This is a genomic window from Cupriavidus sp. 207A1 (assembly GCF_057798955.1).
Map to the genome: position 1 here is coordinate 170863 of NZ_JBYOJO010000012.1, position 54300 is coordinate 225162.

A 54300-nucleotide genomic window follows, 5' to 3' on the forward strand; every position below is an offset into this window, starting at 1 on the left:
GCTTGCGTTGATGCCCTCGCGTTGCGCGCGGGACCGCGCGGCGGCGAGCATCGGCGCGGAAATGTCGATGCCGGTGCAATGGCCTTTCTCACCCAGGCGCCGCGCCAGCGCCAGCGTGGTGCTGCCGGTGCCGCAGCCGACATCGAGGATGCGTTGCGCCGCGGCGTTGCCGGCGGCCTGGACCAGCTGCTCTTCCAGTGGCCGGAACATGTCATCCAGCAGGCCCTGGTGCTCCACCCACGCCTGGCCGGAGGCGCCGTTCCACAGTGCGGCCTGCTCGCCGCCGTTGCTGCTGGTTTGCCGTTGTTCACCCATGGTCGTATCCCCTCGCGTGGCTGGAAGCTACACTGTGCCAGTTCAAGTCGACTTGAGGTCAAGCGGTGACAAGCCTGGATATTGCGGAAGTGGCCCGGCAGGCCGGTGTGCCGGCATCGACGCTGCGCTACTACGAGGAAAAGGGCCTGATCGCATCGATCGGCCGGCGCGGGATGCGGCGCGTGTTCGATGCGGAGGTGCTGGAGCGGCTGGCGCTGATCGCGCTGGGGCGGGCGGCCGGCTTTTCGCTGGACGACATCGCGCGGATGTTCTCGCCGCAGGGCCAGCCGCGCATCGACCGGCAGATGCTGGCCGCCAGGGCGGACGAGCTGGATCGGACCATCCGCAAGCTGACGGCGATGCGCGACGGGCTGCGGCATGCGGCGGTCTGCCCGGCGCCCAGCCATATGGAGTGCCCGACCTTCCGCAGGATCGTGAAGGCCGCGGGCACCGGGGCGATCGGCGGGCGGCGCGAGCGGGCGCCCGTGCCGCCGGGCAAATCGCGATGACGACCGGGAATCTCAGCCCAGCCTGAACTGCCCCACCGCCCCCGCAAGGCTCCCGGCCTGCGTCTGCAGCGCCGCGGCCGCCGCGGTCGACTGTTCCACCAGCGCCGCGTTCTGCTGCACCATCTGGTCCAGCTGGCTCACCGCCATATTCACCTCTTGAATGCCACGCGTCTGTTCCATCGTCGCGTGAGTGATCTCGTTGATAATTCCGGTCACTTTCGAGACGTTGCTGACGATCTCGCCCATGGTGTCCCCGGCGCGGCGGACCTGCTCGGAGCCCGAGGCGACGCTGCCCACGGTGGTTTCGATCAGGGTCTTGATCTCGCGCGCGGCCTGGGCGCTGCGCTGGGCCAGCGCGCGCACCTCGCCGGCAACCACGGCGAAGCCCCGGCCCTGGTCGCCGGCGCGCGCGGCTTCGACGGCGGCGTTCAGCGCCAGGATGTTGGTCTGGAAGGCGATGCCCTCGATCACGCCGATGATGTCCGACACCTTGACCGACGCGGTCTCGATCTGCCCCATGGTGCTGATCACTTCGCCGATCACCACGCCGCCGTCGCCGGCCACGCGCGAGGCGGCGGCGACGGATTCGTTGGCGTGCTGCGCCGAACTGGCCGACTGGCCGACGGTGGCGGTGATCTCTTCCATCGACGCGGCGGTCTGCTGCAGGCTGGCGGCGGCGGATTCGGTGCGGCGCGACAGGTCCATGTTGCCGGCGGCGATTTCGTCGGACGCGGCCCGCACCGATTCGCTGGCGTCGCGGATCTGGCGCATGATGGTGCAGAGCTTGTCGGCGAAGGTGTTGAAGGCGCGCGCGATCTGCGCGACCTCGTCGTTGCCGTCGGCGGGCAGGCGCTGCGTCAGGTCGCCGTCGCCCGAGCCGATCGCATTCATGGCGTCGCGCACGGTGGACAGGCCGCGCAGCGACATCGTCGCCACACCCCACACCACCGCCGCGGCCACGCCGGCGATCAGCACCAGCGCGATCACCGACGCGATCAGCACGGAGCGCATGCCGGCGGTGGCCTCGGCCTGGTCCAGCGCGACGATGACCAGCCAGTCGGTGCCGGGGATGGCGCGCGCGCCGAGCAGCTTGGTGCTGCCGTGCACCTCGACTTGCAGCGGCGTCTTCGCACCGGCCAGCGTGGCGAGCTTGTCGGCGCTCAGCGCCGGCACGAGTTCCGTGACCGGCTTGAGCGTGAGCTTGTCGTCGGTGTGGGCGACGATGTCACCGTTCTGCGCCACCAGCATGCCGAAGCTGGCCGGCGACGGATGGATGGCCTTCACGTTGGCGATGACCGTATCCATCGCGACATCGCCGGAGACCACGGCCTGCACGGCGCCGTCGCGCACCACCGGCGCGGCGAACGCCACCACCAGCTTGCCCGTGCCGGCATCGACATAAGGCGGCGTGACCACGGGTTTGCCGGCCGCGGCGGCCTGCCGGTACCACGGGCGGCCGGTAGGGTCGTAGCCGGGCGGGATGCCTTGCGGGTTGGAGAACTTTGCGGTCTTGTCGGCGTAGCCGACGTAGACGTTGGTAAAGCCGCCGGCCTGCGCGATCTGCCTTAGCGCAGCATCGGGTTCGGGCTGCAGCACGGCGTCCTGCAGCGACGCGATCATCCGGCTGTGCGAGGCCACCCAGTCGGCGATGGCGCTGGCGTGGCCGCTCTGCACCGCGGCCAGGCTGCTGTCGATGGCGTCTTCGTTATGGCGATTGGCAACGAACTGGTTCAGTGCCGTGTTGATGGCGAGCGCGGCGACCACGATGGCGACGCACAGGGCCACGATCCGCGCGCGGATGGTAGTGAACATCAAGGGGAATCCTTCGTTAAGGAATCGTTGGGGGCGTTTGCAGGGAATCTGCAGGGTGGGATTTCCATCCCGCTGTATACGGAGCGCGCCGCGCCGACTTGAGCAATGTGATGCATGCGCTCGTGATTGCCGGAGTTGACGAAACAATGCAGCGCGAATCGTTGCGATCGCTCAAGGCCTGCTGATCAGTCATGCAGACAATGGAGCGAACTTTTTCACAACGTATTACAAAGATTTACACCGGTTATGCGAACCGCCACATATGCTGCGATCAACCCACAAACAATAAACGGAGAAATTGCCGTGTCATTCCTTGTCAAGAGTTCTGCCCCGTTGCGCCTGCTTACCGTGAGCAGCGTGCTTGCGCTGGCCGCCTGCGGCGGTGGCGGCGGCGGCGACGACGGCTCCGGTCGCGGCACGCTGCAGGTATCGATGACCGATGCGCCGGCCTGCGGTTTCAACAATGTCTTCGTCACCGTCAACAAGGTGCGCGTGCACAGCAGCGCCAGCGCCGAGGCCAGCGCCGGGGGCTGGGTCGATATCGACGTGGTGCCCGCGCGCAGGATCGACCTGCTGTCGCTGACCAACGGCGTGATGACGGTGCTGGGCCAGACCGCACTGCCGGCCGGCGATTACCAGCAGGTGCGCCTGGTGCTGGATGCCAACCGCGGCAGCGGTGCCTCGGCCCTGGCCAATTCGGTGGTGCCCGTCGGTGGCGCAGAGCAGCCGCTCGACACGCCCAGCGCGGTCCAGTCGGGCATCAAGATCAATCGTCCGTTCACGGTGGCGCGCGACACGCTGACCGACCTGGTGCTCGACTTCGACGCGTGCAAGTCGGTGGTGACGCGCGGCAATGGCACCTATGGCCTGAAGCCGGTGGTGACCGCGATCCCCATGACCGTCAGCGGCGAAGTCAACGGCGTGGTGGCCGCGGCCCCCGGTGCGCGGGTCTATGCCGAGCGCAATGGCGTGGTGGTGAAGTCGACCGTGGCGGATGCCAACGGCAGCTTCCGCCTGTCGCCGATCGAGCAAAGCAGCACGGCCGGTCCGGTCGACGTGGTGGTGGTGCCGGGTGCGGCCAACGCCAAGGCGGCGGGCATCGTGCGCGGCGTGCCGGTGGTGGTGGGTACGCCCACGGCGATCTCGACCGCCGCGGCGCCGATGACGCTGCCGGCATCGACCTATCGCCGCGTCTCGGGCGCGGTGGCGCCGGCCTCGGCCGAAGCCACGCTGCGCGCGCTGCAGCTGGTCAGCGGCGGTACCTTTGAAATCGCCGGGACCGCGGCGGCCAGCGATACCGGCGCCTACAGCCTGTTCGCGACCGAACCCGCGCTGCCGGTGGCCGCGCCGGTGATCGGCACCTACCAGGCCGCGCTGCCGATCCCGCTGTCGCCGGATGGCGCCGCGGCAGGCAAGTACAGCATCCAGGCCACCAGCGCCGCGGGTGCCGTGCAGACGCAGCCCGCGGACGTCAATATCGCGGACGTGCTGCTCAATTTCTCGTTCTGAACCCGGGGGATCGGGGAGCGGGGCCGGAAGGGGGCATTGCCCTCTTCCGGTTTTTTTATGGGCGATGGATTTGGCCGCATCGCCACCGCGGCGTTACCGCATCGCGCGGTTTCCCGCTAGACTGCCAGTCTCGCGTCTCGGGAGACCGCGCCATGCCAGCACGCACCGCGGCGAAGGCCGCATCCACGCCTGCCGCAACCTCTGCGGCCGCAACCAAAGCCGCGTCCAGATCCCCATCGACCGCGCCATCGCGCAAAGCCGCCGCGCCGGCCGGGCTGGTGCGCGTCGGCATCGGCGGCTGGAACTACGCGCCGTGGCGCGACAATTTCTATCCCGCCAAATTGCCGCAGGCGCGCGAACTGGCCTTTGCCAGCCGGCACCTCAGCGCGATCGAGATCAACAGCACCTATCACGGCACGCAGAAGCGCACCTCGTTTGCCAAGTGGCGCGACGAGACCCCGGATGACTTCGTCTTTGCGGTGAAGGCCTCGCGCTTTGCCACCAACCGCCGCGTGCTGGCGGAGTCCGGCGACTCGATCGCGCGCTTTATCGACAGCGGCATTGCCGAGCTGGGCCGCAAGCTGGGCCCGGTAGTGTGGCAGTTCGCGCCGACCAAGCAATTCGACGCGGAAGACTTCGAGGCCTTCCTGCAATTGCTGCCGGCCTCTGTCGAAGGCGTGACACTGCGCCACGTGCTGGAGGTGCGGCACGACAGTTTCAGGTCGCCGGACTATCTCAGGCTCGCGCGCAAGTACAAGGCCGCCACGGTCTTCACCGATGCGCCGAAATTCCCGTCGATGGCAGACCTGACCGCGGATTTTGTCTACGCGCGGCTGATGGAAAGCAGTGCGAAGCTCAAGGCCGGCTATGGACCGAAGGCGCTCGACCAATGGGCCGCACGCGCGCAGTCGTGGGCGCAAGGCGCGCAGCCGGATGACCTGCCGATGCTCGAGGACCGCAAGCCGGCGGCACGCCAGCGCGAGGTCTTTGTGTTCTTCATCAACGGTGCCAAGGAACGCGCGCCGGCCGCCGCGCAGGCGTTGCTGGAGCGGCTGGGCTGGACGCCGCCCACTGAAGCGGATGCCTGACCCAGGCTCGCTATAATCCCGCATGAACTCTACCCCCGCCCAGCCGCCAGCCGGCCCCGCTTTCTCCACCCTGCCCTTGTCGCCCGCCATGCTCGCCACCCTGGCGCAGCTCGGCTATGACGAAATGACGCCGATCCAGGCGGCCAGCCTGCCGATCACATTGGCCGGCCAGGACCTGGTGGCGCAGGCCAAGACCGGCAGCGGCAAGACCGCGGCGTTCGGACTGGCGCTGCTGCACCGGCTCGATCCGCGCCGCTTCGACGTGCAGGCCATGGTGCTGTGCCCCACGCGCGAGCTGGCCGACCAGGTCACGCAGGAAATCCGCCGCCTGGCGCGCGCCGAAGAGAACGTCAAGGTGCTGACGCTGTGCGGCGGCGCGCCGATGCGCCCGCAGGTCGACAGCCTGATCCATGGCGCGCATATCGTGGTCGGCACGCCGGGCCGCATCCTGGACCATATCGATCGCGGCAGCCTGGATCTGTCGGCCATCAACACGCTGGTGCTGGACGAGGCCGACCGCATGCTCGACATGGGCTTCTTCGACGATATCGCCTATGTGGCGAGCCGCTGCCCCAGGGACCGGCAGACGCTGCTGTTTTCGGCGACCTACCCGCCCGGCATCGACAAGCTCAGCCACCGCTTCCTGCGCAGCCCGCAGTCGCTCAAGCTGGAGGCCACGCATGACAACAGCACCATCCGCCAGCGCTTCTACGAGGTGGAAGAAAGCGAGCGCCTGAACGCGGTGGGGCGGCTGCTGGACCACTTCCGCCCGGCCAGCACGCTGGCCTTCTGCAATACCAAGGCGCGCTGCCGCGACCTGGTGGAACTGCTGCGCGCGCAGGGCTACCAGGCGCTGGCGCTGCATGGCGAACTGGAACAGCGCGAGCGCGACCAGGTGCTGGTGCAATTTGCCAACCGCAGCTGCTCGGTGCTGGTGGCCACCGACGTGGCGGCGCGCGGGCTCGATATCGCCCAGCTCGAGGCAGTGATCAATGTCGAGATCACCCCCGACCCGGAAGTCCACGTGCACCGCATCGGCCGCACCGGCCGTGCCGACCAGGAGGGCTGGGCCTTCAGCCTGGTCAGCATGGACGAGATGGGGCGCGTGGGCAACCTTGAGCAGCACCACGGCGGCGAGTTCGAATGGCACCCGCTGGCCGAGCTGACGCCGGCGAGCACCGAGCGTCTGCTGGCGCCGATGGTGACGCTGCAGATGCTGGGCGGCCGCAAGGAAAAGATCCGCCCCGGCGACATCCTTGGCGCGCTGACCGGCGAGGCGGGCTTTGCCAAGGAGCAGATCGGCAAGATCAACGTGCTGGAAATGTCCACCTATATCGCCGTGGAACGCAGCATCGGCCGCGAGGCGGTGAAGCGGCTCAACGCCGGCAAGGTCAAGGGCAAAAAGGTGAAGGTGCGGATGCTGACGGAGTAATGCACGCGCCCGGTAGTGGGAGCGCCACACCCTTGCTTACAAAGATTAGCGTAAGTCACCCTGTAAGCCCGCGCGATCCTTTGCTACTCTGGTTCCATTGGCAGCAAGCCAGGTAGCGCCAGCCGCATGTTTTCTCGACGGAAAAGGAGTTGGTGATGAAAACCGCACGCCAGGTTCTGGAGTCCAAGCCGAGTCAGGCCATCTACAGCATTCCGCCCACGGCGTCCGTCTACGCCGCGCTGCAGCTGATGGCCGAGAAAGGCATCGGTGCGCTGCTGGTTATCGAGCATGGCGAGATCAAGGGCATCATCAGCGAGCGTGATTACGCGCGCAAGGTGATCCTGATGCAGCGCACCTCGCGCGAGACGCTCGTGCGCGACATCATGACCACCGCGGTCATCTACGTCAGCGCCAACCAGACCACCGACGAATGCATGGCGCTGATGACACGGCACCGGCTGCGCCACCTGCCGGTGATGCAGGGCGACGAGCTGATCGGCATGCTGTCGATCGGCGACCTGGTCAAGGACATCATCTCCGAGCAGCAGTTCATCATCGAACAGCTGGAGCATTACATCACTGGCGGCGGTCGCTAGCGTTTGCATCCGCCTGAAGCAGGGCCGCCTTGCTGCGGCCTGCTTTGTCCCTTGCTTTCACGGCAAGGCAGCAGCGCCGTGCGCGGTCCTGCAGTCCATCCCGATCCTCCGCCAGCACGATATTCGCTGGCCGCATATAATTATGCGTTCGCTGAATTAGGCCACCCGCTCCGGCATCACGCCCCCCTCGCGCGGTTCCCGGCCGAGATTCCCTGCTTTTGACGTTGCTTTCGCCGCACATCGATGCGGCCTTGTGCTTGCCCATGTCTTCGCCCGCCTCCGCCGGTCCCGCCGCGTCCGCTGTCTCGTCCTCGCCCAACCTCGCATCCGCCCTGCCCGCGCATGACCATCGCGCGGTGATGCGCGTGATCGGCGGCATCGTGCTGTGCATCCTGCTGGCCGCACTCGACCAGACCGTGGTGATCCCGGCGGTGCCGGCGATTGCCAATGACCTGAACGGCTTCGGCCACCTGTCGTGGATCGTCACGGCGTACCTGATCGTGTCGACGGTGACGACGCCGCTGTACGGCAAGCTGTCCGACAGCTTCGGGCGGCGGCGCCTGCTGATGGTGGCGATTACGCTGTTCATCGGCGCTTCGGTGGCGTGCGCGCTGGCGCAGACGCTGGGGCAGCTGATCCTGTTCCGCGCGCTGCAGGGCGTGGGCGGCGGCGGGCTGATGTCGCTGGCGCAGGCCGCCATCGCCGACGTGGTGGCGCCGCGGCAGCGTGGGCGCTACCAGGGCTACCTGGCCACGGTATGGGCGGTGGCGTCGATCGCCGGGCCGCTGGTGGGCGGCTGGGTCTCGGACCACATGTCGTGGCGCTGGCTGTTCTGGGTCAACGTGCCGCTGGGTCTGCTGGCGATGTTCATGTGCTACCGCGGCCTGGCCATGCTGCCCGCGCGCGGCGGGCGTGCGCGCGTCGACTGGCTGGGCGCGCTGCTGCTGGCGGTGGCCATCGTCGCCTTCCTGCTGGCGATGAGCTGGGGCGGCGATGTCTACGACTGGCTCTCTCCTGAACTGGGCGCCCTGCTGCTGGCCGCCGTCGCGGCCGTGCTGCTGCTGACCTGGCAGGAGCGCCGCGCGGCCGACCCGATGCTGCCGCCGCGCCTGTTCGCCAATCGTGCCTATGTGCTGGGCGTGGCCGCGTCGGCGCTGGCGGCGCTCGACATCTTCCTGTGCATCTTCGCCCTGCCCCTGCACTTCCAGCTGGTGCGCGGCGCCGATGCGTCGACCTCCGGCCTGCTGGTGATGCCGTTCCTGCTGGCGACGGTGGCGGGCAACTTCATCGTGGCGTGGCTGGCGCCGCGCGTGGGCCGCCTGCGCGGCATCCTGAGCGCGGGCTATGTTGCCGGCGCGCTGGGCCTGATCGTGCTGGCGCTGGTGACCCCGGCGGTGCCGCTGGCGGTGGTGCTGGCGGCGATGACGCTGGCGGGCGTGGGCCTGGGCATCACCATGGTGGCAACGCTGATGAGCGTGCAGAACGCGCTGGAGCGCCGCGATACCGGCGCCGGCACCGGCGCGCTGCTGGTGCTGCGCTCGCTCGGCAGCGCGCTGGGCGGCGCCCTGGCCGGCACGCTGCTGACGCTGGAATTCCGCCAGGCGCTGGCGGCCTCGGGGGTCACGCAAGCGCTGGACCTGGGCGCGCTGCGCCATGGCAGCGAAGCCTTCGCGCAGCTGTCGCCGTCGGTGCGCGCGGTGCTGGCCGGCGGCGTCGAATCCGGCTTCCACCTGATCTTCGCGGTGGGTGCCGCGGCGGCGGTGCTGGCCTTGCTGATCGTGCGCCGCATGCCGGACGTGGAGCTGCGCAGCAGCGTCACCGAGCACGTCGCCACGCTGGCGATGGACTGACGCGCGGCCGCCTCCGGCTGCCCGCCATCGGCGTAGACTACGCGTACCCGAACCAGCGAGCCGACCACCGGAGCCCCGTTGCCATGAGCCGTCGCCCCCCGCCTTTGCGCCTGTCCGTTCCCCTGGCTGCCGCCCTTGCCGTGGCAGCCGCCAGCGCAGCCCTGTTGCCGGCGCCGCTGCGCGCTGCCGACAAGCCTGCCGCCCCTGCCGCCGCTAGCAGCTGCCCGGCATCGCTCAACTTCACCTTCCCACGCCTGCAGGACGATGCGCCGCAGAACCTGTGCCAGTACGCTGGCAAGGTGGTGCTGGTGGTCAATACCGCGAGCTATTGCGGTTTCACGCCACAGTACGAAGGGCTGGAGGCGCTGTACGCCAAGTACAACGCGCGCGGGCTGGTGGTGCTGGGCTTTCCGTCCAATGACTTCTCGCAGGAGCCGGGCTCGCAGAAAGAGATCGCGGACTTCTGCTACAACACCTACGGCGTCAAGTTCCCGATGCTCGGCAAGTCGCATGTGCGCGGCAGCGACGCCAACCCGATGTACGCGCTGCTGGCGAAGCAGACCGGCACCGCGCCGAAATGGAATTTCTACAAGTACCTGATCGGCCGCGACGGCAAGGTGGTGGCCAGCTACGGCAGCCGCACCACGCCGGACGACAAGGAACTGGTGGCGAAGATCGAATCGCTGCTCGCCGCGCCGCGCTGAGCAGCGATCCTCCGTGCCGCTGGGCTCAGTCGCGCACCAGCCCTTCGGCTCGCATTGCTTCCTGGACTGCGGGCCGCGCGGCAACGCGCGACAGGTATTGCTGCAGCGCCGGGTAGTCGTTCAGCGGCAGCTTCAGGATGCGGGCCCAGCCGACGATGGTGAAGCAGTACGCATCGGCCACCGTGAAGGTGTCGCCCGTCAGGTACTGGCGGGTTTGCAGGTGCTGGTCGAGTTCGGCAAAGCGGCGCTGCAGCTTGGCCTTGCACTCGTCCTGCGTGCTTTGCGCGGTTTCCTTGTGCCACAGCCACGGGCTGAAGACCTTGTGCAATTCCGTCGACACCAGCGTGATCCAGCCGGTGGCGTCAAGGCGCTCGCGGGTGCCGGCCGCGGGCAGCAGCGCGCGTTCGGGTACGAGGTCGGCAATGTACTGCAGCAGCGACGCCACCTCGGTATGGCGCGAGCCGTCGTCCAGCTGCAGCAGCGGCACGTAGCCGCGCGGGTTGATGGTGTAGTAGTCGTCGGTGCCGTGTTCCGGCACGGCCAGCTTGTGGGTGTGCAGGTCGACTTTGGCCAGCGTGACCGGCAGGCCGGCTTCGCGCAGGGCGATATGGACGGCCATCGAGCAGACGCCCGGTGTGTAATAGAGCTTCATCGCGATCCTGTAGTGGTTGCCTGGCCGCCACGCCATGCGGCGACCGTGGAGGCAGTCTAGGATCGGGGCCCTTATGCAGCAATGCGCGTCCGTGCGGACGCGCATTGCAGATCTGCACAGGGCCGGCTGAGGTCCCGGCTTACTCGACCTCGCGGAAGAGGCGGCCCCAGCCGCGCAGCTCGCGCGTATCCACGCCGCACAGGCGCAGCGACTTCCATACCACCGTGGAAATGGTGTCGTACAGCGGGATGCCGGTCTCGGCTTCCAGTTCTTCGGCCAGGTGCGCGGCGCGCAGGTTGGTGCAGAAGGTGGTGATGGCCTGCGGCTGGTGCTGCGCCAGCCCGCGCACCATCTCGCGGATGGTGTCTTCCTCGACCTCGGCGAAGCTGTAGTTCACGTGCAGGTCCAGGTGGCTCTCGGCCACGCAATGGAAGCCGCTGCGCTCATAGTTGGCGATGATGCGCTGCTGCACGTCGTCCAGATACGGCGTGGCCAGGCCGAAGTTGCGCGCGCCGGTCTTTTCCAGGATCTCGTTGAGCGCCAGCACCGAGGTGGTGGCCGGGATGCCGGTGGCTTCGGTGATCTGTCTGCACAGCGCTTCGTCCTTGTCGAAGCCGAGCCAGCCGGAAGAGGTGCCGTTCCAGGCGATGACGTCTACACGCGCGTCGGCCAGCAGGCTGGCGGCGGCCAGGATCTTGTCGAGGTTGAACTGGCCCAGGGCCTGGTCGCGCAGCGAGATCTCGGTGACGGTGAAGCGCGAGAAATGCGCGCTGACATGGGGCAGGCCGGCGACCATCGCGCTGGTGATGGGTTCGAGCGCGGTGTTGGAAGACGGCGTCAGCATGCCGAGTCGGATTTGCTTGGTCATTTTGCTCTTGTCTCAGGAGTGAGTGCGCGCGCCGGGACGTTGCCGGCGCCTGTCGCGGGATTTCGTCTGTTTGCGGAACTCGGTGATCCGACGGGTCTTCAGACCGGGATCTTAGTCTCGTAGTCGATCGCGGTGGAAGCCAGCAGCAGGCCCACGCCGGCCGCGGCAAAGAACATCAGCGCCAGGAAGTACGAGCCGGTGAACTGCACGATCATGCCGACGATGATCGGCACCGAGATGCCGCCGATATTGCCGCCCAGGTTCATCACGCCACCCAGGAAGCCGACCTTGTTGCGCGTGCCCAGCATCGACGGCACGCACCAGAACAGGCCGCACCAGCGCAGGAAGAACAGCGTGGACGACAGCAGCACGACCACCACCAGCGGGTCGGTGACATAGGCGACCGAGAAGATCGACGCCGTCGCCACCACCGCGGCGATGCCGAACAGCGTGCGCATCACCACGTTGGGCTGGCCGCCGGCTTCCTTCCATTTGTCGGCGATCCAGCCCCCGATCAGTTCGCCGACGAAGCCGCTGAAGAAGATGATGAAGCTGGCGCCGCCCATCTGCTTGATGTCGAAGCCGTGCACCTTGTTCAGGTAGTTGGGCATCCAGGTCAGCAGGCCGTAGAACACGGTGTTGAAGCACATCCAGCCAATTGCCATGCACCACACCGAGCGGTACTTGAAGAAGTCGAGCGAGCGGCCCGACAGGTTGGCCGGCTCGGCGCGGTGTTCATTGGCCAGGGCGTCCTCAATGTAGCGGGCTTCCAGTTCGTTGACGCCGCGGTGCTCGCGCGGGGAATTGCGCACGTAGTACCAGGCCAGCACGCCGGCCAGTACCGTACCCACGCCGGCGACGATAAAGGCCAGTCGCCACGAGTCCAGCGCGGCGATCAGCCAGGTGATGATGATCGCGCCCAGGGCCGCGCCCAGCGGGGCGCCGCCGTCCAGCAGGGTGGCGCCGCGGCCGCGCTCGTTCTGCGTCATCCAGATCGCGTTGAGCTTGCCGCCGGCCGGGTAGATCGGCGCCTCGGCCGCGCCCAGGCCCAGGCGTGTCAGCAGCAGCTGCGTGGCGTTGGTGGTGAAGGCCGCCACGGCCTGGGCAATGCCCCAGAACACGGTGGCGCACGCAATCACGATGCGCGGCTTGTACTTGTCGGCCAGCATGCCGCCCGGTACCTGCATCAGCGCGTAGGTCCAGAAGAAGGAGCTGAGGATCAGGCCCTGCATGGTGGGGCTGAGGTCGAACTCCTTGGCGATCAGCGGCATGGCCACCGACAGCGAGGCGCGATCGATGTAGTTGATCGCGATGAGAAACAGCATCATCAAAAAAATCTTCCAGCGCACCGAGGTCCTGGCCTCGGTCATCACTGTTGCCCGCGTTGTCGTCTGCATGACGGCGTCTCCTGTTTTCGTCCTTTGGTTGAGGCAGTTCTGATGGGGGTGTCGCGCAACAGGCCGGAGTATAGGATACGTAATCTGTAATTACAACGCTCGTAAGTCATTGATTTTACGATGTTGCGGATGCACAATTTCGGGGTGTGGTAGCCTTGCTGTGGTGCATTTCCCCATTTTGGTGACGTCTGTGACACAAACGCTTTCCCCTTCCGCGCGCCTGCGCACGCTCGGCATGTCGGCCGAGATCGCCGCGCGGCTGCGCACCATGATCGAAGAGGGCGAACTGCCGCCCGGTGCGCGCATCGACGAACGGGCCTTCTGCGAGACCTTCGATGTCTCGAAGACGCCGCTGCGCGAGGCGCTGAAGGTGCTGGTGTCCGAGGGACTGGTGCTGCACCGGCAGTACATCGGCTACCGGGTGGCGCCGCTGGACCTGGAAGAACTGCGCGCCACCTTCGAAACCCTGCACGGGCTGGAGGCGCTGGCGGGCGAGTTGGCGGCGCAGCGGCTGGGCGCGGCGGCGATGGCCAAGCTGGAGCGGCGCCACCAGGCCATGATCGATGCCCACGCCGCTGGCCGGCGCACCGACTATTTCCGCATCAACCAGGAGATCCACCAGCTCATCATCGACGGCGCCGCCAACCCGGTGCTGGCCGGCGTCTACGCCACGCTGATGAGCAAGGTGCACCGCGCCCGCGGTGCCGCCAACGCCGATACCCTGCGCTGGCAGGAGTCGCACGAGGAGCACGAGGCCATCATGGCCGCGCTGCGCGAGCCCGGCCGGCCGCGGCTGGCGCAGGTGCTGCGCAGCCATTCCGAGAACACCGCGCGGGAAGTGCTGACCGTGGTGGCGCAGACGCTGGCCGAAGGCAATGCGCGCAACGGCGCGCTCAAGCAATCCGCCTGAACCCCTTCCAAGAACACACACCACCCAACGACGACGATGAAACTGGTTCGAGTAGGCAACCCCGGCGCGGAGCGCCCCGGCATGATCGATGAGGCAGGCCGCGTGCGCGATCTTTCCGCCGTGATCCACGATGTCGATGCGGCGCAGTTGGCGCCGGCCGCGCTGCAGTCGCTGGCCCAGGTCGACCCGCACACCCTGCCGGTCATCGAAGGCGCGCGCTTTGGCGTGCCCTGGACCGGTATCGGCAAGATCGTGGCGATCGGCCTGAACTATGCCGACCACGCCGCCGAAGCCGGCATGCCGCTGCCGGCCGAGCCGATCGTATTCCTCAAGGCCAACAGTTCGCTCAATGGTCCCAACGATGCGGTGATGCTGCCGTTCGGCTCGCACAAGACCGACTGGGAAGTGGAGCTGGGCGTGATCATCGGCACTACTGCGCGCAATGTTTCGCGCGAACAGGCGCTGGAGCATGTGGCCGGCTACTGCGTGGTCAACGATGTCTCGGAGCGCGAATTCCAGATCGAGCGCGGCGGCACCTGGGACAAGGGCAAGGGCTGCGACACCTTCTGCCCGGCCGGCCCGTGGCTGGTGACCCGCGATGAAGTGCCGGACCCGCAGGCGCTGGGCCTGTGGCTGGAGGTCAACGGCGAGCGCGTGCAGCAGGGCACCACCGCGACCATGGTGTTCGACGTGGCCACGCTGGTCAGCTATGTCAGCCGCTTCATGACGCTGCTGCCAGGCGACCTGATCGCGACCGGTACCCCGCCCGGCGTGGGCATGGGCTGCAAGCCGCCGCGCTTCCTGAAAGCCGGCGACACCATGCGCCTGGGCGTGGATAAGCTGGGCGAGCAGGTGCAGCGGGTGGTGGCGTACGGCGAGCGCTGAAGGGGACTGCCGAAAGGGTTCCCCAGCGATACGCTTTCATACAAAGCGTTGGGTTTCCACACAAAGCGTACGATTAGGGCAACAGATCTGGCGCAGAAAGCGGCCCGATTACATGGTTTTACAGGAAATCCGGGGCCTGACGTTTCGCTCGCGTTTTCTGCGTGAAATACTGGTTATACAGGTTTCGCCAGAGAGCAAAACGTCATGTCCGAGCACGCCCCCGAAATCGAGTCTTACCTCGGCGCCACCCTCCAGTCCCCCGCGTCCCCGCTGAAGCGCCGATACTGCGCGCTGGCCGATACCCTCGACAGCCGCGCCGAACTCGAAGCCATCCGGCGCAATATCCACCAGCACCCCGAACTGGCCTTCGACGAGGTCCGCACCGCCGGCCTGGTCGCCACCTTGCTGGAAGGCTGGGGCTACGCGGTCACGCGCGGCGTGGGCGGGACCGGGGTGGTGGGGACGTTGCGCTGCGGCGAAAGTGGCCACAGCGTGGGCATCCGCGCCGACATGGACGCGTTGCCGATCCACGAGCGCACCGCGCTGCCGTACGCCAGCGTCAACGCGGGCCGCATGCACGCCTGTGGCCACGACGGCCATACCGCGATCCTGCTCGGCGCGGCGCGGCAGCTGGCGCGCACGCGCAATTTCAACGGCACCGTGCACCTGATCTTCCAGCCGGCCGAGGAAATCGGCGCCGGCGGCGGTGCCGAGCGCATGCTGGCCGACGGGCTGTTCGAGCGCTTTCCTTGCGATGCCATCTTCGGGCTGCATAACCATCCGGGCGTGGAGCAGGGCACATTCCTGTTCCGTTCCGGTCCGTTCATGGCGGCGTGCGACACCGTCACCATCACCATCCGCGGCAAGGGCGGCCACGCCGCGCGACCGCACCAGTCGGTCGATCCGATCCTGGTGGCAGGCAGCCTGGTGATGGCGCTGCAGTCGGTGGTGTCGCGCTATGTCGATCCGAACGAGACCGCCGTGGTGACGATCGGCACGCTGCACGCCGGCCACGCCCCCAACGTGATCCCCGACCATGCGCGCATGGAACTCAGCGTGCGCTCGTTCAGCCCCGACGTGCGCGCCGCGCTGGAGCACCGCATCCGCCAGCTTGCCACGGCGCACGCCGAAGGCTACGGCGCGGTGGCAGAGATCGATTACGTGCGCGGCTACCCCGTGCTGGTCAACAGCGAGCGCGAGACCGAGTTCGCGCGGCAGGTGGCCGAGGAACTGGTCGGCCCCGGCAAGGTGGTGGACCAGGCCGCGCGCATTGCCGGCAGCGAGGACTTTGCCTACTTCCTGCAACAGCGCCCCGGCTGCTTCGTGCGGCTGGGCAACGGCGCCAACCAGCCGCTGCTGCACAACGCCGGCTATGACTTCAACGACGACAACCTGACCGTCGGCGCGGCCTACTGGACCCGGCTGGTGGAGCGCTACCTGGGCAACTGAGCGCGGCTTCCGCGCTCCGGGGCCTCAACGGAAGAAAGCGCTCGGCGGCACGCCGAACTGCCGCCGGAACATGGTCGCGAACGCGCTCGGGCTGTCGTAGCCCAGGTCCAGCGCCACATCCACCACCTTGCTGCCGGCCGCCAGCTTTTCCAGTGCGGCCAGCAGGCGCGCCTGCTGGCGCCATTGGCCGAAGGTCATGCCGGTTTCGCGCGCAAAGCGGCGCTGGATGGTTTTGGGGTCCAGCCCCAGTTGCGCGCCCCAGTCTGCCAGTGTCAGCGCGGTGTCGGGCGCCTCGGCGATGGCCTCGCAGATCTGCCGCAGGCTGGCATCGACCGGGCGCGGCAGGTGCAGCGGCAGCGACGGCACCAGCATCACTTCATCGAGCAGCAGCCGCATCAGGCGCGCATCGCGCGTGTCGGGCGCGTAGGGCAGGGCGATCTCGACCGCGGCCAGGATCAGCTCGCGCAGCAGCGGCGAGATGCCCAGCACGGTGCAGCGCTGCGGCAGGTCGGGCGCGGCATCGGGGCGGATATAGGCGGTGCGCATCTGCACCCGGCCAACCATGCGGATCCAGTGCGTGGTGCCGCCCGGCATCCACATGCCACGCGTAGGCGGCACGATCCACTGGCCTTCGGCGGTGGCCACCACCATCACGCCATGCACCGCGTGGATCAGTTGCGCATGCGGGTGCTGGTGAGGCTGGGTCACGTGGCCGGGCAGGTAGTCGGCCGCCATCGCTGTGACCGGCAGCGGGCTGCGGTCGAAGCGGAAATAGGGCGGCGGATCGGCGTAGGTATCGCCCAGCGCCAGCGTCTCGGGCGTGGGATCGGGAAGTGGCTGCCGGGATCGGCGGCTGTCGGGGGCCGCGGCGGAAAGAGGGCGGGGGGCGCGCGCCATGTCCTTTTCTCCAAGGTTGCGGACCTATTCTCGCAGGACAGGCGCCGGCGTGCCAGCTAGCATCGGTGCTCAGATCCTTCGTGGCCGGCCTCCCCGCTGGCCGCTTTCCGTTCGTCGAGAGCCGCCAATGAGCACAACCATCGACTCCGCGCCGGCTGGCGCAGCCCCCGCGACCCCCTCGCTTGCTCCGTCCCCGCAGGCGGAACGCACCGGTTTCCGCGTGCTGTCCGCGATCAGCTTCGCCCACTTTCTCAACGACATGATCCAGTCGTTGATCCTGGCGATCTATCCGATGCTGAAGGGCGGCTTCAACCTCAGCTTCACCCAGATCGGGCTGCTGACCATGACCTACCAGGTCACCGCGTCGCTGCTGCAGCCGGTGGTGGGGCTGTACACCGACAAGCATCCCAAGCCGCATTCGCTGGCCGTGGCGATGGCCTTTACGCTGGCCGGCCTGCTACTGCTGTCGGTGGCGCCCAGCTATGGCGTGCTGCTGGTGGCCGCGGCGCTGGTCGGCACGGGTTCGTCGATCTTCCACCCGGAGTCGTCGCGCGTGGCGCGCATGGCGTCGGGCGGGCAGCACGGGCTGGCGCAGTCGATCTTCCAGGTCGGCGGCAACGGCGGCAGCGCCATGGGCCCACTGCTGGCGGCGCTGATCGTGCACCAGCAGGCCAGCCTGGCGTGGTTCTCGCTGGCGGCGCTGGTGGGCATCGTGGTGCTGTGGCGCATCGGCGGCTGGTACGCGCGCCAGCTGGCGCAGGGCGCGCGCAAGCGCAAGGCCTCCGGCGCCTCGGCCAGCCCGGTGGCGACGCGCGTGGTGGTGCGGGCCATGGTGGTGCTGATGGTGCTGGTGTTCTCCAAGTACTTCTACATGGCCAGCCTGACCTCGTACTACACCTTCTACCTGATGGAGCGCTTCGCGCTGGCACGCCAGGACGCGCAGCTGCACCTGTTCCTGTTCCTGTTCGCGGTCGCGGCCGGCACCATCCTGGGCGGCCCGATTGGCGACCGCATCGGCCGCAAGCGCGTGATCTGGGCCTCGATCCTGGGCGTGGCGCCGTTCACGCTGCTGCTGCCGCACGTGGGCCTGTTCTGGACCACGGTGCTGACCTTCATCATCGGCTTTATCCTGGCCTCGGCGTTCTCGGCGATCCTGGTGTTCGCGCAGGAGCTGATCCCCGGCAAGGTCGGCATGGTGTCGGGCCTGTTCTTCGGTTTTGCCTTCGGCATGGGCGGCATCGGCGCCGCGGTGCTGGGCGGCATGGCCGATACGCACGGCATCCGCGCGGTGTACGAGTACTGTGCCTACCTGCCGCTGCTGGGGCTGCTGACGGTATTCCTGCCGGACCTGCGCGAACGCCCGCAGCGCGCCTGAAGCGCAGCTCAGTCGACTGATTTAGTCGCCCGACTTGCCTTCGCCGCCATCGCCGGCGGGCGGCTCGAACATGCGCAGCCAGCGGCGCAGCAGCGCGGCCAGCTGCGCGCGCTCCGTCGCGGTCAGCCCTTCCAGCAGGCGGTGCTCGTTGGCCACGTGCAGCTCCACCGCGTGGTCGACGCGCTCGCGGCCGGCGTCGGTCAGCGCCACCAGCAACCCGCGCCGGTCTTCCGGATTGGGCTCGCGCCGTACCAGCCCGGCCCGCTCGAGGTGATCGAGCCGGTTGGTCATGGTGCCCGAGGTGATCATCAGCGAACCGATCAGCGCGCCTGGCGACAGCGCATAGGGCGGCCCGGCACGCCGCAGCGTCGCCAGCACATCGAACTCCCACGGCTGCAGCCCGGTCGCGCCCAGCGCGGCCTCGATCGCCCGGCCGGTATGGCGATTGAGCCGGCCCAGCCGCCCCAGGATGCCCATCGGCGAGGCATCGAGATCGGGCCGTTCGCGCGCCCATTGGGCGAGGATGCCGTCGACATGGTCGGGCGCGTCTTCGGGTTTGCGGCGGGCGGTCATCAGGGCAGGGGATACAGGTGCAAGGGGTGAGCGAAGTATCTTGACATCAACCGATCGCCTTCGTAAAGTGATTTATCTTGACATCAAGAATATCGACATGAAGGCGAACAGCGTTTCGACGACTGCGGCGGCCGGGCCAGGGTTCCGGGACATCCTGTTGACGGGCCTGGCCCCCGCGATCTGGGGCAGCACTTATCTGGTGACGAGTCAGTGGCTGCCGCCTGGGCAGCCCTTGCTTTCCGGCGTGATCCGGGCGCTGCCGGCCGGCCTGGCGATGCTCGCCATCGGTCGGCAACTGCCGCAGGGCGGGTGGTGGTGGCGCGCGGCGGTACTGGGCGTGCTCAATATCGGCTTCTTCCAGGCGATGCTGTTCATCGCCGCCTACCGCCTGCCGGGCGGCGTGGCGGCCACGGTCGGGGCGATCCAGCCGCTGATCGTGGTGGTGCTGGCGTGGGCCTGGCTGGGCGCGCGGCCGCGCCCCGCCGCGTGGATGGCCGGCGCGGGCGGGCTGCTCGGCGTGGCGCTGCTGGTGCTCGGACCGGCCGCCCGGCTGGATGCCGTCGGCGTCGCTGCGGCGGCTGCGGGAGCGGTGTCGATGGCGGTGGGCACGGTGCTGACGCGGCACTGGCGGCCGCCGGTCTCGCCGCTGGTGCTGACGGCATGGCAGTTGTGCGCGGGCGGGCTGTTCCTGCTGCCGTTCGCGCTGGTGCTGGAACCGCTGCCGGGTCATTTCACGCTGGTCAACTGGCTGGGCTACGCGTGGCTCAGCATCGTCGGCGCCGGTTTCAGCTACGCGCTATGGTTTCGCGGGGTAGGGCGCATGGCGCCGGCGGCGGTGGCGGCGCTGGGCCTGCTCAGTCCGGTCAGCGCCACCGTGCTCGGCTTCCTGGTGCTGGGGCAGGCACTGACCGCGGTGCAGGCGGCCGGCGCGCTGCTGGTGCTGGGCAGCGTGTGGCTTGGCCAGCGCGCGGCGGCACCAGCCACGGTGGCGCGCACGCAGGCGGCCTGATGTCATCCGCGAAGGGTGCTGCTGCCGCGCGGAATTTTGCGGCATCATGGCGGGCACTCAAGTCAGACCTGCCCCGTTTCCGCCGACGCCGCCGACGATGCCAGCCGCCCCAGACCCTTCCACCGCCCCCGCCATGCCGCCCTGCGAGCGCTGCCTGGCGCTGGCCGACGATCCGCGCCGGCGCGAGCCGCCGGCCTGCCTGGCGCTGCGCGGCACGGCCCCGGTGGTGACCCAGAGCGCCGCCGGGGTGCCGTACAGCATGCTGTCGTTCTGCTGCCGCGACTGCGGCACGGGCTGGCGGCTCTATGATCGCGCCAACGAGCTCTTCGTCTCGTGGGTGCCGGAGCGGCCGCTGGAGCGCTGAACGCGCCGCATGATCGGCTAAGATAGCGGCTGTTCCGCGCCGCGCCGGCCCGTTGCCGCCGCGCGGCCGCTTCCGTCGAATCTCTCCCGCTTTCCCATCATGGCCTTCCCCTTCCGCCCGTCGCTGCTGGCCGCAGCGTGCGTCTTCGCTGGCACCGCACTGACCCACGTTACGGCCGCCGCGGCCGACGCCTATCCCAGCCGCCCGATCCGCCTGATCGTCGCCTATCCCACCGGCGGCATCAGCGACACCGTCGCGCGCGCGCTCGGCGAGCGCCTGTCGGCGCAGATGGGCACCTCGGTGGTGGTCGAGAACAAGGCCGGCGCGGGCGGCAGCATCGGCATCGATGCGGTGGCCAAGGCAGCGCCGGACGGCTACACGCTCGGCTTTGCCGCCACCAGCCCGCTGACGCTGAATCCGCACGTCGGCCGCGTCAACTACGATCCGCAGAAGGACGTGGCGCCGGTGATGAGCGTGATGTACTCGCCGGTGCTGGTGGTCGCGACTTCCGCGTTCAGCGGCAAGAGCTTTGCCGACGTGGTCGGCCAGGCCAGCGCCAAACCGGGTTCGGTACGCTGGGCCACGTCGGGCCTGGGCACGGTTGGCCATGTGGTGCTGGAACAGGTCAAGCAGAAATCGAAGGCCGACATCGTGCTGATCCCGTACAAGGGCGCGGGCCAGCAGATGAACGATGCGCTCGGCGGCCAGTTCGAGGTGATGAGCACCAACGCCAGCCCGGTGCTGAGCCAGCATATGCAGGCGGGCCGCCTGCGCGCGCTGGCGGTGGGCGCGCCCAAGCGCCTGGAGAGCCTGCCCGCCGTGCCGACGCTGGCCGAGCTGGGCTACCCCAAGGCCAACCTGACCTCCACCTTCGGTGTGTTCGCGCCGGGCAAGACCCCCGCGGCCATCATCAACCGCCTGAACGCCGAGCTGAACAAGGCGCTGGCAGAGCCGGAAGTGCATGAGCGCCTGCTCAAGGGCGGCGAAGTGCCGACCGGCGGCACGCCGGCGCAGTTTGCCAAGGCCATCCGCGAAGAGTCCGCGGAGAACGCCCGCATCGTCAAGGAAGCCGGCATCAAGGCTGACTGAATCACCCGGCCCGGCGTGCCGGCGCCGCAGAAGCGCTAGGCCGCATCGAGCCGGCTGCCCAGCCCGTATACCGACGACAGCCGCACGCCGTTGTGCGGCCACAGCGCCAGCTTGGTGCGCACGCGCGACAGGTGGCTGTCCACCGTGCGCGAAGCGGCGTCCATGTGATAGCGCCAGACCTGGTCGACCATGGTCTGGCGCAGCACCAGCGAGCCCAGGTTGCGGAACAGCAGCACCGCCAGGTCGAATTCCTTCGGGGCCAGCAGCACCGGCTTGCCCTGCACCCACACCTGCCGCTCGGCGGTGGCAAAGCGGAACGGCCCGTGTTCCAGGTCGCAATCCGCGCTCGCCGGCCGCGCGCGGCGCAGCAGCGCCAGCACGCGCGCGGCCAGTTCCGCGGTGCGCAGCGGCTTGGGCACGTAGCTGTCCGCGCCCTGCGCCAGGCAGGCCGCGACAAAGCCTTCTTCGTTAGAGGTTCCGGTCAGCATCACCGGCATCTCGGGGCCCAGCATGCGGCGCACCCACGCCAGTACTTCCAATGCCGGGAGGCCCGGCGTATCGCAATCCAGCATCAGCAGGTCGAACGACCTGCCGCGCAGCGCGCCGATCACGGCGCGCCCGCTGAGGTAGCGCGTGCACTGGTGGCCGTTCAGGCGCAGGGTCTGTTCGATGCTGACGGCGAGGGTGGGGTCCGCCTGCAGCGCGGCGATCTTCACGGACGTGGCTCTTGTGCGCGGACGCACCGCAGTGCGCCGCCGGGATGGACACAGCTCGACAAACAGGTTGTGCGGGCACGGGTCGCACCGCAGCGAAGCCCATGGTAGGAGCGGCCCGCTGAGGCGAGAAGTAAAAGATTGTTGAAAGGCGAGATTGAGCGCTTTCCTATTCGGGCGGGCCGCTACACCGGATTAAATGTCCCGCTGATGGCCAGCTACGTCGGAGGCAACATGGGAAAGAAAACGGCACCGCGCATTGCATCGCTCGAGGACGCGCCCGCGGATGCGGCGCTGATCCGCCAGGTCGTCGCCAGCGCGGGATTCGAATGCGTCAGCTTCAGCGAAAGCCGGCGCCTGCTGCTGGCGCTGCGCGACGCCGGCTTCGACCTGCTGCTGCTGGACTGGCAGATGCCGGACCTGTCCGGGCGCGAGGTGCTGGCCTGGGTGCGCACCCACCTGGACCGGCGCATCCCGGTCATGTTCCTGAGCTGCCGCGATGCCGAGCACGACATCGTCAGCGCGCTCGCCGCGGGCGCCGATGACTACATGGTCAAGCCGATCCGTCCGGCCGAGCTGGCCGCACGCATCGAATGCCTGCTGCGGCGCGCGTATCCCGCGCAGGCGTCGCCGCACGCGCCGCTGCGATTGGGCGACTACGCCTTCGACTGCGCGTTGCGCCGGGTCACCTGCAACGGGCAGCCGATCGGCCTGACGCCCAAGGAGTTCGATCTTGCGGTGCTGCTGTTCCGCCACGAAGGCCGCATCGTCACGCGCGACCACATCACCGCCGCGGTCTGGGGCCGCGAGATCTCGCCGATGTCGCGCACCATCGATACCCACGTGTCGCGCGTGCGCAGCAAGCTCGGGCTGCAGGCCGGGCGCGGCATGCGGCTGACCCCGGTCTATACGCACGGGTACCGGCTGGAGCGCCTGGCACACGCCGAGCGGGCCGCGGCATGACGGCGCGCCCGCTGCGCCTTGCGCTGCTTGCTGCGGCGTGGTGCCTGGGCGGCTGCTGGCTGGCGCGACGCAGCCGCAGCGGGGCTGCGGTGCAGGCGCCAGCAGGTGGCTGCGACGTGCGCGATCCGGCCGCCGTGCACGACATGCTGCTGCATGCGCTGGGCCACGACCTGCGCGAGCCCAATGCCTCGCTGCTGGCGTGGCTGGCGCTGCGCCAGACCCGGTCGCAGGCCGATGCGGCGCTGCTGGCGCAGGTGGACGGCCATGCGCGCCGCTCGCTGCGCCATATCGACGACCTGAACCGGCTGCTGCGCGAAACGCGGCATGCCTATCGGATGCGGCGGCTCGCCATGGAAACTCTGCTCGATGAAGCGCTCGACCGCGTCTGGACCGAGGCCGGCGCGGCCGGCATCCGGCTCGAACGCCCGGCCGGGCGCCTGCCGCGCATCGGCGGCGACGCGGGGATGCTCGCCGCTACGCTGGAATGGCTGCTTAGCAGCGCCATCGGCGCGGCGGCGCATGGCGCGGCCGTGCGCACCGCGTGCCGCGGCCATGCCGGTGGCGTGGCGGTGTCGATCGTGTTCGAGCCCGCCGATGATGCGGGCGCCGCGCAGCTGGCGCGGCCCGGTCCCGCGCTGCTGTGCGCGCAGCGCGTGGTGGCCCGCCATGGTGGCCTGCTGGTGCCGATGCAGCCGATGCAGCCGCTGCAGCCGATGCAAGCCGCTGCCGCGCAGGCCGGCTGGTACCTGTGGCTGCGGCGCCGGCCGCGCCCATGAAAAAAGGCACCCGAAGGTGCCTTTTGCCAGTGACTGCTGATCAGGAATCGATCAGAAGATGTGGCGGATACCGATGGCAGCGCCGGTCTGGTTGTTGCGGCCCGGCATTTCGGTGATGGTGCCGCCCGAAACCTTGTTGAAGTCAACCGTGCCGTAGACCTGGGTGCGCTTGGACAGCGAGTACTCGGCCAGCAGCACGCCGGTGTAGCGGCGGCCGTTGTTGTCGTTCACGCCGTTGACGTTTTCGACGTAGTCGCCGTAGAACACGCCGGTCAGGGCCAGCGCCGGGGTGGCCTGGTAGGTCACGCCGATGTAGCCGATGGTGTCCTTGCGCGGATTGGCTGCAGCGTTGCCGCCAGCCGGGATCGGGTTCAGCGTGGCGCCGCCCGTGAAGTTCAGCGAAGCATCAACCGAACCGGTGCGGTCCTTGCCGCCGATGTAGCCCAGGAAGATCTTGGCCGGGCCGATCGAGTACTTACCGGCAGCGCCCCACATCTGCTGCTTCTCGCCGGTGGTGTTACGGACTTCCTGGTACACGCCGCCGATGCCGAACGGACCAAAGGTGTAAGCGGCACGCGCGCCCCAGTACTGGTTCTGGCTCATGCTGCCCGGCTGCTCGCCGAAGCCGTAGCTGGCGCCCACGTCCAGGCCGCCGAACTTGCCGCCGTAGCTGACCACGTTGTCGTTACGGAAGTTGGTCAGGAAGAACGGCCAGGCGTTGTTGGTGTAGTTGCCGATGGTCAGCGGATCGTAGTCGCCGAAGAAGTTAAAGCCTTCGGTGTACTGGCGGCCCAGCTTGATCGTGCCGAAGTCACCGCTCAGGCCCACGTAGGCCTGACGACCGAACAGGCGGCCATTCTGGTTGGCGCGGCCGGTGTCCGGATCAAAGCCATTTTCCAGCTGGAAGATCGCCTTCAGGTTGTTGCCCAGGGCTTCGCTACCCTTGATGCCCCAGCGGCTGTTGGTGACGGCGCCGTTGGTCAGTTCCCACGAGTTGTCATTGTTGGCGTTCGCGTTCGTCTGGAAGCGGATGCTCTGGTCGACGATGCCGTACAGGGTGACGGAGGATTGTGCGAAAGCCGAACCTGCCAACAGGCTGCCGGCTGCGAGGACGATGGCCGATTTCTTCATGGTGCTCCTTTTCTGTCTTGTACTGTGCCCTTCGCCGGATCACGGCGGGGATAAGGTCTACGTTTCCTGTAAACGCCGCGAAAATTTAACAAAACGTAAGGAACAAGGACACAAAACTCCGTGGAGCCGCGCTTTCAAGCAGGAAATTGGTGCAATTCCGTTGTCTGGCCGCTACAGAATTCTGCATTTGGGTGATACGGCAGCGCAGCGGAGAAGCCTCGGCGGCGCGCTGGCACGGCGGCGGGGCGTTGGAGCGGGAGGGTGGGAAGGAGGGGGGAGAAGGAAGGGGCGGGGCGACGAGCCCCGCATGGACCCGGCGCTGCCGGGTCCCGTGCTCAGTGCTGCGGGATCTCGATCTTGACCTCGAGCACCTCGAGGTTGTCCTGGCGTTCCAGGCTGACGCGCAGGTCCTGGTCGCCGATCTTGACGTACTTGGAGATCACCGCCACCAGCTCGCGCTGCAGCGCGGGCAGGTAGTCGGCGGGGGCGGAATGGCCGGTGCGCTCGTGCGCCAGGATGATCTGCAGCCGCTCCTTGGCGACTGACGCGGACTTCTTCTTCTCTCCCAGCAGGAAGGAAAGGATCGACATGGGGTGAGCCCTCCTTGACCGTTACTTGTTGCCGAAGATGCGCGAGAACAGCCCCGGCTTCTGATAGTCGGTGAAACGCATCGGCTTGTCCTTGCCGAGGAAGCGGTCCACCACGTCGCCATAGGCGTCGGCCACGTCGCTGCCTTCCAGGTGGATGGCGGGCGTGCCCTGGTTGGAGGCGTGCAGCACCGCTTCCGATTCCGGCACCACGCCGATCAGCTTGATGCGCAGGATTTCCTGGATGTCGGTCAGCGACAGCATCTCGCCGCCATGCACGCGCTTGGGGTTGTAGCGGGTGATCAGCAGGTGTTCCTTGATCGGGTCGCCGCCCTCGCTGGCGCGCTTGGTCTTGGACGACAGGATGCCGAGGATGCGGTCCGAATCGCGCACCGACGACACTTCCGGGTTGGTGACGATCAGGGCCTCATCGGCAAAGTACATCGCCATCAGCGCGCCCGACTCGATGCCGGCGGGCGAATCGCAGATGATGTACTCGAAGTCCATCTCGATCAGGCCGTTGATGACCTTCTCCACGCCTTCCTTGGTCAGCGCGTCCTTGTCGCGCGTCTGCGAGGCCGGCAGGATGAACAGGTTCTCGCACTTCTTGTCCTTGATCAGCGCCTGGCGCAGGTTGGCTTCGCCCTGCACCACGTTGATCAGGTCATACACCACGCGGCGTTCGCAACCCATGATCAGGTCGAGGTTGCGCAGGCCGACGTCGAAGTCGATCACGGCAGTCTTGTGGCCGCGCAGGGCCAGGCCGGCGGCAAAGCTGGCGCTGGTGGTGGTCTTGCCGACGCCTCCCTTGCCGGAGGTCACAACGATGATTTTTGCCATGGCTCTTTGGTCCAGTAATAAGTTGAAGCTTGCGCTCTCTGTGATCCGGTCCCGATGAGCGCCGCGGTTACTTGAGCCGCAGCGCTTCGAGGATCAGTTTTTCATCGGCCAGGCGCACCTGGGCGGTCTTGCCGTGCACATCGGCCGGAAGCGTCTGCTCCGCGGTCCGGTAGATGCCGGCGATGGAAATCAGTTCGGGCTCCATGCACGTGCTGAAGATGCGCGCGGCAGTGTTGCCCTTGACGCCAGCCAGCGCGCGTCCGCGCAGCGGGGCATAGATATGGATGTTGCCTTCGGCGATGACCTCGGCACCGTAGCTGACCACGTCCATGATAACCACGTCGCCATGCGCGTAGACCTGCTGGCCGGAGCGCAGCGGCTTGTCGATCAGCAGGGTCTGGGTCTGGCGCACGGCCGCGGCGACGGCGGCGTCGGTGGCTGCCTGGGCCGCGGCACGGGCGCCTTCTTCACGCGCCGCCTGTTCGGCGGCGGCCTGTTCCGCGGCGACAGCGGCCTTGGCCTCGGCGGCACGCTCGGCGGCGCCGTTGCGGCGGGCCTGGCTGTCGAGCAGCGGCAGGCCGAAGCGCTCGGCCCACTCGCGCTGGCCGGCACGGGCCACCACGCCGATGGCGCGGGCCTTGAGCGTGGCCAGCGTGTCGATCACGGTGCCGAGCGCGACTTCGCTGTCATCGTCGAGCGCGCGCAGGTCCAGCGCGATCACGTCATTGGAGAAGAAGTCGGGGGTGGCTTCGAAGCGGGTGAGGAGGTCATCCCGCAGCGCAGCCATGTCGGCGGTCTGGAGGGCGAGAAGGAGGGCGTCGACGTTGCCACTGCGCAGCTCGAAGCGTGGCGTTTTCTTCTGGGACATAGCCGGGTGACCGTGGAAATGCCACATTCTAACGTCGTATCTGTCGCGAACTGTAACAATTGGATCGATATGTACCGCAGGTGGCGCGTGGGCTCCATGCGCGCGCCGGTGGCGCGGCGCAAGTGTGGCCGGCGCGGCTTGCGCGGCCTCGGCATCGCGCGGCGCGGGCATCGTGCAAAGCCTTGTTACGATTGCGCCATCTGATCAGCGGAGTTTCCATGGGCGCCATCGTCAATTGCGTGGCTTACCGGCAGGGCAAGCGGCTGGGCACGGTAGGCATGGAGGAAATCCCGGCGATGCTGGCGGTGCCCGGCACCTTCGTCTGGCTGGGCCTGCACGAGCCCGACCTGGCGCTGCTGCGGCAGGCCCAGCAGGCCTTCGGCCTGCACGACCTCGCGGTCGAAGACGCGACCAACGCGCACCAGCGGCCCAAGCTCGAGGCCTACGGCGATTCAGTGTTCGTGGTGCTCAACACCGCGCAGCTGGTGCAGGACGAAGTCGTGGTCGGCGAGACCCATCTGTTCGTCGGCCCCAACTACGTGGTCTCGGTTCGCCACGGCGCCAGCAGCACCTATGCGCCGGTGCGCGAGCGCTGCGAGCACGACCCGCACGGCCTGGCCAACGGGCCCGGCTATGTGCTGTACGCGCTGATGGACTTCGTCGTCGACCACTACCTGCCCATCGTTACGCGCCTGGAGGACAACTTCGAGGCGCTCGAGCAGGGCATCTTCCGCGACGAGTTCGACCGCGCCGCGATCGAGCGCCTGTACCAGGTCAAGCGCCAGGTGCTGCGCCTGCGCAATGCGGTCAGCCCGGTCGAGGACATGTGCGGCCAGCTGATCCGGCTGCACGAAGAACTGGTGCCGAAGGAGCTGCGCGCCTATTTCCGCGATATCGAAGACCACGCCAGCCGGCTGGTGCGCACGCTCGACGTAGTGCGCGAAATGCTGACCACCGCGGTGCAGGTCAATCTTGCGCTGGTGACCGTCGGCCAGAACGAAGTGGTAAAGCGGCTGGCCGGCTGGGGCGCGATCCTGGCGATTCCGACCGTGGTGTTCAGCCTCTACGGCATGAATTTCGATTTCATGCCCGAGCTCAAGATCCACTACGCGTACCCGGCCGTGATCGGCGTGACCGCGGTGGCCTGCGGCGCGCTGTGGCGGCGGCTGCACCGCGCGGGCTGGATCTGAGCCAGCGTTCGGATTATTGGTGCGACGAATGATCATAGCTGAATTCTCAGCTAGTTGATTATTCGTGTAGATAATGCAGTCGCTACCGGGCACCTCGGCGGACTCCTACACTGAAGCAAAGAAGGCCTCGCGCCGGAGTCCGCCATGTCGAAAGCCCGTTTCCCGCATGCCGCCGTGCTGGCCGGCGCGTTTTGCGCGTGGCTGGTGTTGTTGCCAACCGCCGCCGCGGCACCGCAGCCGCCCGCGCCGGCGCAGGCGCAGACCCGCGACGCTGTCGCGGCCTACGAGTCGGGCCGCTTCGACCAGGCTCTGCAGGGTTTCTCCGCCGCCGCGCGCCAGGGCAACCGCCTCGCGCAATTCAACTACGCGATGATGCTGCTGCGCGGCGAGGGCACCGCCGCGCAGCCGCAAGAAGCGCTGGTGTGGCTGCGCAAGGCAGCCGACAACGGCATGACCCATGCGCAATACACCTGGGGCGACCTGTACGAGCGCGGCGAGTTGGTGCCGAAATCGCTGGAAGAGGCGAACCGCTGGTATGAGCGCGCGGCGCAGGGCGGCCACGTGCAGGCGCAGATGGAACTGGCGACGAACTACTTCACCGGCCGCGGCGTGCCGCGCGACTACGCGCAGGCGTTTGCGTGGTACCAGCGCGCGGCAAGCGCGGGGAACGGCGGCGCGCAGTACATCGTCGGCAGTTTCTATGAGCGTGGCGAGCCGGGCGTGGTCGACCGGGATCTAGAGCAGGCGAAGATCTGGTACGCGCGCTCCGCGGCGCACGGGGATCCGGGGGCGCTGGCGAAGCTGAGGTCTTTGCTGGAGGAGACGGTGCGGGGAAGGGCGGGGATGTAGGCAGAACTGCCCAACATAAGCTGCCCGACACACAAAGAGGATAGCGGTTTTGGGTGCTCCAAAGCCGCCCGAGCTAGCCTTAGCAAGGTGTTCTCCCTCTCCCCTCATGGGGAGAGGGTAGGGGTGAGGGGTGGGCTAGCGAGGTACCACCTAAAGCAAGGCCAACGGTGTTAACCCACGGGCTTCAGCCTTTGACCCGCCGCCCTCACCCCGGCCCCTCTCCCGCAAGCGGGAGAGGGGAGCAAACCACCGGGCGAGTGACTGCACTCAGCCCAGCTTCTTCCTCAGCAGTTCATTCACCTGCGCCGGATTGGCCTTGCCCTTGGTCGCCTTCATCGCCTGGCCGACCAGCGCGTTGAACGCCTTTTCCTTGCCCGAGCGGAATTCCTCGACCGACTTGGCATTGGCCGCCAGCACGTCGTCGATGATCTTCTCCAGCTCGCCGCTGTCGGACATCTGCTTCAGGCCCTTGGCGGCGATGATGGCATCGGCGTCGCCGCCGTGCTCGCCTGCCCACATCGCCGGGAACACGTCCTTCTTGGCGGTGTTGTTCGAGACCGTGCCGTCGGCGATGCGCGCCAGCAGCCTGGCCAGCTGCGCAGGCGTGACCGGGGCGGCGTCGATGGCGATGCCTTCGCGGTTCAGTTGCGAGGCCACGTCGCCCATCAGCCAGTTGGCGGCGGGCTTGGCGTTGGCGGCGCCGGCATCGGCGAGCACGGCCTCGTAGTAGGCAGCGAATGCCTTGGTTGCGGTCAGCGTGGTCGCGTCATACGCCGACAGGCCGTATTGCGAGACAAAGCGCGCCTGCATCGCGGCCGGCAGCTCCGGCAGCGCATTGCGCACGCGATCGATCCAGGCCGGTTCGATCTCCAGCGGCATCAGGTCCGGGTCGGGGAAGTAGCGGTAGTCGTGTGCGTCTTCCTTGGTGCGCATGGCGCGGGTTTCGCCGGTGTCCGGGTCGAACAGCACGGTGGCCTGCTGGATCTTGCGGCCGTCCTCGATTTCTGCGATCTGCCACTGCACTTCGTATTCGATGGCCTGCTGCAGGAAGCGGAACGAGTTCAGGTTCTTGATCTCGCGGCGCGTGCCGAATTCCTTCTGGCCGAGCGGGCGCACCGAGACGTTGGCGTCGCAGCGGAAGCTGCCTTCCTGCATGTTGCCGTCGCAGATGCCCAGCCACACCACCAGCGAGTGCAGTGCCTTGGCGTAGGCCACCGCTTCGGCGGCGCTGCGCATGTCGGGCTCGGTGACGATTTCCAGCAGCGGCGTGCCGGCGCGGTTCAGGTCGATGCCGGTCATGCCGGCAAAGTCCTCGTGCAGCGACTTGCCCGCGTCTTCTTCCAGGTGCGCGCGCGTCAGGTTGACGGTCTTTTCGTAGGACTCGCCCTGCTTGCCCTCGACCTGGATGGTGATGGTGCCGCCCTGCACCACCGGGATCTCATACTGGCTGATCTGGTAGCCCTTGGGCAGGTCGGGGTAGAAGTAGTTCTTGCGCGCAAAGACGCTGCGCGGCGCGATGGTGGCGCCGATCGCCAGGCCGAACTGGATCGCGCGCTCGACCGCGCCCTGGTTGAGCACCGGCAGCACGCCCGGCAGCGCCAGGTCCACCGGCGATGCCTGCGTGTTGGCCTCGGCGCCGAAGGCGGTGGAGGTGCCGGAAAAAATCTTGGAGGCCGTCGACAGCTGCGCGTGCGTTTCGAGGCCGATCACCACTTCCCATTGCATGGCGGTATTCCTGTTCGGTTCTTTCGGTGTTGTCTGTTGCGGGGGAGCGGCAGCGCCGCCCCGGTGTTCTGTCTGGTTATGGCGTGGTCGTCAGGGGTCGGGGCTGGCCAGCCAGGAGTCGAGCTGGGCCAGCGCGGCCACGCGCGCTACCGCGTCGCCGCCGACGGTGACGCTCTGGCTCTTGCGCATGGCTGCGGCAGGCACGTCGGTGCGCCGATGCAGCTCGCTGGTGCCGTCGAAGCCGTGATAGGCGCCGGGGTAGATCTCCAGCCGGAAGCGCGCGCCCGGCTGGCGCGCCTGCACCGCGCTCTGCAGCATGGCGCAGCGGGTCGCCGGGGTCCAGTCGTCGGCGCCGCCGATCATCAGCAGCAGCGGCGAGCGCAGGCGGAAGCTGTGCTGCTGCACCGCGCGCTTGCAGCCGGGATAGAACGCCACCGCGCGCTCGACCAGCGGCGTGCCGGCCGGCCACGGGCGGCTGGCGTCGACGGTGGCCAGCACCGCCTGCGCGCCGTTCGACCAGCCCAGCAGCACGATGCGCGACGCGTCCACGGCGGGTTGCTGCGCCACCCAGCGCAGCGCGGCGAGCGCGTCGGCGCGGCGGGTGCGGTCGTCGATGGCGCGGTTGTCGACGGGCTCGGCGCAGATGCCGTGGGGCCTGCCGCGCGCGCTGAAGCTGTCGGGCATCAGCACCGCGTAGCCGCGTTCGGTGAGCCAGTGCGCGTATTCGCGGTAGCGTTGCTGGAGCAGCGCGGCAACATCGGCGGTGTCGGTGCCCGCTGCCGTCGCGGTTGTCCCTGCGGTGCCGTCGCGCGCGGCGCGCTGCGCCAGCAGGCCGCCGCAGCCGTGCAGCGCCACCACCACCGGCAGCGCGCGCGGCGTGGCGCCTTCGCGCGGCAGGAACCAGTAGGCGCTCAGCGCCGGCGTGGCGGCATCACCGCGCAGCTGGACCCGCTGCGCGGGCACGGGCGCGACTGCAGTTCTGGCGGCTGCCGACGAGGCGGGCGCGGCCCGGCTCACGGCGTTTGGCGCCAGCACGCCCGCCGGCGTCAGCGGTGCCGGCGCGTCCAGTGCGGGGGCCATCAGGTCCGGCGTATGCGCCGCGGCGCCGGCCAGCCACGTGCCAAAGCCCAGCGCCACCGCGGCGCGCAGCCACGCGCCCGCCGGACGGGCGGCGCGCGGCGCGTGTTGCGGGGGGAGGTGGGCGTGGACCATGGCCGGCTGCTGTGGCTTCGGTGGCGACTGTGGCTTCAGCGCGTGCGGGCGCAGGCGCCGGTACCCGGCTCGAACATCACTGGCCAGGCCTCTTCATAGATGCCCGGGGTGCAGCGCTGCTGGCAGTTGGCGTGCGCCAGCGTGACGCGGCGCGGATCTTGCCACACCATCAGCTTGCAGCCGCTGCCGTCGTTGGCGCGCAGCTCGATATGCGGCTTCTTCTGGACCTGGCGGAATTCGGCCAGGTTGAAGCTGCACGAGCCGCGCTTGCCGACCCACAGCTTCCACGACAGCTGCTGCACGCTGTTGTCCGCAATGCGCAGCTGCGCGTCTTCGCGGAAGCCGTCTTCCTCGGTGCGGCGGCAGTCGCCGGCCAGGTCGATGTCGCGGCTGGCGATCGGCGTGGGCTTGCCGATGATCGGCAGCTGGATGCAGCCGGCCACCAGCGCGGCAAGCGCGGCGGCGGCAAGCAGGCGGAGCAGGGCGCGGGTCATGGTCAGGCCTTGGCGGGGCGGCGCAGGTGCCAGTCGGTCGCCTGCTGGAACGCGTGCGCGGTCTGCAGCAGGCGCGCTTCATCAAAGTAGTTGCCGATCAGCTGCAGGCCGACAGGCATGTTGCCCGCGCCGAAGCCGCACGGCACGCTCATGCCGGGCAGGCCGGCCAGGCTGGTCGACAGCGTGAAGATATCGGCCAGGTACATCTGCACCGGGTCCGAGGTTTTCTCGCCCAGCTTCCATGCCACCGTCGGCGCCACCGGGCCCATGATCACGTCGCACTGGGCGAACGCGCGCTGGAAGTCGTCGGCGATGATGCGGCGGATCTTCTGCGCCTGCAGGTAGTAGGCGTCGTAGTAGCCGTGCGACAGCACGTAGGTGCCGACCATGATGCGGCGCTTGACCTCGGCGCCGAAGCCTTCGGCACGGGTCTTCTTGTACATGTCGAGCAGGTCGCGGTACTCGGCGGCGCGGTGGCCGTAGCGCACGCCGTCGAAGCGCGACAGGTTGGACGAGGCCTCGGCCGGCGCGATCACGTAGTACACCGGGATCGACAGCTCGGTCTTGGGCAGCGACACCTCGACCAGCGTCGCGCCCAGCTTCTCGTACTCGGCCAGCGCCGCGCGCACGGCCTGCTCGACGTCGGCCGCCAGGCCCTTGCCGAAGTACTCCCTGGGCAGGCCGATGCGCAGGCCGGCCAGCGGGCGCTCGGCGCTGGCGCCGGCGCGCGGCTGGCCCAGCAGGCGGGTGTAGTCCTCCTCCACGCCGCCCTGCGCGGGCGGGATGCTGGTCGAGTCCTTGGGGTCGAAGCCGGCCATGGCGTTGAGCAGCAGCGCGCAGTCCTCGGCAGTGTGGGCCATCGGGCCGCCCTGGTCCAGCGACGAGGCAAAGGCGATCATGCCGTAGCGCGACACGCGGCCGTAGGTCGGCTTGATGCCGGTGATGCCCGAGAACGACGCCGGCTGGCGGATCGAGCCGCCGGTGTCGGTGCCTGTGGCGGCGGGCGCGAGGCCGGCGGCGACGGCCGCGGCCGAGCCGCCCGACGAGCCGCCGGGCACGCGGCTGGCGTCCCACGGGTTGCGTACCGGGCCGAAATGCGAATTCTCGTTGGACGAGCCCATCGCGAACTCGTCCATATTGGTCTTGCCCAGCGTGACCATGCCGGCGGCGGCCATGCGCTCGACCACGGTGGCGTCGAACGGGCTTTCATAGTTGCCCAGCATCTTCGAGCCGGCGGTGGCGCGCCAGCCGCGCGTGACGAACACATCCTTGTGCGCGACCGGCACGCCGGTCAGCGGCGCGGCTTCGCCGCGCGCGCGGCGTGCGTCGGCGGCGCGCGCCTGGGCCAGGGTCAGCTCGGCATCGACGTGGATAAAGGCGTTGAGCGCGGCGGCCTGCTCGATGCGGGCCAGGTACTCGCGCGCGAGTTCCTCGGCGGAGACGGAGCGCGCGGCCAGGGCGTCGGCAAGCTGGCGCAGGGAGGTCACGGAATCAGCGGAAAAGGGCATGACAGTCGGTTGGCATCAGGGGTGTTGTACTGGCGGGCGGACCGTGGCGCGGCTGGCGGCACGGCCCGGGCAAGGGTCATTCGATGACCTTGGGCACCAGGTACAGGCCGTTTTCGGTGGCCGGCGCGGGGCGCTGGTAATCGGCGCGGCGGTCGGCTTCGGTGACCACGTCCTCGCGCAGGCGCTGGACCATGTCGCGCACTGCCGACAGCGGATGCGCCAGCGGCTCGATGCCGGTGGTGTCGACCGCCTGCATCTGCTCGACCAGCGAGAAAAAGTTGTTCAGCTGCGCAAGCGTCTGGGCGGCCTCGTCATCGCTGGTTTCGATGCGGGCGAGGTGGGCAATGCGCTTGACGTCGGATAGGTCGAGGGCCATGGCGTGGTGGGTCGATGCTCGGATACTGGGATACGAAGGGCGGCGCGGGCTGCGCCGGCGGCTGGCTCACGGGCCATTGCGTCGCACGGCCCGAAGCCTGACCGCAGGCGCCGGTGGGCACGCCGCAGTCGCCAGAATTGCAGGTATTTTCAGGCTGTAAACGCCCGAAGTCGCCAGAATTATAAGGTATCATTGCGAGTTACCGACCTTTGGCAACGCCTACGCCACATGGCCTGCGTCCGGCGCCTGTGCGCCCGGTGTCCGAAGGCGCCCGAAGGGCAAACCTGGGTCCTCTGATTAGGCCTTGCCGCCGGTCTCCGCATGCTGCGCGACAAGCAGCATGATGCGCCGGCGCCTGCACATTTCCGCGAACTTTTCGGCGGGGTCTAATCAAAGGTTCCCGTAGGGCCGGCGCGCACGGTGCGCCGGCGGTACCGATCCCATTCCCATCCGGCCGGACAGCCTCCGGCCCGGGCGGCGGGCGGAGCGGGAAGCCGAGAACCATTCCGTATTCAACGCAACACAACCCATTTCGTGGCCGGGCCGCTCGCGGCGCCGGCCGCTTCGCTTACCCGCGAACCCCATCACAGACAGGATTCCTGATGTTCGGATTTCTCCGCAGCTACTTCTCCAACGACCTGGCGATCGACCTCGGCACCGCCAACACGCTGATCTACATGCGCGACAAGGGCATCGTGCTGGACGAGCCCTCGGTCGTTGCGATCCGCCAGGAGGGCGGCCCCAACGCCAAGAAGACCATCACGGCGGTGGGCAAGGAAGCCAAGCAGATGCTGGGCAAGGTGCCGGGCAATATCGAGGCGATCCGCCCGATGAAGGACGGCGTGATCGCCGACTTCACCGTGACCGAGCAGATGCTCAAGCAATTCATCAAGATGGTGCATGACAGCAAGCTGCTGCGCCCGAGCCCGCGCATCATCATCTGCGTGCCGTGCGGCTCGACCCAGGTCGAGCGCCGCGCCATCCGCGAATCGGCGCTGGGCGCCGGCGCCAGCCAGGTGTACCTGATCGAGGAACCGATGTCGGCCGCGATCGGCGCCGGCCTGCCGGTGTCGGAGCCGTCGGGCTCGATGGTGGTGGATATCGGCGGCGGCACCACCGAGGTCGGCATCATCTCGCTGGGCGGCATGGTCTACAAGGGTTCGGTGCGCGTCGGCGGCGACAAGTTCGACGAGGCCATCGTCAACTACATCCGCCGCAACTACGGCATGCTGATCGGCGAGCAGACCGCCGAGGCCATCAAGAAGGAAATCGGCTCGGCCTTCCCGGGCTCCGAAGTCCGCGAGATGGAAGTCAAGGGCCGCAACCTGTCCGAAGGCATCCCGCGCGCCTTCACGGTGTCGTCCAATGAAATCCTGGAAGCCCTGACCGATCCGCTGAACCAGATCGTGTCCGCGGTGAAGATCGCGCTGGAACAGACCCCGCCCGAACTGGGTGCCGACATCGCCGAGCGCGGCATGATGCTGACCGGCGGCGGCGCGCTGCTGCGCGACCTGGACCGCCTGCTGGCCGAGGAAACCGGCCTGCCGGTGCTGGTCGCCGAAGACCCGCTCACCTGCGTGGTGCGCGGCTCCGGCATGGCGCTGGAACGCATGGACAAGCTGGGCAGCATCTTCTCCTACGAGTAAGAAGGACGCTCACGTGGCGATGCGCGGCCTGCCGGATCGACCGATCATGGCGGCGTCGCGGCGCCTCATCCGCCGGGGCCGGGCCCTGGCAGCTCCCGCCGCCCGACCGTGCCGCGCCTGTCCCCGCCAGGGGGCGGGGCGCGCCACGGCGGGCGGCGGGGCGTTTCCGCGTGGCCTCCGGCCTTTGTTCGGGTAAATGGATTACTCCCCTCCGCCGCTCTTCAAGCAAGGCACCTCGGCCGTCGCCAGGCTGGTCCTGTACGTGGGCATCGCGCTGGCGCTGCTGGTGGTCGATGCCCGTTTCGACGCGCTGCGCGTGGGCCGGCAGGTTGCCGCCACCGTGCTGATGCCGGTCGAGCGCCTGGTGCTGGCGCCGCGCGACGCGCTGCGCACCATGTTCGACTATGCGCAGTCGTCGGCGATGCTCGCCACCGAGAACCGCGAACTGCGCCAGAACGCGGTGCAGCAGGCCCAGGCCTCGGTGCGCCAGGCGCAGCTCGAGGCCGAGAACCACCAGCTGCGCAAGCTGCTCGGGCTGGCGCAGCAGTCGGCCACGCCGGTGACCGCGGCCGAGATCCTGTATGACGCGCGCGACCCGTACAGCCAGCGCATCGTCATCGACAAGGGCAGCCAGCACGGCCTGCGCGCCGGCTATCCGGTGATCGACGAGCGCGGCGTGGTCGGGCAGGTGACGCGCGTGTCGCCGTTCCAGTCCGAGGTGACGCTGCTGACCGACAAGGACCAGGCGATTCCGGTGCAGGTGGTGCGCAACGGCCTGCGCAGCGTGGCCTTCGGCGGCGCGCGCGCGGGCCACCTGGACCTGCGCTTCATGGCCGCTGCCGCCGACCTGCAGCAGGGCGACCTGCTGGTGACCTCGGGCCTGGACGGCACCTATCCGCCGGGCCTGCCGGTGGCGAAGATCGTGCAGATCGAGCGCAAGGCCGATACCGCGTTTTCGCGCGTGTATTGCGAGCCGGTGGCCGGCGTGCGCGCGCACCGCCAGCTGCTGGTGGTGCGCTACGACGCCAACATCCCGGCGCGCGAAGCGGTCGAGGCCCGGCCGGAAGCGCCGGTCAAGGGCGCCAAGTCCGCCGCGGCGCGCGCCGCCGCCGACAGCGCCGCGGCCGGCAAGGCGGCGCCCGCCAAGGAGGCATCACGGTGACCAATCCCCAATACCTGCTGCGGCCGGTCAACCCGGCCTTTATCGCCTTCAGCTTCGTGCTGGCGTTCCTGTTCAACCTGATGCCGTGGGGCACCACGTTGTGGATCCCGGACATGGTGGCGCTGGTGCTGGTGTTCTGGAACATCCACCAGCCGCGCAAGGTGGGCATGGGCGTGGCCTTCCTGCTCGGCCTGCTGATGGACGTGCACGATGCCCGCCTGCTGGGCGAACATGCGCTGGCGTACACGCTGCTGGCCTATTTCGCCATCACCATCCACCGCCGCGTGCTGTGGTTCACGGTCTATACCCAGGCGCTGCATGTGCTGCCGCTGCTGTTTATCGCCCACGCGGTGCCGGTGCTGATCCGGCTGGCGATGGGCGCGCCGCTGCCGGGCTGGCCGCTGCTGCTGGCGCCGGCGATCGAGGCGCTGCTGTGGCCGCTGGCCACCAGCCTGCTGCTGGCGCCGCAGCGCCGCTCGACCGATGTCGACGAGACCCGGCCGATCTGACGCCGCCATCGCCATCGCACGCCACCGTCCACCCCCGATTTCTCCAGGCCACGCAGTACCATGACCGAAATCCGCAACGTCGAACTGGAAATCGGCCGCTTCCGCATCCGCGTGGCGGCCGCGGCGCTGTTTACGGTGATCTGCTTCGGCCTGCTGTTCTCGCGCTTCCTGTGGCTGCAGTGGTACAAGCATGACCAGTACTCGGCCAAGGCCGAGGACAACCGGATTTCGGTGGCGCCGATCGAGCCCAACCGCGGCATCATCATGGACCGCAACGGCATCGTGCTGGCGCGCAACTATTCGGCGTATACGCTGGAGATCACCCCGTCCAAGCTGACCGATACGCTCGACAACACCATCGAGAGCCTGTCCGGCCTGGTCGAGATCCAGCCGCGCGACCGGCGCCGCTTCAAGCGGCTGATGGAGGAGTCGCGCAGCTTCGAAAGCCTGCCGATCCGCAGCCAGCTGACCGATGCCGAGGTGGCGCGCTTCTCCGCGCAGCGCTTCCGCTTCCCCGGCGTCGACGTGCGCGCGCGGCTGTTCCGCCAGTACCCGCTGGGCGAGTCGGCCTCGCACGTGGTTGGCTACCTGGGCCGGATCTCGCAGCGCGACCAGGAGCGCATCGAGGCCATGGACGAGGCCAACGACGCCGACGGCGCCAAGTACGATCCGCGCAAGGATGCCGACAACTACAAGGGCACCAACTACATCGGCAAGATTGGCCTGGAGCAGAGCTACGAGAGCGAGCTGCACGGGCTGACCGGCTTCGAGGAAGTGGAAGTCAGCGCGGGCGGGCGCCCGATCCGCACGCTGTCGACCTCGCCCGCCACGCCCGGCAACAACCTGATCCTGTCGCTCGACATCCGCCTGCAGCAGCTGGCCGAGGCGCTCTATGGCAACCGCCGCGGCGCGCTGGTGGCGATCGAGCCGTCCACCGGCGACATCCTGGCCTTCGTCTCCAAGCCGACCTTCGACCCCAACCTGTTCGTCGAGGGCATCGACACCAATACCTGGAACGAGCTCAACGGCTCGCCCGACAAGCCGCTGCTGAACCGACCCCTCCGGGGCACCTATCCGCCGGGCTCGACCTACAAGCCGTTCATGGCGCTGGCCGCGCTGACCACCGGCAAGCGCACCGCGGCGTGGGGCATGTCCGACCCGGGCTTCTTCACGCTGGGCAACCACACCTTCCGCGACGACAAGCCGGGCGGCCACGGCTGGGTCGACATGCACAGCTCGATCGTGCATTCGTGCGACACCTATTACTACGCGCTGGCGCGCGACATGGGCGTCAACGGCATCCATGACTTCATGAAGCCGCTGGGCTTCGGCCAGATCACCGGCATCGACATCGAAGGCGAAAGCCGCGGCATCCTGCCGTCGACCGACTGGAAGCGCCGCGCCTACCGCAAGCCCGAGCAGCAGAAGTGGTACGAGGGCGAGACCATCTCGCTGGGCATCGGCCAGGGCTACAACAGCTTCACCATCCTGCAGCTGGCGCAGGCCACCTCGGTGATCGTCAACGACGGCAAGGTGATGAAGCCGCACCTGGTCAAGGCCATCGAGGACGCGGTCACGCGCAAGCGCACGCTGACCGTGCCCAAGGAAAGCTACACCATCCCGTTCAAGCAGGCCGACATCAACGTGATCAAGCGCGCCATGGTAGCGGTGACGCACTCGGGCACGGCCGCGCGCGTGTTTGCCGGCGCCGCCTACGAATCCGCCGGCAAGACCGGCACGGCGCAGACCTACAGCCTGTCCAAGGGCGAGAAGTACAACCACCACGCGCTCGCCGAGCACAAGCGCGACCACTCGCTGTACACCGCTTTCGCGCCAGCCGACAACCCCAAGATCGCGATCGCGCTGATCGTCGAGAACGCCGGCTTCGGCGCCGCGGTGGCCGCGCCGATCGCGCGCAAGGTGATGGACTACTACCTGACCGGCAAGTGGCCCGCCGAACTGGAGGCGATCGCGCCGCCCGCCGGCGAGCGCGTGGCCGGCCGCGCGCCGGTGGATACGCCGAGCGTTTTCACCACCGGCCAGACCGCCAGCATTGCCAGTGCCACGGTGATGTCCAGCGGCGGCGCACCGGCCAGCGGCGCTGACGCCAGCGCGGTGGCGGCGGCCTCGGCCGCGCAGGTGCCGACGCCGGAGGCGATCGCCGCGATGCTGGACCCGGACGCCATCGCCCCGGCCTCGGCGGTGCAGACGCTGGACCAGCGCATGCTGCAGGCGCTGGGCCACAGCAAGCCGCAGACCCCCGCGCCGGCCTCCGCGACGGTCGTGCCGGCCAAGGCGCCCGCGCCCAAACCACGCGTCAAGCCCGTCGCTGCCAAGGCAGCCAGCGGTGCCGACGCCACCCGCTGAAGGAGACGCGCATGGATCGACGCCGCGTCATGTCCCTGGTCAAGAGCGCGCTGACCGGTTTTGACAAGCCGCTCTCGCTGATCGTGTTCCTGCTGTTCGCCACGGGCATCGTGGCGCTGTACTCGGCCGCCATCGACATGCCCGGCCGGGTCGAGGACCAGTTGCGCAACATCCTGCTGTCGTACGTGGTGATGTTCGTGATCGCCTACCTGCCGACGCAGACGCTGATGCGGGTGGCGGTGCCGATCTATACGGTGGGGGTGGCGCTGCTGATCGCGGTGGCCATGTTCGGCCTGATCCGCAAGGGCGCGCGCCGCTGGCTCTATGTCGGCATGGTGATCCAGCCGTCCGAGATCATGAAGATCTCGATGCCGCTGATGCTGGCATGGTACTTCCAGAAGCGCGAAGGCGTGATCCGCTGGTTCGACTTCATCGTCGCGCTGGGGCTGCTGCTGATCCCGGTGGGCCTGATCGCCAAGCAGCCCGACCTGGGCACGGCGTTGCTGGTGATGGCCGCGGGCCTGTACGTGATCTACTTCGCCGGGCTGTCGTGGAAGCTGATCCTGCCGCTGATGGGCATCCTGGTGGTCGCCATCACGCTGCTGATCACGTTCCAGAACGACATGTGCGCGCCAGGCGTGAACTGGCCGGTGCTGCACGACTACCAGCAGCACCGCGTCTGCACGCTGCTGGATCCGACCAGCGATCCGCTCGGCAAGGGCTTCCACACGATCCAGTCGATCATTGCGATCGGCTCGGGCGGGGTCGAGGGCAAGGGCTGGCTCAAGGGGACGCAGACCCACCTGGAGTTCATTCCGGAAAAGCACACCGACTTCATCTTCGCCGTGTACTCGGAGGAGTTTGGCCTGATCGGCAACGCGGTGCTGCTGGTGCTGTACCTGCTGCTGATCTTCCGCGGGCTCTTTATCGCGGCCAATGCGCCGACGCTGTTCTCGCGACTGCTGGCGGGATCGATCACGCTGATCTTCTTCACTTATGCCTTCGTCAACATGGGCATGGTCAGCGGCATCCTGCCGGTGGTGGGCGTGCCGCTGCCGCTGCTCAGCTACGGCGGCACCGCGCTGGTGACGCTGGGCGCGGGCATCGGCATCTTGATGAGCATTTCGCGGCAGAAGCGGCTGATCCAGACGTAGCGGGGGCACGCCGGTGGTTTGCTCCCCTCTCCCGCTTGCGGGAGAGGGAGCCTGCCAGCGCGGCGCGACCGCCTTCGCCGTGCGCTTGGCGCCCCCTTTGCTAAACTGCCACCCACTTTACCTCTACCGGTCCACGCCCCATGAACGCCCAAGACGTTGCCGCCTACCTGCAGAGCCATCCCGAGTTCTTCGAAGAACATGCCGAGCTGCTGGCCGCGGTGCAGCTGACCAGCCCGCACAGCCATCGCGCCGTGTCGCTGCAGGAGCGCCAGATGGAAATCCTGCGCGAGAAGAACAAGGGCCTGGAGCTGCGCCTGGCGGACCTGGTCCGCCATGGCCACGAGAACGACCGCACCCAGCAGCGCCTGCACGACTGGCAACTGCGCCTGCTGGCCGAGGCCGATTCGCATGCGCTGCCGTATGCGGTGCAGGACGGCCTGCGGCAGGTGTTCGACGTGCCGGCGGTGGCGCTCAGGCTGTGGGATGTCGCCGAACAGTACGCGCACATGGAAGTGGCGCAGGGCGCCGGCGAAGACCTGCGCATCTTCGCCGAAGGCCTGCGTGCGCCGTACTGCGGCAGCAACAGCGGCTTCGAGGCGGCCAGCCTGCTGGAGCGCGACGATATCACCTCGCTGGCGATGGTGACGCTGCGCGTGCCGCTGCGCGCCGGCGAGGCCGAGGCCGGCGCCGACGTGCGTGGCGCGGCCTTTGGCCTGCTGGTGCTCGGCTCGCCCGATCCGCGCCGCTTCCACGACGGCATGGGCACCGCCTACCTGTCGCAGATCGGCGAGGTCGCGGGCGCCGCGCTGAAGCGGCTGCGCGACTGAAGCCGCGGCTCTCGGCATGACGCCATGACTGCACGCCGGCCGCCGCGCTATGTGGTCGCGCCGTCCGCTCCCGCCGGCGGCGAAGCGCCGCCGCCTGACCCGCTGGTCACGCGCTATCTCGACTGGCTGCGCGGCAGCCGCAAGCTGGCCGAGCACACGCTGTCGGGCTATGCGCGCGAACTGCGCGTGCTGCAGGCGCACGCGGCGCAGCATGCGCCGGGCGTCGCGCTGCTGGCGCTGCAGACCCACCATATCCGCAATTTCGCCGCACGGCTGCATGCCGCCGGACTGGTCGGCACCAGTATCGGGCGCGCGCTGTCGGCATGGCGCGGCTTCTACCTCTGGGCGGCGCGCCATGGCCATGGCGTGAGCGTGAATCCGGTCGACGGCGTGCGCGCGCCGCGCTCCGGGCACGCGCTGCCCAAGGCGCTGTCGGTCGAGCACGCGGTGGCGCTGGTGGCGCACCCTGCCGGCACCGACGCCGAGGCGCTGCGCGACCAGGCCGTCTACGAACTGTTCTACTCGAGCGGGCTGCGGCTGTCCGAGCTGGTGCAACTGGACCTGCGCTATGCCGATGCCGACGGCTACCGCTCCAGCGGCTGGCTCGACCTGGCCGGCGCCGAGGTCACCGTAACCGGCAAGGGCTCGCGCCGGCGCTCGGTGCCGGTCGGCAGCAAGGCCCTCGCGGCGCTGCAGGCGTGGCTGGCGGTGCGCGACGGCTTGCTGCGGCCGGGCGCCGCGCCCGAGGACGCCCATGCCCTGTTCCTCGGTCCGCGCGGACGGCGCCTGTCGATGCGCACCGTGCAGCTGCGGCTCAAGCAGCAGGCGCTGCGCGCCGGCGTGCCGGCCGACGTGCATCCGCACATGCTGCGGCATTCCTTCGCCACGCACATGCTGCAGTCATCTGGCGACCTGCGCGCGGTGCAGGAGATGCTGGGCCATGCCAGCATCTCGACCACGCAGGTCTACACCGCGCTGGATTTCCAGCACCTGGCCAAGGTCTACGACAAGGCTCACCCGCGCGCCGGCCGGGCGCGCGCAAAGCCGGCAGCCGATGCCGCTGCCAGCGCGGCGCACGTCGACGACACCCCGCAAGACTGACTCACTCCCACTGCGCCAGCACCTCTCGGAAGCGCTCGATCTCGGGCAGCAGCCAGCCGCGGAAGGCCTGCACCTTGGGCAGGTTCAGCGAACCCGGCGCGCACACGAAGTACAGCAGCCACGGGCACGGGATGCTGACGTCGAACAGCCGCACCACGCGCCCGGACAGCAGGTCGTTGCAGGCCAGCGAAGAGCGGATCAGGGCGATGCCCTGGCCTTCCGAGGCAGCCTGCAGCAGCAGCGACGAATCTTCCAGCAGCAAGCCCTTGCGCGGCTCGGGCCAGTCCAGCCCGGCGGCCTCGAACCACGGCTTCCACGGATCGCCCTCGCCGCGCAGCAGCGGCATGCCCGCCATGTCCTGCGGCCGTTCGGGGAGCCGCCCGCCATTGAAGGCGGGGCTGCAGACCGGGAAGAAGACGTCGTCGAGCAGCCGCTCCACATACAGGCCGGGATAGTCGCCGCTGCCCATGCGCAGCGCGATATCGACTTCTTCGTGGGCAAAGTTGACCAGCGTGTTGGACGACAGCAGTTCGACATCCAGTTCCGGGTGGCGCTCGATAAAGCTGCCGATGCGCGGCGTCAGCCAGCGTGCGGCAAACGACGGCATGGTGCTGATGGTCAGGCGCTTGTCGCGGTTGCCGGCCTGCAGCGCGCGCGTGGCATCGGCGATCTGCAGCAGCGCGTCGCGCACGCGCTCGGCATAGAGCCGGCCCGCCGGCGTCAGCGCCACGCGCTTGCCGTGGCGCTCGAACAGCGGCATGCCCAGTTCGTCTTCGAGCGCGCGGATCTGGTGGCTGACCGCGCCGTGGGTGACGAACAGCTCCGTGGCGGCGCGCGAGAAGCTCTCGTGCCGCGCCGCGGCCTCGAACGCGCGCAGCGCGGTCAGCGCCGGCAGGCGCGGCAGTTCGCGGTGCCAGCCGCGCGGCAGGTCTTTCTCCCAGGCGCTCTTCCAGGCCATGGCCGTCTCCAGGCGATCGGTGGTTATGTGAGATTGGCTAACAAGAACAAAGAAAATATATCGTTTTGATAGTGGTCGGGCAATCACTAATATCTCATCACCGGCCCCCGCTTTGCACACTGCTTCACCGCGAGCTTCACGGCGATATCCGCAGGATTTAACTGGCCTGGTCCCCTTGCCGGGCCAGTTCCTGCGGCCCGCCGCGAATCCGTGCTGCGTCTGGCGTATCCCCGCCAGGGCCGGCTGAACGGAGAACCACCATGAAAACCGTGCTCACAACGACCGAGTTCACCCTGCATCCTGGCGAAGTCACCACGCTGTCGGTGCACGCCGCGCAGCGCCTGCACATTGCAGAGGCCCGCGGTACCGACGTATGGCTGACCCGCGAGAACGATTCGGAGGACTACTGGCTGCGTTGTGGCGGCAGCCTGCTGCTGCGCCCGGGCGACGAGGTGGTGCTCAGCATCGACCCGCGCGCCTTGCATCCGGTGCGGCTGGCGCTGATCGCCAAGGCCCGCCGCCCGGCGCTGGCGCTGGCCGACCTCCCTCACCTGGTGTACCGCAGCCTGCGCCGGCTGGTTCGAGGCACCGAGTGGACGCCTAACCAGGACCGGGTCACCGCCTCCTGAAGCGGAGCCGGGCGGGGCAACGTCCGCATCGCACCGGGACCGGGGCCATCTGCGCCTGGTCTGGTCGCGTGACGCATCGGACGGTTGCCCGCCCCGGGCACGCTGAATGGGGCCAGGTCGGGGCCGGCGCAAGCCGGCCCTTTTCGTTACACTCTCGCCATGCATCCGATTCAAGTCATCGAACGCGGCCGCGAGGACTATCAGCCGTGTTTCGACGCGATGCGCGCCTTCACCGCCGCACGCACCCCCGAGACGCCCGACCAGGTCTGGCTGGTCGAGCATCCGCCGGTCTACACGCTGGGCCAGGCGGGCGACCCCGCGCACCTGCTGGCCCCGGACGAGCGGATTCCGGTGGTGCAGATCGATCGTGGCGGGCAGATCACTTATCACGGCCCGGGGCAGGTGGTGGCCTACCTGCTGCTGGACCTGCGGCGCCGCCGGCTGATGGTGCGCGAGCTGGTGCACGGCATCGAGCAGGCCGTGCTGGACACGCTCGCGGCGTATAATCTCGCAGCCGAACGCAAGCCCGGCGCCCCCGGCATCTACCTGTCCGGCGGGCCGCACCAGGGCGCCAAGATTGCCGCGCTCGGCCTCAAGATCCGCAACGGCTGCAGCTACCACGGCGTCAGCCTCAACGTGCAGATGGACCTGTCGCCGTTCCTGCGCATCAATCCCTGCGGCTATGCCGGGCTGGAAACAGTCGACATGGCCAGCGCGGGCGCCACCTGCCCGGTGGCGGATGCCGATGGCGCCCCTGTGCCCGTGACCGCGGCAACACAACCCGAAATCGCACAGCGCCTGGCGGCTGCATTGTGCGAGGTGCTGGCAGCGCACGAGGCTCGCGTGCTGGCGGCCGAAGAACCTGCCGCCCCGGCCCTGGCCTCCTAGTCAAAAGCGAAATGCACGCCGTGCGCGTGCGGAGAAATGTATGAGCGACGCACTGATCGCCACTTCCAGCGAAGCCCCGCAGTCCCCCGCGGAGCAGTACGACCCGACCCGCAAGCAGAAGTCGGCCGACAAGACCGCGCGCATCCCCATCAAGATCGTGCCGGCCGAGAAGCTCAAGAAGCCGGACTGGATCCGCGTGAAGGCCGCCACCGGCAATTCGCGTTTCTATGAGATCAAGGACATCCTGCGCGCCAACAACCTGGTCACGGTGTGCGAGGAAGCCAGCTGCCCCAATATCGGCGAATGCTTCGGCAAGGGCACGGCCACCTTCATGATCATGGGCGACAAATGCACGCGCCGCTGCCCGTTCTGCGACGTCGGCCACGGCCGCCCGGACCCGCTCGACGTGAACGAGCCCGGCAACCTGGCCCGCACCATCGCCCAGCTCAAGCTGAACTACGTGGTGATCACCAGCGTCGACCGCGACGACCTGCGCGACGGCGGCGCCCAGCACTATGTCGACTGCATCTCGCAGACGCGCGAGCTGTCGCCCGATACCCGCATCGAAGTGCTGGTGCCCGACTTCCGCGGCCGCCTGGACAAGGCGCTGGACATCCTGCAGGCGTGCCCGCCCGACGTGATGAACCACAACATGGAAACCGTGCCGCGCCTGTACAAGCAGGCCCGCCCGGGCGCCGACTACGCGCACTCGCTCAAGCTGCTGCAGGAGTTCAAGCGCCGCAATCCCAACGTCCCGACCAAGTCCGGCCTGATGGTCGGCCTGGGCGAGACCGACGAGGAAATCCTGGAAGTCATGCGCGACATGCGCGCGCACGACATCGACATGCTCACCATCGGCCAGTACCTGGCGCCGTCGAACCACCACCTGCCGGTGCTGCGCTACGTGCATCCCGACAACTTCAAGATGTTCGAGCAAGAGGCCTACAAGATGGGCTTCACCCACGCCGCCGTGGGCGCGATGGTGCGCAGTTCCTACCATGCTGACCAGCAGGCGCATCAGGCGGGGTTTGCCTGAGCGGGTTGTCAGTGGATCGGATGTAAAACGGCCGGGGAATTTCCCCGGCCGTTTTACTTTGGTTCTGTGGCTCCGCAAATTCGGTCCAAATACAACGGGCTAGCATCAGGCTTTGGTTTTCCGCGCATGTTTGGCAGCCAGGCGGGCGCGAACGCCCTCTGCGGTTAAGGCCTGGGAGGGATCAGATTGAAGCGCCTCATAGGCGAGGCCAGCTTGCAGCAGCCAGGCCTCAAAGGTCCCGTCACGCGCCAGCAACGCGCGCAGGCCAGCGCGAATGACCTCGCTCTCGCTGGCGTATTCGCCCGACTTCACCTTGGCCCTGACCGCCTGAACCATCTCGGTCGGTAGCGTTACGCTTAATTGTTGAGTGGTTCGCATGACGAATCTCCGAGCGACGGGATTTGATCCTAACCGGCTGAACCAGCGCCGCCCATAGGCAATCCCGTAGCTACCCTAGGGTCAACCCCGACTGCCCCGTTCGGTCCATTTCGATATGATGAATTCATCGATAAATTATCGATGAAATACACAGACGCACATTCCGGCTTGTCTGCCTACACTGGGTAGCAAGTGCGCTACCGGGACTCTCATGAACTGCACCGTCCACCGACTTGCCGAGCAGGCGCTGCTGTACAGCGTCGCGCCGCCCGCCTCGCTGGCCGTCCAGCGCCGCATCTGGGCCATGGCCGCGCGGGCCGCGGACTGGCGCGGCGTGGTCGACGTGGTGCCGGGCATGAACAACCTGACCGTGATCTTTGACGACAGTGCCGACGCGGATGCGCTGGAGCGCAACCTGAAGCTGGCATGGGCCTCGGGCGAGGCGCGCAATGCCACCGGCAAGCTGGTCGAGATCCCGGTCCGTTACGGCGGCGAGTATGGTCCGGACCTGGGCGACGTCGCCGCGCATACCGGGCTGACGACGCAGGAAGTGGTGCGCCGCCATGCGGCGGGCGAGTACGTGGTGTACTTCCTCGGCTTCCAGCCCGGCTTCGCCTACATGGGCGGGCTGGCGCCGGAACTGGCGACACCGCGCCGGCGCGAGCCGCGGGTGGCGGTGCCGGCCGGGTCGGTCGGCATCGGCGGCGAGCAGACCGGCATCTATCCGGCGGTGCTGCCGGGCGGCTGGCAGCTGATCGGGCGCACCGACGCCGAACTCTTCGTGGCGGACCGCGATCCGCCGTCCCTGTTCGCGCCCGGCGATACCGTGCGCTTTGTCGCCGAGGAAATCATCGCGTGATCGAGATCCTTCGTCCGGGCGCGCTGGCCTCGGTGCAGGACCTGGGCCGTACCGGGTTCCGCCGTTTTGGCGTGGGCCGCTGCGGCGCCATGGACATGCTGGCGGTCGAAGTCGGCAACCGCCTGCTTGGCAATGCGCCCGGCTGCGCCGCCATTGAATTCACGCTGGGACGCGCCGCGGTGCGCTTCCATGCCGATATGCGCGTGGCCCTGGCCGGCGCCGAATGCGGCGCCAATCTTGACGGCATGCCGGTTTGGTCGTGGCACGCGTTCGACGCGCACAAGGGCGAGACCCTGACGCTGCCGTCGACGCGCGGCGGCACGCGCGTGTACCTGTGCGTGGCGGGCGGGATTGCGGTCGAGCCGGTGATGGGCTCGCGCAGCACCGACCTGAAGTCCGGTTTCGGCGGGCTGGGCGGACGCGCGCTGCAGGAAGGCGACCGCCTGCCCGCGGGACGCCCGGGCCTGGCCGCAGAGACCGACTGGATCGGCGTGCAGGCGCCGGCGTGGGCGCTGCCCGCCGCGGTCGAAGGCAAGGCCACGGCGATCCGCATGCTGCCGGGGCCGGAATACGACGATTTTGACGCGGCCGCGCAGGCCGCACTGTGGCAGGCCGACTGGACCGTCACGCCCAACAGCAACCGCATGGGCCTGCGCCTTGCCGGCCCGGCGCTGGCGCGCCGGGCCGAGCGCAGCGCCGACCTGCTCTCGCACGGGGTGATGCCGGGGGTGATGCAGGTGCCGCCGGCGGGCCAGCCGATCGCGCTGATGGCCGATGCGCAGACCACCGGCGGCTATCCCAAGATTGGCGTGGTGATCGAAGCGGATTTATGGCGGCTGGCGCAGGTGCCGCTGGGCGCGCCGGTGCGCTTCGTGCAGGTCACGCTGGCGCAGGCGCAGGCGGCGCAGGATGAGCTGGCACGCTACCTGCGGCAGATCGAGCAGGCGCTGCAGTGGCAGGGCGATGGCATGCCGATTGCCGCGCGGCGGCGTACCCGTACGCGAGCGGCAGCATAAGGAGGGCGCCCGGGCGCCGCACAGGAGAATGGCAATGCAGATCGATTTGAACGCGGATCTTGGCGAAGGCTGTGGCAATGACGAGGCGCTGCTGGCGCTGATCAGCTCGGCCAATATCGCCTGCGGCTGGCACGCGGGCGACGCCGCCACCATGGTGCAGACGGTGCAGTGGGCGCTGGCGCACGGCGTGGCGATCGGCGCGCACCCGAGCTACCCGGACCGCGAGAACTTCGGCCGCACCGAGATGCAGCGCGACCCGGAGCACGTCTACGCCGACGTGCTGTACCAGATCGGCGCGCTCGCCGCGATCGTGCGCGCGCAGGGCGGCGTGCTGCACCACGTCAAGCCGCATGGCGCGCTGTACAACCAGGCCGTGCGCGACCCGGCGCTGGCGCGCGCGATCGTGCGCGCGGTGCGCGACTTCGACGCCGACCTGGTTTTCTTCGGCCTGGCCGGCAGCCAGATGATCGACGTGGCGAAGGAGGCCGGCCTGCGCGTCAAGCAGGAAGTTTTTGCCGACCGCGGCTACAACCCCGATGGCACGCTGGTCAGACGCGGTACGCCCGGCGCGCTGCATGAGGACGAGGAAGTTGCCCTGGACCAGACCCTGACCATGGTGCGCGAGCAGCGCGTGCGCGCCATCGACGGCAGCTGGGTACCGATTCAGGCCGAAACCGTGTGTCTGCACGGCGACGGCGCCCACGCGCTGGCCTTCGCGCGCCGCATCCGGGAACGGCTGGGCGCTGAAGGCATCGCGATCCGCGCCGGCGACTGAGCGCGTTCCCGCGCCTTCACGCCGGCATTTCCCCCCACGCGGCCTGCCCCGTCACGCGTCACGACGGCTGCTGTCCGCGCGCCTTCGTTATCTTCGTTTGGTGTTTCCATGGAACAGGCAGTCAATCTCTGGCCCCTTGTCGGGGTCGGCGTCATCGTCGTCGGCTTCGTGCTGCGCTTCAATCCCATGCTGGTGGTGGTGCTCGCCGCGCTGGCCACCGGGCTGGCCGCGCCGATGCCGCTGATGCAGATCTTCTCCGCGATCGGCACCGCCTTCGTCAAGGCGCGCAACCTGCCGCTGATCATCCTGCTGCCGCTGGCCGTGATCGGCCTGCTGGAGCGCCACGGGCTGCGCGAGCATGCGCAGGCGTGGATCGCGCGCATCGCCTCGGCCACGGTCGGGCGCCTGCTGATCGTCTACCTGGGCGTGCGCGAGCTGACCGCGGCGATCGGCCTGACCAGCCTGGGCGGCCATCCGCAGATGGTGCGCCCGCTGCTGGCGCCGATGGCCGAGGGTGCGGCCGAGAACCGCTTCGGCCACCTGCCCGAGCCGGTGCGCCAGCGCGTGCTGGCCTTCTGCGCCGCCACCGACAACGTCGGCCTGTTTTTCGGCGAGGACATCTTCGTGGCGTTCGGCGCGATCGCGCTGATGCATACCTTCCTGCTGTCGTCGAACATTGAGGTCGAGCCGCTGCATATCGCCGTGTGGGGCATCCCTACCGCGATCTGCGCCTTCCTGATCCACGCCGTGCGGCTCAAGCGCCTGGACGGCTGGCTCGAGCGCGAACTGGGTGGCAGCGCCGCCCCAACCGCCATGCCTGCGCCGAGCGCCGAGTAAGGAGCGCGCCATGATTGTCTCGATCGAATACCTCTACTGGCTCGCCGGCCTGGTGCTGGCCATCACCGCGCTGATGACCTTCAGCGACCGCGCGCATCCGCGCCGCCTCAGCACCGGCCTGTTCTGGCTGCTGTACGCGATCGTGTTCCTGGTCGGCGACCGGCTGCCGCCGGCGGCGGTCGGCATCGGCGCGGTGGTGATGGCGCTGATCGCGGGCTTCGGCGGCGTCGGCCACGGCAGGCACGAGAGCCTGCCCGAGGCCGAGCGCCGTGCCAGCGCGAGCCGGCTCGGCAACAAGCTGTTCATTCCGGCCCTGCTGATCCCGCTGGCGACCGTGATCGGCACCATGCTGTTCAAGGATGTCAGGATCGGTGGCGTGCCGCTGCTCGATCCCAAGAACGTGACCTTCGTCTCGCTCGGGATCGGCTGCCTGATCTCGCTGGCGGTGGTGTGCTGGCTCACGCGCGACACCGTGACGCAGGGCCTGCGCGAATCGCGCCGGCTGACCGAGTCGCTGGGCTGGGCGCTGGTGCTGCCGCAGATGCTGGCGATGCTGGGGCTGGTGTTTGCCGACGCGGGCGTGGGCAAGGCCGTGGCGCACCTGACCACCGCCTACATCAACCTGGACTACAAGCTGGTGGCGGTGGCGGTCTATTGCGTCGGCATGGCGCTGTTCACGGTGATCATGGGCAACGGCTTCGCCGCCTTCCCGGTGATGACCGGCGGCGTCGGCGTGCCCATCCTGGTCGGCATGTTCGGCGGCAATCCCGCGGTGATGGCGGCGATCGGCATGTTCTCGGGCTATTGCGGTACGCTGATGACGCCGATGGCGGCCAATTTCAATATCGTGCCGGCGGCGCTGCTTGAACTCGACGACAAAAATGCCGTGATCCGCGCGCAGGTGCCGACTGCGCTGGCGATCCTGGCGGCAAATATCGTGCTGCTGTACTGGCTGATGTAAGCGCAGGAGCCTCCGCCATGCCTACCGTGCTGCTGACCGGCTTCGAGCCGTTCGAGGACGAACCCATCAACCCGTCGTGGGAGGCCGTGCGTGCGCTCGACGGCGAACGCGTCGGCGACGCGGTCATCGTCGCGCGCCAGCTGCCGTGCGTGTTCGGCGCGGCGCTCGATGCGATCGCCGAACTGCTCGACGCGCTGCGGCCGACCCTGGTGATCGCCGTCGGCCAGGCCGGCGGGCGCGCCGAGATGTCGGTCGAGCGCGTGGCGATCAATGTCGACGATGCGCGCATCGCCGACAACGCCGGCGCCCAGCCGATCGACACCGCCATCGCGGCCGACGGCCCGGCCGCCTACTTTGCCACGCTGCCGATCAAGGCGATGGTGCGCGACATGCGCGCGGCCGGCGTGCCGGCGTCGGTATCGCAGACTGCCGGCACCTTCGTCTGCAACCATGTGTTCTACGGGCTGATGCACCGGCTGGCGCGGCAGCCGGATGGCGCGGTGCGCGGCGGCTTTATCCACATTCCGTATTTGCCCGAGCAGGCGGCGCGGCATCCGGGCCAGCCGAGCCTGGCGCACGAGACCCTGGTGAAGGGCCTGCGCACTGCGGTGGCGACGGCGCTGTCGACCCGCGCCGATGTGCGCGAACAGGGCGGGCAGCTGCACTGAGCCCCGGCGCGCACGTCCGCGCCGGCTTAATCCTGCAGGTTGGCCGCGGCCGCCTCACGGCGCGCCGCGGCTTTCTTCATCGCATGGCGGCGCAGGCTGACCTGCTCGAAGCGCCAGATCACATAGCAGAACGCCAGGAACGGCCACAGCCAGCCGAGCCACTGCGCCAGGCTGTTGAAGTGGATGAAACGGCCCATGCGCCAGCCCTGCTCGGAGATCCACGCGTAGGGGTTTGACGGCAGCACGTTGGTCAGCGCCACCAGCACGATCAGCGCCGCCATCGCCAGCACCGCGCGCAGCCAGCGCGGCAGGTACAGCAGCAGCGCCAGCACCAGCGAGCTGGTCAGCAGCGCGAAGCGCCCGCCTTCGGACAGCCAGACGAAGGCGCTTTCGGTCGGGAACTGCAGCTCGGCCGCGGTCGCCTTGAGCAGCAGCGCCGCCGCCAGCAGCCCCGCCAGGATGCGCAGCATCGGCGCGCTGCGGCGCATCGCCAGCGAGGCGAACAGGCCGGTGCCGACCCAGCTGCTGGCAGTCACCAGCGATTCCAGCAACTGCTGGCTCTGCATGTCCTCGGGCCGCAGGCCGATATGGTCCTGCCACGCCTCCAGCTGCGGGAACACCATCTGCAGCACCTGCATCGGCCAGGATTCCGGATCGGTCAGCCATTCGCGCACGATGCCGCCCATGCCGAACAGGTGCTCCTGCGGAAACACCTGCGCGAACGGCCACAAAAGCAGCAGGATGATGGCAAAGCTGGCATGGGGCTCGAACCAGGCATGGCGCAGCCGCGTCAGGCGTCCGTCGTCGATCAGCGCGCGCGTGAACGGCGCCGCCACGGCGCCGCCGAGCAGCGCCCCCAGCGCATTGGTGATCAGGTCGATGTTGGACGAGATCCGGCTCGGCAGCCAGGTCTGGAAGGCCTCCATGCACGCCGACAGCAGGGCGCCGGCGACCAGCGCCACCAGTGTGGCGCGCCCGCCCGACACGCGCGGATGCAGCGACAGCACCACCAGCGCGCCGAACGGGAAATACCCCAGCACGTTGGTCAACAGGTCGAAGTCGGTGATGTAGCGCGGCTTGGGCGCGCTGACAAAGGCAAAGGGCGAGATGCCGTTGTCGATCCAGCCCGAGAACGGGTACAGGCTGGCATAGATCACCAGCAGCGTGAAGCAGAGCAGCCCCACGCGCGCCAGCGGCGAGTGCTGCGGCGCGGTGGCGGATGGTGCTGGCACAGCCGCCGGCGGCGGCGCGGAGAGCGGCGGGGGAGCCGGCTCCATGGCAAATCTCCTGTTGCTTTACTTTAGCTGCAGCGTGCCGATCCAGTCGAGCAGCGCTGCAATCACGGCATCGCTGGCTTCGGCCAGCGCCTTGACGCCGCCGGCGCCGTCGGCGCTGGGCGCGGGCCGGCGCGCCTCGAAGGTCTGCTGGCCGAGCATGCCGTGCCGGTACACCGTGGCGCGCAGCCGCACCACGCCCTCGCTGGCGGTGGCGCTGTCGAACACCTGGTCGAACTCGAGCAGGTCCACCTTCAGCGCCGGAACGCTGCCGTCGCCGGACCAGCCCAGCGTGCCGCGCGCGGCCACGGCCTCGCGCAGGCGCTCGTCGAACAGGCGCGTGGGCGACATCACCCAGCGCTGCGTGGCATAGGCCTGCAGCCGCTGCGCCTGGGCGTACTGCAGCCGGTAGAACAGCGCATTGCCTTCCAGCCAGTTGGGCCCGTCGGTCTGTGCCACGCGCAGTTTGGGCAGCGCTGCGGGCGCAGGGTTCCCGGTGCCGGAGGCCGCGCCGGCGGCGACGGCCGGGCCCAGGTCATAGGTGATGGTGGGCTCGCCGCGCGTCAGCGCGCAGCCCGACAGCGCCAGGCCGGCGCAGAACAGCAGCAGGGCCGCGCGCAGGCGGGCGGTTGCGGAGCGCAGCAAGCGTGGCATCTCGGTCGCAGGGTTCACGGCGGATTCTCGCGGTTGGCGTTTGGCGTGATCGAAGGGGCGGGGCTTTGTCGGATGCCGACGCTACG

Annotated in this window: 56 protein-coding genes (2 of these 56 cut by a window edge); 34 read left to right on the forward strand and 22 right to left on the reverse strand. The window is 68.5% G+C overall.

Annotated elements, in window-relative coordinates; translation table 11 throughout:
- On the reverse strand, nucleotides 1–315 hold the beginning of the coding sequence (locus AC3FMM_RS21875; RefSeq protein ID WP_488687477.1) for a class I SAM-dependent methyltransferase. The gene continues 579 nt to the left of window position 1, outside the view; 315 of the gene's 894 nt are visible here — the first part of the coding sequence; its start codon is at nucleotides 313–315; the stop codon falls past the left edge of the window.
- Between the two features lie 65 nt (nucleotides 316–380).
- Between AC3FMM_RS21875 and AC3FMM_RS21880 the strand changes: the two genes are divergently transcribed.
- A complete protein-coding gene (locus AC3FMM_RS21880; protein ID WP_473703144.1) occupies nucleotides 381–824 on the forward strand; it encodes a helix-turn-helix domain-containing protein in 444 nt (147 codons plus the stop codon).
- A 12-nt stretch (nucleotides 825–836) separates the two neighbouring features.
- Here AC3FMM_RS21880 and AC3FMM_RS21885 read toward each other — a convergent pair whose 3' ends face one another.
- Nucleotides 837–2636, reverse strand: a complete 1800-nt coding sequence (locus tag AC3FMM_RS21885; protein WP_488687478.1) for a methyl-accepting chemotaxis protein — start codon at nucleotides 2634–2636, stop codon at nucleotides 837–839.
- 303 nt (nucleotides 2637–2939) lie between these two features.
- Here AC3FMM_RS21885 and AC3FMM_RS21890 point away from each other — a divergent pair, with 303 nt between their 5' ends.
- The 6 genes from AC3FMM_RS21890 to AC3FMM_RS21915 all read left to right on the forward strand — a co-directional run bounded on the left by AC3FMM_RS21890 (nucleotide 2940) and on the right by AC3FMM_RS21915 (nucleotide 9815).
- Nucleotides 2940–4145: a DUF4382 domain-containing protein gene (locus AC3FMM_RS21890; RefSeq protein ID WP_488687479.1), complete on the forward strand. Its 1206-nt coding sequence runs from the start codon at nucleotides 2940–2942 to the stop codon at nucleotides 4143–4145.
- Nucleotides 4146–4297: 152 nt separating this feature from the next.
- Nucleotides 4298–5233, forward strand: a complete 936-nt coding sequence (locus AC3FMM_RS21895; RefSeq protein WP_488687480.1) for a DUF72 domain-containing protein — start codon at nucleotides 4298–4300, stop codon at nucleotides 5231–5233.
- Nucleotides 5234–5255: 22 nt separating this feature from the next.
- Nucleotides 5256–6665, forward strand: a complete 1410-nt coding sequence (dbpA, locus tag AC3FMM_RS21900) for an ATP-dependent RNA helicase DbpA (RefSeq protein ID WP_116312003.1) — start codon at nucleotides 5256–5258, stop codon at nucleotides 6663–6665.
- 155 nt (nucleotides 6666–6820) lie between these two features.
- Nucleotides 6821–7261 carry a CBS domain-containing protein gene (locus tag AC3FMM_RS21905; protein ID WP_018006712.1) on the forward strand — a complete coding sequence of 147 codons (441 nt, stop codon included), beginning with the start codon at nucleotides 6821–6823 and terminating at the stop codon, nucleotides 7259–7261.
- Between the two features lie 359 nt (nucleotides 7262–7620).
- Nucleotides 7621–9111, forward strand: coding sequence for an MDR family MFS transporter (locus AC3FMM_RS21910; protein ID WP_488687506.1), 1491 nt, complete (start codon nucleotides 7621–7623; stop codon nucleotides 9109–9111).
- Nucleotides 9112–9194: 83 nt separating this feature from the next.
- The gene (locus AC3FMM_RS21915; protein WP_488687481.1) at nucleotides 9195–9815 is read left to right on the forward strand and encodes a glutathione peroxidase; all 621 of its coding nucleotides are present in this window, start codon (nucleotides 9195–9197) and stop codon (nucleotides 9813–9815) included.
- Between the two features lie 25 nt (nucleotides 9816–9840).
- Here the strand turns inward: AC3FMM_RS21915 and gstA are convergent, their stop codons facing one another.
- The 3 genes from gstA to AC3FMM_RS21930 form a co-directional block, all read right to left on the reverse strand.
- A complete protein-coding gene (gene gstA / locus AC3FMM_RS21920; RefSeq protein ID WP_115707682.1) occupies nucleotides 9841–10467 on the reverse strand; it encodes a glutathione transferase GstA in 627 nt (208 codons plus the stop codon).
- Between the two features lie 139 nt (nucleotides 10468–10606).
- Complete coding sequence (locus tag AC3FMM_RS21925) at nucleotides 10607–11335, reverse strand: maleate cis-trans isomerase family protein (protein WP_115679064.1); 729 nt, start codon at nucleotides 11333–11335, stop codon at nucleotides 10607–10609.
- Between the two features lie 98 nt (nucleotides 11336–11433).
- Complete coding sequence (locus tag AC3FMM_RS21930; RefSeq protein ID WP_488687482.1) at nucleotides 11434–12732, reverse strand: MFS transporter; 1299 nt, start codon at nucleotides 12730–12732, stop codon at nucleotides 11434–11436.
- A gap of 190 nt (nucleotides 12733–12922) precedes the next feature.
- Here AC3FMM_RS21930 and AC3FMM_RS21935 point away from each other — a divergent pair, with 190 nt between their 5' ends.
- From AC3FMM_RS21935 to AC3FMM_RS21945, 3 genes are all read left to right on the forward strand, one after another.
- Nucleotides 12923–13642: a GntR family transcriptional regulator gene (locus AC3FMM_RS21935; protein ID WP_172581706.1), complete on the forward strand. Its 720-nt coding sequence runs from the start codon at nucleotides 12923–12925 to the stop codon at nucleotides 13640–13642.
- A 36-nt stretch (nucleotides 13643–13678) separates the two neighbouring features.
- Nucleotides 13679–14527, forward strand: coding sequence for a fumarylacetoacetate hydrolase family protein (locus tag AC3FMM_RS21940; RefSeq protein WP_116312007.1), 849 nt, complete (start codon nucleotides 13679–13681; stop codon nucleotides 14525–14527).
- A 204-nt stretch (nucleotides 14528–14731) separates the two neighbouring features.
- Nucleotides 14732–15976 (forward strand): M20 aminoacylase family protein, encoded by a 1245-nt coding sequence (locus AC3FMM_RS21945; protein WP_116312008.1) that lies wholly within the window; start codon nucleotides 14732–14734, stop codon nucleotides 15974–15976.
- Between the two features lie 24 nt (nucleotides 15977–16000).
- Here the strand turns inward: AC3FMM_RS21945 and AC3FMM_RS21950 are convergent, their stop codons facing one another.
- On the reverse strand, nucleotides 16001–16873 hold the full coding sequence (locus AC3FMM_RS21950) for an AraC family transcriptional regulator (RefSeq protein ID WP_198035956.1): 873 nt from the start codon (nucleotides 16871–16873) through the stop codon (nucleotides 16001–16003).
- 127 nt (nucleotides 16874–17000) lie between these two features.
- On the opposite strand from AC3FMM_RS21950, the gene AC3FMM_RS21955 reads away from it, so the two are divergent.
- Nucleotides 17001–18248, forward strand: coding sequence for an MFS transporter (locus AC3FMM_RS21955; RefSeq protein ID WP_326347566.1), 1248 nt, complete (start codon nucleotides 17001–17003; stop codon nucleotides 18246–18248).
- 21 nt (nucleotides 18249–18269) lie between these two features.
- On the opposite strand, the gene AC3FMM_RS21960 is transcribed toward AC3FMM_RS21955, so the two are convergent.
- Nucleotides 18270–18821 carry a MarR family winged helix-turn-helix transcriptional regulator gene (locus tag AC3FMM_RS21960; RefSeq protein ID WP_116377969.1) on the reverse strand — a complete coding sequence of 184 codons (552 nt, stop codon included), beginning with the start codon at nucleotides 18819–18821 and terminating at the stop codon, nucleotides 18270–18272.
- Between the two features lie 97 nt (nucleotides 18822–18918).
- Between AC3FMM_RS21960 and AC3FMM_RS21965 the strand changes: the two genes are divergently transcribed.
- The 3 genes from AC3FMM_RS21965 (at nucleotide 18919) to AC3FMM_RS21975 (ending at nucleotide 21283) form a co-directional block, all read left to right on the forward strand.
- Nucleotides 18919–19830, forward strand: a complete 912-nt coding sequence (locus AC3FMM_RS21965; RefSeq protein WP_116313211.1) for an EamA family transporter — start codon at nucleotides 18919–18921, stop codon at nucleotides 19828–19830.
- Nucleotides 19831–19927: 97 nt separating this feature from the next.
- Nucleotides 19928–20194, forward strand: a complete 267-nt coding sequence (locus tag AC3FMM_RS21970) for a hypothetical protein (RefSeq protein ID WP_240987640.1) — start codon at nucleotides 19928–19930, stop codon at nucleotides 20192–20194.
- Nucleotides 20195–20293: 99 nt separating this feature from the next.
- A complete protein-coding gene (locus AC3FMM_RS21975) occupies nucleotides 20294–21283 on the forward strand; it encodes a Bug family tripartite tricarboxylate transporter substrate binding protein (RefSeq protein WP_115707692.1) in 990 nt (329 codons plus the stop codon).
- Between the two features lie 35 nt (nucleotides 21284–21318).
- On the opposite strand, the gene AC3FMM_RS21980 is transcribed toward AC3FMM_RS21975, so the two are convergent.
- Nucleotides 21319–21999, reverse strand: a complete 681-nt coding sequence (locus AC3FMM_RS21980; protein ID WP_115679073.1) for a response regulator transcription factor — start codon at nucleotides 21997–21999, stop codon at nucleotides 21319–21321.
- 231 nt (nucleotides 22000–22230) lie between these two features.
- On the opposite strand from AC3FMM_RS21980, the gene AC3FMM_RS21985 reads away from it, so the two are divergent.
- Entirely contained in the window at nucleotides 22231–22959 is a 729-nt protein-coding gene (locus AC3FMM_RS21985) for a response regulator transcription factor (RefSeq protein ID WP_115681359.1), read from the forward strand.
- Nucleotides 22956–23735, forward strand: a complete 780-nt coding sequence (locus tag AC3FMM_RS21990) for a sensor histidine kinase (RefSeq protein ID WP_488687483.1) — start codon at nucleotides 22956–22958, stop codon at nucleotides 23733–23735. Before AC3FMM_RS21985 ends, AC3FMM_RS21990 begins: the two co-directional genes overlap by 4 nt.
- A gap of 51 nt (nucleotides 23736–23786) precedes the next feature.
- On the opposite strand, the gene AC3FMM_RS21995 is transcribed toward AC3FMM_RS21990, so the two are convergent.
- From AC3FMM_RS21995 to minC, 4 genes are all read right to left on the reverse strand, one after another.
- Nucleotides 23787–24866 (reverse strand): porin, encoded by a 1080-nt coding sequence (locus AC3FMM_RS21995; RefSeq protein ID WP_115707696.1) that lies wholly within the window; start codon nucleotides 24864–24866, stop codon nucleotides 23787–23789.
- Between the two features lie 335 nt (nucleotides 24867–25201).
- Nucleotides 25202–25456: a cell division topological specificity factor MinE gene (minE, locus tag AC3FMM_RS22000; protein ID WP_012351386.1), complete on the reverse strand. Its 255-nt coding sequence runs from the start codon at nucleotides 25454–25456 to the stop codon at nucleotides 25202–25204.
- Between the two features lie 21 nt (nucleotides 25457–25477).
- The gene (gene minD, locus AC3FMM_RS22005; protein ID WP_115707698.1) at nucleotides 25478–26293 is read right to left on the reverse strand and encodes a septum site-determining protein MinD; all 816 of its coding nucleotides are present in this window, start codon (nucleotides 26291–26293) and stop codon (nucleotides 25478–25480) included.
- A 67-nt stretch (nucleotides 26294–26360) separates the two neighbouring features.
- On the reverse strand, nucleotides 26361–27161 hold the full coding sequence (minC, locus tag AC3FMM_RS22010; protein WP_115707700.1) for a septum site-determining protein MinC: 801 nt from the start codon (nucleotides 27159–27161) through the stop codon (nucleotides 26361–26363).
- 218 nt (nucleotides 27162–27379) lie between these two features.
- On the opposite strand from minC, the gene AC3FMM_RS22015 reads away from it, so the two are divergent.
- A complete protein-coding gene (locus AC3FMM_RS22015) occupies nucleotides 27380–28351 on the forward strand; it encodes a magnesium and cobalt transport protein CorA (protein WP_116312013.1) in 972 nt (323 codons plus the stop codon).
- A gap of 144 nt (nucleotides 28352–28495) precedes the next feature.
- Nucleotides 28496–29200 (forward strand): tetratricopeptide repeat protein, encoded by a 705-nt coding sequence (locus tag AC3FMM_RS22020; protein ID WP_488687484.1) that lies wholly within the window; start codon nucleotides 28496–28498, stop codon nucleotides 29198–29200.
- Between the two features lie 267 nt (nucleotides 29201–29467).
- Here the strand turns inward: AC3FMM_RS22020 and gatB are convergent, their stop codons facing one another.
- The 5 genes from gatB to gatC form a co-directional block, all read right to left on the reverse strand.
- Complete coding sequence (gatB, locus tag AC3FMM_RS22025; RefSeq protein WP_115707705.1) at nucleotides 29468–30925, reverse strand: Asp-tRNA(Asn)/Glu-tRNA(Gln) amidotransferase subunit GatB; 1458 nt, start codon at nucleotides 30923–30925, stop codon at nucleotides 29468–29470.
- A 90-nt stretch (nucleotides 30926–31015) separates the two neighbouring features.
- A complete protein-coding gene (locus tag AC3FMM_RS22030; RefSeq protein ID WP_488687485.1) occupies nucleotides 31016–32137 on the reverse strand; it encodes a dienelactone hydrolase family protein in 1122 nt (373 codons plus the stop codon).
- 35 nt (nucleotides 32138–32172) lie between these two features.
- A complete protein-coding gene (locus AC3FMM_RS22035; RefSeq protein WP_115707709.1) occupies nucleotides 32173–32631 on the reverse strand; it encodes a hypothetical protein in 459 nt (152 codons plus the stop codon).
- A gap of 2 nt (nucleotides 32632–32633) precedes the next feature.
- Nucleotides 32634–34139 (reverse strand): Asp-tRNA(Asn)/Glu-tRNA(Gln) amidotransferase subunit GatA, encoded by a 1506-nt coding sequence (gene gatA / locus AC3FMM_RS22040; protein ID WP_488687486.1) that lies wholly within the window; start codon nucleotides 34137–34139, stop codon nucleotides 32634–32636.
- 76 nt (nucleotides 34140–34215) lie between these two features.
- On the reverse strand, nucleotides 34216–34515 hold the full coding sequence (gene gatC / locus AC3FMM_RS22045; RefSeq protein WP_018006687.1) for an Asp-tRNA(Asn)/Glu-tRNA(Gln) amidotransferase subunit GatC: 300 nt from the start codon (nucleotides 34513–34515) through the stop codon (nucleotides 34216–34218).
- A gap of 602 nt (nucleotides 34516–35117) precedes the next feature.
- Here gatC and AC3FMM_RS22050 point away from each other — a divergent pair.
- From AC3FMM_RS22050 to AC3FMM_RS22080, 7 genes are all read left to right on the forward strand, one after another.
- Nucleotides 35118–36161 carry a rod shape-determining protein gene (locus tag AC3FMM_RS22050; RefSeq protein WP_008648066.1) on the forward strand — a complete coding sequence of 348 codons (1044 nt, stop codon included), beginning with the start codon at nucleotides 35118–35120 and terminating at the stop codon, nucleotides 36159–36161.
- Nucleotides 36162–36357: 196 nt separating this feature from the next.
- Nucleotides 36358–37323: a rod shape-determining protein MreC gene (gene mreC, locus AC3FMM_RS22055; RefSeq protein WP_115707712.1), complete on the forward strand. Its 966-nt coding sequence runs from the start codon at nucleotides 36358–36360 to the stop codon at nucleotides 37321–37323.
- The gene (gene mreD / locus AC3FMM_RS22060) at nucleotides 37320–37832 is read left to right on the forward strand and encodes a rod shape-determining protein MreD (protein ID WP_012351397.1); all 513 of its coding nucleotides are present in this window, start codon (nucleotides 37320–37322) and stop codon (nucleotides 37830–37832) included. The genes mreC and mreD overlap by 4 nt, the downstream gene beginning before the upstream one ends.
- A gap of 60 nt (nucleotides 37833–37892) precedes the next feature.
- Entirely contained in the window at nucleotides 37893–40199 is a 2307-nt protein-coding gene (gene mrdA, locus AC3FMM_RS22065; protein WP_116312015.1) for a penicillin-binding protein 2, read from the forward strand.
- An 11-nt stretch (nucleotides 40200–40210) separates the two neighbouring features.
- Nucleotides 40211–41353, forward strand: coding sequence for a rod shape-determining protein RodA (gene rodA, locus AC3FMM_RS22070; protein WP_115707716.1), 1143 nt, complete (start codon nucleotides 40211–40213; stop codon nucleotides 41351–41353).
- 140 nt (nucleotides 41354–41493) lie between these two features.
- Nucleotides 41494–42180, forward strand: a complete 687-nt coding sequence (locus tag AC3FMM_RS22075) for a DUF484 family protein (protein ID WP_115707718.1) — start codon at nucleotides 41494–41496, stop codon at nucleotides 42178–42180.
- 24 nt (nucleotides 42181–42204) lie between these two features.
- Nucleotides 42205–43281 (forward strand): tyrosine recombinase XerC, encoded by a 1077-nt coding sequence (locus tag AC3FMM_RS22080; protein WP_488687488.1) that lies wholly within the window; start codon nucleotides 42205–42207, stop codon nucleotides 43279–43281.
- A gap of 1 nt (nucleotide 43282) precedes the next feature.
- Here AC3FMM_RS22080 and AC3FMM_RS22085 read toward each other — a convergent pair whose 3' ends face one another.
- Nucleotides 43283–44239: a transcriptional regulator GcvA gene (locus AC3FMM_RS22085; RefSeq protein ID WP_115679087.1), complete on the reverse strand. Its 957-nt coding sequence runs from the start codon at nucleotides 44237–44239 to the stop codon at nucleotides 43283–43285.
- A gap of 260 nt (nucleotides 44240–44499) precedes the next feature.
- Between AC3FMM_RS22085 and AC3FMM_RS22090 the strand changes: the two genes are divergently transcribed.
- The 3 genes from AC3FMM_RS22090 to lipA all read left to right on the forward strand — a co-directional run bounded on the left by AC3FMM_RS22090 (nucleotide 44500) and on the right by lipA (nucleotide 46792).
- Nucleotides 44500–44868: a DUF2917 domain-containing protein gene (locus tag AC3FMM_RS22090; RefSeq protein ID WP_488687489.1), complete on the forward strand. Its 369-nt coding sequence runs from the start codon at nucleotides 44500–44502 to the stop codon at nucleotides 44866–44868.
- 159 nt (nucleotides 44869–45027) lie between these two features.
- Complete coding sequence (gene lipB, locus AC3FMM_RS22095; RefSeq protein WP_115707722.1) at nucleotides 45028–45756, forward strand: lipoyl(octanoyl) transferase LipB; 729 nt, start codon at nucleotides 45028–45030, stop codon at nucleotides 45754–45756.
- 40 nt (nucleotides 45757–45796) lie between these two features.
- Nucleotides 45797–46792, forward strand: a complete 996-nt coding sequence (lipA, locus tag AC3FMM_RS22100; RefSeq protein ID WP_488687490.1) for a lipoyl synthase — start codon at nucleotides 45797–45799, stop codon at nucleotides 46790–46792.
- 105 nt (nucleotides 46793–46897) lie between these two features.
- Here lipA and AC3FMM_RS22105 read toward each other — a convergent pair whose 3' ends face one another.
- On the reverse strand, nucleotides 46898–47170 hold the full coding sequence (locus AC3FMM_RS22105) for a ribbon-helix-helix domain-containing protein (protein WP_326347564.1): 273 nt from the start codon (nucleotides 47168–47170) through the stop codon (nucleotides 46898–46900).
- Between the two features lie 211 nt (nucleotides 47171–47381).
- Here AC3FMM_RS22105 and pxpB point away from each other — a divergent pair, with 211 nt between their 5' ends.
- The 6 genes from pxpB to pcp all read left to right on the forward strand — a co-directional run bounded on the left by pxpB (nucleotide 47382) and on the right by pcp (nucleotide 52286).
- Nucleotides 47382–48029 carry a 5-oxoprolinase subunit PxpB gene (gene pxpB, locus AC3FMM_RS22110; protein ID WP_115707726.1) on the forward strand — a complete coding sequence of 216 codons (648 nt, stop codon included), beginning with the start codon at nucleotides 47382–47384 and terminating at the stop codon, nucleotides 48027–48029.
- Nucleotides 48026–49045, forward strand: a complete 1020-nt coding sequence (locus AC3FMM_RS22115) for a 5-oxoprolinase subunit C family protein (protein ID WP_473703160.1) — start codon at nucleotides 48026–48028, stop codon at nucleotides 49043–49045. The genes pxpB and AC3FMM_RS22115 overlap by 4 nt, the downstream gene beginning before the upstream one ends.
- Nucleotides 49046–49079: 34 nt before the next feature.
- Nucleotides 49080–49820, forward strand: coding sequence for a 5-oxoprolinase subunit PxpA (gene pxpA, locus AC3FMM_RS22120; RefSeq protein WP_115707730.1), 741 nt, complete (start codon nucleotides 49080–49082; stop codon nucleotides 49818–49820).
- 108 nt (nucleotides 49821–49928) lie between these two features.
- Complete coding sequence (locus AC3FMM_RS22125) at nucleotides 49929–50657, forward strand: DUF969 domain-containing protein (protein WP_115707732.1); 729 nt, start codon at nucleotides 49929–49931, stop codon at nucleotides 50655–50657.
- A gap of 10 nt (nucleotides 50658–50667) precedes the next feature.
- A complete protein-coding gene (locus AC3FMM_RS22130; RefSeq protein ID WP_488687493.1) occupies nucleotides 50668–51618 on the forward strand; it encodes a DUF979 domain-containing protein in 951 nt (316 codons plus the stop codon).
- A 17-nt stretch (nucleotides 51619–51635) separates the two neighbouring features.
- On the forward strand, nucleotides 51636–52286 hold the full coding sequence (gene pcp, locus AC3FMM_RS22135; RefSeq protein ID WP_116312020.1) for a pyroglutamyl-peptidase I: 651 nt from the start codon (nucleotides 51636–51638) through the stop codon (nucleotides 52284–52286).
- 26 nt (nucleotides 52287–52312) lie between these two features.
- On the opposite strand, the gene AC3FMM_RS22140 is transcribed toward pcp, so the two are convergent.
- From AC3FMM_RS22140 to AC3FMM_RS22150, 3 genes are all read right to left on the reverse strand, one after another.
- Nucleotides 52313–53563 carry a VanZ family protein gene (locus AC3FMM_RS22140; protein ID WP_115707736.1) on the reverse strand — a complete coding sequence of 417 codons (1251 nt, stop codon included), beginning with the start codon at nucleotides 53561–53563 and terminating at the stop codon, nucleotides 52313–52315.
- 18 nt (nucleotides 53564–53581) lie between these two features.
- The gene (locus AC3FMM_RS22145) at nucleotides 53582–54214 is read right to left on the reverse strand and encodes an ABC-type transport auxiliary lipoprotein family protein (RefSeq protein ID WP_115707738.1); all 633 of its coding nucleotides are present in this window, start codon (nucleotides 54212–54214) and stop codon (nucleotides 53582–53584) included.
- Between the two features lie 81 nt (nucleotides 54215–54295).
- Nucleotides 54296–54300: the end of an MlaD family protein gene (locus AC3FMM_RS22150; protein WP_115707740.1), read on the reverse strand. The gene runs 940 nt beyond the window's last position; 5 of the gene's 945 nt are visible here — the last part of the coding sequence; its start codon lies beyond the right edge, outside the window — the gene reads right to left on this strand; its stop codon occupies nucleotides 54296–54298.

What these genes read in the sequence shown, in the direction of transcription:
- AC3FMM_RS21885 (WP_488687478.1), bottom strand. Translation starts at nt 2,636, where the DNA reads ATGTTCACTACCATCCGCGCGCGGATCGTGGCCCTGTGCGTCGCCATC.
- AC3FMM_RS21895 (WP_488687480.1), top strand. Translation starts at nt 4,298, where the DNA reads ATGCCAGCACGCACCGCGGCGAAGGCCGCATCCACGCCTGCCGCAACC.
- dbpA (WP_116312003.1), top strand. Translation starts at nt 5,256, where the DNA reads ATGAACTCTACCCCCGCCCAGCCGCCAGCCGGCCCCGCTTTCTCCACC.
- AC3FMM_RS21905 (WP_018006712.1), top strand. Translation starts at nt 6,821, where the DNA reads ATGAAAACCGCACGCCAGGTTCTGGAGTCCAAGCCGAGTCAGGCCATC.
- AC3FMM_RS21910 (WP_488687506.1), top strand. Translation starts at nt 7,621, where the DNA reads ATGCGCGTGATCGGCGGCATCGTGCTGTGCATCCTGCTGGCCGCACTC.
- AC3FMM_RS21915 (WP_488687481.1), top strand. Translation starts at nt 9,195, where the DNA reads ATGAGCCGTCGCCCCCCGCCTTTGCGCCTGTCCGTTCCCCTGGCTGCC.
- gstA (WP_115707682.1), bottom strand. Translation starts at nt 10,467, where the DNA reads ATGAAGCTCTATTACACACCGGGCGTCTGCTCGATGGCCGTCCATATC.
- AC3FMM_RS21925 (WP_115679064.1), bottom strand. Translation starts at nt 11,335, where the DNA reads ATGACCAAGCAAATCCGACTCGGCATGCTGACGCCGTCTTCCAACACC.
- AC3FMM_RS21930 (WP_488687482.1), bottom strand. Translation starts at nt 12,732, where the DNA reads ATGCAGACGACAACGCGGGCAACAGTGATGACCGAGGCCAGGACCTCG.
- AC3FMM_RS21940 (WP_116312007.1), top strand. Translation starts at nt 13,679, where the DNA reads ATGAAACTGGTTCGAGTAGGCAACCCCGGCGCGGAGCGCCCCGGCATG.
- AC3FMM_RS21945 (WP_116312008.1), top strand. Translation starts at nt 14,732, where the DNA reads ATGTCCGAGCACGCCCCCGAAATCGAGTCTTACCTCGGCGCCACCCTC.
- AC3FMM_RS21950 (WP_198035956.1), bottom strand. Translation starts at nt 16,873, where the DNA reads ATGGCGCGCGCCCCCCGCCCTCTTTCCGCCGCGGCCCCCGACAGCCGC.
- AC3FMM_RS21955 (WP_326347566.1), top strand. Translation starts at nt 17,001, where the DNA reads ATGAGCACAACCATCGACTCCGCGCCGGCTGGCGCAGCCCCCGCGACC.
- AC3FMM_RS21960 (WP_116377969.1), bottom strand. Translation starts at nt 18,821, where the DNA reads ATGACCGCCCGCCGCAAACCCGAAGACGCGCCCGACCATGTCGACGGC.
- AC3FMM_RS21965 (WP_116313211.1), top strand. Translation starts at nt 18,919, where the DNA reads ATGAAGGCGAACAGCGTTTCGACGACTGCGGCGGCCGGGCCAGGGTTC.
- AC3FMM_RS21970 (WP_240987640.1), top strand. Translation starts at nt 19,928, where the DNA reads ATGCCAGCCGCCCCAGACCCTTCCACCGCCCCCGCCATGCCGCCCTGC.
- AC3FMM_RS21975 (WP_115707692.1), top strand. Translation starts at nt 20,294, where the DNA reads ATGGCCTTCCCCTTCCGCCCGTCGCTGCTGGCCGCAGCGTGCGTCTTC.
- AC3FMM_RS21985 (WP_115681359.1), top strand. Translation starts at nt 22,231, where the DNA reads ATGGGAAAGAAAACGGCACCGCGCATTGCATCGCTCGAGGACGCGCCC.
- AC3FMM_RS21990 (WP_488687483.1), top strand. Translation starts at nt 22,956, where the DNA reads ATGACGGCGCGCCCGCTGCGCCTTGCGCTGCTTGCTGCGGCGTGGTGC.
- AC3FMM_RS21995 (WP_115707696.1), bottom strand. Translation starts at nt 24,866, where the DNA reads ATGAAGAAATCGGCCATCGTCCTCGCAGCCGGCAGCCTGTTGGCAGGT.
- minE (WP_012351386.1), bottom strand. Translation starts at nt 25,456, where the DNA reads ATGTCGATCCTTTCCTTCCTGCTGGGAGAGAAGAAGAAGTCCGCGTCA.
- minD (WP_115707698.1), bottom strand. Translation starts at nt 26,293, where the DNA reads ATGGCAAAAATCATCGTTGTGACCTCCGGCAAGGGAGGCGTCGGCAAG.
- minC (WP_115707700.1), bottom strand. Translation starts at nt 27,161, where the DNA reads ATGTCCCAGAAGAAAACGCCACGCTTCGAGCTGCGCAGTGGCAACGTC.
- AC3FMM_RS22015 (WP_116312013.1), top strand. Translation starts at nt 27,380, where the DNA reads ATGGGCGCCATCGTCAATTGCGTGGCTTACCGGCAGGGCAAGCGGCTG.
- AC3FMM_RS22020 (WP_488687484.1), top strand. Translation starts at nt 28,496, where the DNA reads ATGTCGAAAGCCCGTTTCCCGCATGCCGCCGTGCTGGCCGGCGCGTTT.
- gatB (WP_115707705.1), bottom strand. Translation starts at nt 30,925, where the DNA reads ATGCAATGGGAAGTGGTGATCGGCCTCGAAACGCACGCGCAGCTGTCG.
- AC3FMM_RS22030 (WP_488687485.1), bottom strand. Translation starts at nt 32,137, where the DNA reads ATGGTCCACGCCCACCTCCCCCCGCAACACGCGCCGCGCGCCGCCCGT.
- AC3FMM_RS22035 (WP_115707709.1), bottom strand. Translation starts at nt 32,631, where the DNA reads ATGACCCGCGCCCTGCTCCGCCTGCTTGCCGCCGCCGCGCTTGCCGCG.
- gatA (WP_488687486.1), bottom strand. Translation starts at nt 34,139, where the DNA reads ATGCCCTTTTCCGCTGATTCCGTGACCTCCCTGCGCCAGCTTGCCGAC.
- gatC (WP_018006687.1), bottom strand. Translation starts at nt 34,515, where the DNA reads ATGGCCCTCGACCTATCCGACGTCAAGCGCATTGCCCACCTCGCCCGC.
- AC3FMM_RS22050 (WP_008648066.1), top strand. Translation starts at nt 35,118, where the DNA reads ATGTTCGGATTTCTCCGCAGCTACTTCTCCAACGACCTGGCGATCGAC.
- mreC (WP_115707712.1), top strand. Translation starts at nt 36,358, where the DNA reads ATGGATTACTCCCCTCCGCCGCTCTTCAAGCAAGGCACCTCGGCCGTC.
- mrdA (WP_116312015.1), top strand. Translation starts at nt 37,893, where the DNA reads ATGACCGAAATCCGCAACGTCGAACTGGAAATCGGCCGCTTCCGCATC.
- rodA (WP_115707716.1), top strand. Translation starts at nt 40,211, where the DNA reads ATGGATCGACGCCGCGTCATGTCCCTGGTCAAGAGCGCGCTGACCGGT.
- AC3FMM_RS22075 (WP_115707718.1), top strand. Translation starts at nt 41,494, where the DNA reads ATGAACGCCCAAGACGTTGCCGCCTACCTGCAGAGCCATCCCGAGTTC.
- AC3FMM_RS22080 (WP_488687488.1), top strand. Translation starts at nt 42,205, where the DNA reads ATGACTGCACGCCGGCCGCCGCGCTATGTGGTCGCGCCGTCCGCTCCC.
- AC3FMM_RS22085 (WP_115679087.1), bottom strand. Translation starts at nt 44,239, where the DNA reads ATGGCCTGGAAGAGCGCCTGGGAGAAAGACCTGCCGCGCGGCTGGCAC.
- AC3FMM_RS22090 (WP_488687489.1), top strand. Translation starts at nt 44,500, where the DNA reads ATGAAAACCGTGCTCACAACGACCGAGTTCACCCTGCATCCTGGCGAA.
- lipB (WP_115707722.1), top strand. Translation starts at nt 45,028, where the DNA reads ATGCATCCGATTCAAGTCATCGAACGCGGCCGCGAGGACTATCAGCCG.
- lipA (WP_488687490.1), top strand. Translation starts at nt 45,797, where the DNA reads ATGAGCGACGCACTGATCGCCACTTCCAGCGAAGCCCCGCAGTCCCCC.
- AC3FMM_RS22105 (WP_326347564.1), bottom strand. Translation starts at nt 47,170, where the DNA reads ATGCGAACCACTCAACAATTAAGCGTAACGCTACCGACCGAGATGGTT.
- pxpB (WP_115707726.1), top strand. Translation starts at nt 47,382, where the DNA reads ATGAACTGCACCGTCCACCGACTTGCCGAGCAGGCGCTGCTGTACAGC.
- pxpA (WP_115707730.1), top strand. Translation starts at nt 49,080, where the DNA reads ATGCAGATCGATTTGAACGCGGATCTTGGCGAAGGCTGTGGCAATGAC.
- AC3FMM_RS22125 (WP_115707732.1), top strand. Translation starts at nt 49,929, where the DNA reads ATGGAACAGGCAGTCAATCTCTGGCCCCTTGTCGGGGTCGGCGTCATC.
- AC3FMM_RS22130 (WP_488687493.1), top strand. Translation starts at nt 50,668, where the DNA reads ATGATTGTCTCGATCGAATACCTCTACTGGCTCGCCGGCCTGGTGCTG.
- pcp (WP_116312020.1), top strand. Translation starts at nt 51,636, where the DNA reads ATGCCTACCGTGCTGCTGACCGGCTTCGAGCCGTTCGAGGACGAACCC.
- AC3FMM_RS22140 (WP_115707736.1), bottom strand. Translation starts at nt 53,563, where the DNA reads ATGGAGCCGGCTCCCCCGCCGCTCTCCGCGCCGCCGCCGGCGGCTGTG.
- AC3FMM_RS22145 (WP_115707738.1), bottom strand. Translation starts at nt 54,214, where the DNA reads ATGCCACGCTTGCTGCGCTCCGCAACCGCCCGCCTGCGCGCGGCCCTG.